The sequence below is a fragment of the Mesorhizobium huakuii genome (genome assembly GCF_030160235.1).
GTDB classification, from domain to species: domain Bacteria; phylum Pseudomonadota; class Alphaproteobacteria; order Rhizobiales; family Rhizobiaceae; genus Mesorhizobium; species Mesorhizobium huakuii.
This window is the reverse complement of the sequence record NZ_BSNY01000047.1, coordinates 336512-394182: the sequence shown is the minus strand read 5'-3', so window position 1 is coordinate 394182 and position 57671 is coordinate 336512. Positions and strand designations below refer to the sequence as shown.

53 protein-coding genes and 1 riboswitch (2 of these 54 running past the window's edge) are annotated in these 57671 nt (G+C 64.0%); of the genes, 35 read left to right on the top strand and 18 right to left on the bottom strand.

Features of this window, described 5'->3' with window-relative positions; translation table 11 throughout:
* The 14 genes from puuE to QQK95_RS24085 all read left to right on the top strand — a co-directional run.
* Positions 1–95 carry the 3' end of an allantoinase PuuE gene (puuE, locus tag QQK95_RS24150; protein WP_284276894.1) on the top strand. 1324 nt of this gene lie to the left of the window's left edge, so only the last 95 of its 1419 coding nucleotides appear in the window; its start codon lies off the left edge, out of view; its stop codon occupies positions 93–95.
* Positions 96–105: 10 nt separating this feature from the next.
* Positions 106–969, top strand: coding sequence for a bifunctional allantoicase/(S)-ureidoglycine aminohydrolase (locus QQK95_RS24145; RefSeq protein WP_284276893.1), 864 nt, complete (start codon positions 106–108; stop codon positions 967–969).
* A complete protein-coding gene (locus tag QQK95_RS24140) occupies positions 966–1457 on the top strand; it encodes an ureidoglycolate lyase (protein WP_284276892.1) in 492 nt (163 codons plus the stop codon). The genes QQK95_RS24145 and QQK95_RS24140 overlap by 4 nt, the downstream gene beginning before the upstream one ends.
* Before the next feature lie 14 nt (positions 1458–1471).
* Positions 1472–2065, top strand: a complete 594-nt coding sequence (locus tag QQK95_RS24135; protein ID WP_284276891.1) for a nucleoside deaminase — start codon at positions 1472–1474, stop codon at positions 2063–2065.
* A gap of 97 nt (positions 2066–2162) precedes the next feature.
* Positions 2163–4148, top strand: a complete 1986-nt coding sequence (locus tag QQK95_RS24130; RefSeq protein ID WP_284276890.1) for a CocE/NonD family hydrolase — start codon at positions 2163–2165, stop codon at positions 4146–4148.
* 154 nt (positions 4149–4302) lie between these two features.
* Complete coding sequence (locus tag QQK95_RS24125; protein WP_284276889.1) at positions 4303–5889, top strand: ABC transporter substrate-binding protein; 1587 nt, start codon at positions 4303–4305, stop codon at positions 5887–5889.
* A gap of 16 nt (positions 5890–5905) precedes the next feature.
* Positions 5906–6865: an ABC transporter permease gene (locus tag QQK95_RS24120; RefSeq protein ID WP_284276888.1), complete on the top strand. Its 960-nt coding sequence runs from the start codon at positions 5906–5908 to the stop codon at positions 6863–6865.
* 10 nt (positions 6866–6875) lie between these two features.
* A complete protein-coding gene (locus QQK95_RS24115) occupies positions 6876–7700 on the top strand; it encodes an ABC transporter permease (RefSeq protein ID WP_095789423.1) in 825 nt (274 codons plus the stop codon).
* A complete protein-coding gene (locus tag QQK95_RS24110) occupies positions 7700–9370 on the top strand; it encodes an ABC transporter ATP-binding protein (protein ID WP_284276886.1) in 1671 nt (556 codons plus the stop codon). The genes QQK95_RS24115 and QQK95_RS24110 overlap by 1 nt, the downstream gene beginning before the upstream one ends.
* 107 nt (positions 9371–9477) lie before the next feature.
* On the top strand, positions 9478–11067 hold the full coding sequence (locus QQK95_RS24105; RefSeq protein ID WP_284276885.1) for an ABC transporter substrate-binding protein: 1590 nt from the start codon (positions 9478–9480) through the stop codon (positions 11065–11067).
* Positions 11068–11182: 115 nt separating this feature from the next.
* Positions 11183–12022 (top strand): alkaline phosphatase family protein, encoded by an 840-nt coding sequence (locus QQK95_RS24100; RefSeq protein ID WP_284276884.1) that lies wholly within the window; start codon positions 11183–11185, stop codon positions 12020–12022.
* 154 nt (positions 12023–12176) lie between these two features.
* Positions 12177–12743 (top strand): sigma-70 family RNA polymerase sigma factor, encoded by a 567-nt coding sequence (locus tag QQK95_RS24095; RefSeq protein WP_284276883.1) that lies wholly within the window; start codon positions 12177–12179, stop codon positions 12741–12743.
* Complete coding sequence (locus QQK95_RS24090; RefSeq protein WP_284276882.1) at positions 12740–13408, top strand: anti-sigma factor; 669 nt, start codon at positions 12740–12742, stop codon at positions 13406–13408. The genes QQK95_RS24095 and QQK95_RS24090 overlap by 4 nt, the downstream gene beginning before the upstream one ends.
* Positions 13409–13571: 163 nt before the next feature.
* Positions 13572–14966, top strand: a complete 1395-nt coding sequence (locus QQK95_RS24085) for a S8 family serine peptidase (protein WP_284276881.1) — start codon at positions 13572–13574, stop codon at positions 14964–14966.
* A 21-nt stretch (positions 14967–14987) separates the two neighbouring features.
* Here the strand turns inward: QQK95_RS24085 and QQK95_RS24080 are convergent, their stop codons facing one another.
* Positions 14988–15650, bottom strand: a complete 663-nt coding sequence (locus QQK95_RS24080; protein WP_284276879.1) for a hypothetical protein — start codon at positions 15648–15650, stop codon at positions 14988–14990.
* A 144-nt stretch (positions 15651–15794) separates the two neighbouring features.
* Positions 15795–16817, bottom strand: coding sequence for a substrate-binding domain-containing protein (locus QQK95_RS24075; RefSeq protein WP_284276878.1), 1023 nt, complete (start codon positions 16815–16817; stop codon positions 15795–15797).
* Between the two features lie 362 nt (positions 16818–17179).
* Here QQK95_RS24075 and QQK95_RS24070 point away from each other — a divergent pair, with 362 nt between their 5' ends.
* The 5 genes from QQK95_RS24070 (at position 17180) to QQK95_RS24050 (ending at position 23695) form a co-directional block, all read left to right on the top strand.
* A complete protein-coding gene (locus tag QQK95_RS24070; protein WP_284276877.1) occupies positions 17180–18535 on the top strand; it encodes an ABC transporter substrate-binding protein in 1356 nt (451 codons plus the stop codon).
* A gap of 177 nt (positions 18536–18712) precedes the next feature.
* The gene (locus tag QQK95_RS24065) at positions 18713–19726 is read left to right on the top strand and encodes a carbohydrate ABC transporter permease (RefSeq protein WP_143976141.1); all 1014 of its coding nucleotides are present in this window, start codon (positions 18713–18715) and stop codon (positions 19724–19726) included.
* 1 nt (position 19727) lies between these two features.
* Positions 19728–20882: a carbohydrate ABC transporter permease gene (locus QQK95_RS24060; protein WP_284276876.1), complete on the top strand. Its 1155-nt coding sequence runs from the start codon at positions 19728–19730 to the stop codon at positions 20880–20882.
* 4 nt (positions 20883–20886) lie between these two features.
* A complete protein-coding gene (gene bglA, locus QQK95_RS24055; protein ID WP_284276875.1) occupies positions 20887–22551 on the top strand; it encodes a beta-galactosidase BglA in 1665 nt (554 codons plus the stop codon).
* Between the two features lie 31 nt (positions 22552–22582).
* Entirely contained in the window at positions 22583–23695 is a 1113-nt protein-coding gene (locus tag QQK95_RS24050; protein ID WP_284276874.1) for an ABC transporter ATP-binding protein, read from the top strand.
* An 87-nt stretch (positions 23696–23782) separates the two neighbouring features.
* Here the strand turns inward: QQK95_RS24050 and QQK95_RS24045 are convergent, their stop codons facing one another.
* From QQK95_RS24045 to QQK95_RS24035, 3 genes are all read right to left on the bottom strand, one after another.
* Positions 23783–24034 carry a DUF680 domain-containing protein gene (locus QQK95_RS24045; RefSeq protein WP_284276873.1) on the bottom strand — a complete coding sequence of 84 codons (252 nt, stop codon included), beginning with the start codon at positions 24032–24034 and terminating at the stop codon, positions 23783–23785.
* A 67-nt stretch (positions 24035–24101) separates the two neighbouring features.
* Positions 24102–24305: a DUF680 domain-containing protein gene (locus tag QQK95_RS24040; protein ID WP_284276872.1), complete on the bottom strand. Its 204-nt coding sequence runs from the start codon at positions 24303–24305 to the stop codon at positions 24102–24104.
* Between the two features lie 71 nt (positions 24306–24376).
* Entirely contained in the window at positions 24377–24574 is a 198-nt protein-coding gene (locus QQK95_RS24035) for a DUF680 domain-containing protein (RefSeq protein WP_284276871.1), read from the bottom strand.
* Positions 24575–25067: 493 nt separating this feature from the next.
* A riboswitch (cobalamin riboswitch) is annotated at positions 25068–25268 on the top strand.
* A gap of 114 nt (positions 25269–25382) precedes the next feature.
* Between QQK95_RS24035 and QQK95_RS24030 the strand changes: the two genes are divergently transcribed.
* Positions 25383–26630, top strand: coding sequence for an aromatic ring-hydroxylating oxygenase subunit alpha (locus tag QQK95_RS24030; RefSeq protein ID WP_284276870.1), 1248 nt, complete (start codon positions 25383–25385; stop codon positions 26628–26630).
* 20 nt (positions 26631–26650) lie between these two features.
* On the top strand, positions 26651–27748 hold the full coding sequence (locus QQK95_RS24025) for an FAD-binding oxidoreductase (protein ID WP_284277061.1): 1098 nt from the start codon (positions 26651–26653) through the stop codon (positions 27746–27748).
* Between the two features lie 89 nt (positions 27749–27837).
* Here QQK95_RS24025 and QQK95_RS24020 read toward each other — a convergent pair whose 3' ends face one another.
* The 3 genes from QQK95_RS24020 to QQK95_RS24010 form a co-directional block, all read right to left on the bottom strand.
* Positions 27838–28467: an alpha-ketoglutarate-dependent dioxygenase AlkB family protein gene (locus tag QQK95_RS24020; protein WP_284276869.1), complete on the bottom strand. Its 630-nt coding sequence runs from the start codon at positions 28465–28467 to the stop codon at positions 27838–27840.
* A gap of 91 nt (positions 28468–28558) precedes the next feature.
* Positions 28559–28996 carry an alternative ribosome rescue aminoacyl-tRNA hydrolase ArfB gene (gene arfB / locus QQK95_RS24015; RefSeq protein ID WP_284276868.1) on the bottom strand — a complete coding sequence of 146 codons (438 nt, stop codon included), beginning with the start codon at positions 28994–28996 and terminating at the stop codon, positions 28559–28561.
* 98 nt (positions 28997–29094) lie between these two features.
* A complete protein-coding gene (locus QQK95_RS24010; RefSeq protein WP_284276867.1) occupies positions 29095–30705 on the bottom strand; it encodes a phosphoenolpyruvate carboxykinase in 1611 nt (536 codons plus the stop codon).
* 343 nt (positions 30706–31048) lie between these two features.
* Between QQK95_RS24010 and QQK95_RS24005 the strand changes: the two genes are divergently transcribed.
* From QQK95_RS24005 to QQK95_RS23945, 13 genes are all read left to right on the top strand, one after another.
* A complete protein-coding gene (locus tag QQK95_RS24005) occupies positions 31049–31750 on the top strand; it encodes a response regulator transcription factor (protein WP_010912942.1) in 702 nt (233 codons plus the stop codon).
* Positions 31751–31849: 99 nt separating this feature from the next.
* Entirely contained in the window at positions 31850–33634 is a 1785-nt protein-coding gene (locus QQK95_RS24000; protein WP_199646037.1) for a sensor histidine kinase, read from the top strand.
* Positions 33635–33676: 42 nt separating this feature from the next.
* Entirely contained in the window at positions 33677–34138 is a 462-nt protein-coding gene (locus tag QQK95_RS23995) for an HPr kinase/phosphorylase (RefSeq protein ID WP_284276864.1), read from the top strand.
* Positions 34139–34302: 164 nt separating this feature from the next.
* Positions 34303–34704 (top strand): PTS sugar transporter subunit IIA, encoded by a 402-nt coding sequence (locus QQK95_RS23990; protein ID WP_010912939.1) that lies wholly within the window; start codon positions 34303–34305, stop codon positions 34702–34704.
* Positions 34701–34997, top strand: a complete 297-nt coding sequence (locus tag QQK95_RS23985; protein WP_010912938.1) for an HPr family phosphocarrier protein — start codon at positions 34701–34703, stop codon at positions 34995–34997. Before QQK95_RS23990 ends, QQK95_RS23985 begins: the two co-directional genes overlap by 4 nt.
* A 181-nt stretch (positions 34998–35178) precedes the next feature.
* Positions 35179–36579: an adenosylhomocysteinase gene (ahcY, locus tag QQK95_RS23980; RefSeq protein WP_010912937.1), complete on the top strand. Its 1401-nt coding sequence runs from the start codon at positions 35179–35181 to the stop codon at positions 36577–36579.
* A gap of 200 nt (positions 36580–36779) precedes the next feature.
* The gene (locus QQK95_RS23975; RefSeq protein ID WP_284276859.1) at positions 36780–39335 is read left to right on the top strand and encodes a sensor histidine kinase; all 2556 of its coding nucleotides are present in this window, start codon (positions 36780–36782) and stop codon (positions 39333–39335) included.
* Between the two features lie 8 nt (positions 39336–39343).
* Positions 39344–40855, top strand: coding sequence for a tRNA (adenosine(37)-N6)-threonylcarbamoyltransferase complex ATPase subunit type 1 TsaE (tsaE, locus tag QQK95_RS23970; RefSeq protein WP_284276858.1), 1512 nt, complete (start codon positions 39344–39346; stop codon positions 40853–40855).
* The gene (locus QQK95_RS23965; RefSeq protein ID WP_284276857.1) at positions 40852–41580 is read left to right on the top strand and encodes a nucleotidyltransferase family protein; all 729 of its coding nucleotides are present in this window, start codon (positions 40852–40854) and stop codon (positions 41578–41580) included. The genes tsaE and QQK95_RS23965 overlap by 4 nt, the downstream gene beginning before the upstream one ends.
* Positions 41577–44711 (top strand): double-strand break repair protein AddB, encoded by a 3135-nt coding sequence (gene addB / locus QQK95_RS23960; protein ID WP_284276856.1) that lies wholly within the window; start codon positions 41577–41579, stop codon positions 44709–44711. The genes QQK95_RS23965 and addB overlap by 4 nt, the downstream gene beginning before the upstream one ends.
* Entirely contained in the window at positions 44708–48220 is a 3513-nt protein-coding gene (gene addA / locus QQK95_RS23955; protein WP_284276855.1) for a double-strand break repair helicase AddA, read from the top strand. The genes addB and addA overlap by 4 nt, the downstream gene beginning before the upstream one ends.
* 77 nt (positions 48221–48297) lie before the next feature.
* Positions 48298–48621 (top strand): thioredoxin, encoded by a 324-nt coding sequence (gene trxA / locus QQK95_RS23950; protein ID WP_284276854.1) that lies wholly within the window; start codon positions 48298–48300, stop codon positions 48619–48621.
* A gap of 212 nt (positions 48622–48833) precedes the next feature.
* Entirely contained in the window at positions 48834–49115 is a 282-nt protein-coding gene (locus QQK95_RS23945; RefSeq protein ID WP_019862676.1) for a cupin domain-containing protein, read from the top strand.
* 42 nt (positions 49116–49157) lie between these two features.
* Here QQK95_RS23945 and QQK95_RS23940 read toward each other — a convergent pair whose 3' ends face one another.
* The 7 genes from QQK95_RS23940 to QQK95_RS23910 form a co-directional block, all read right to left on the bottom strand.
* Positions 49158–49577: a VOC family protein gene (locus QQK95_RS23940; protein WP_284276853.1), complete on the bottom strand. Its 420-nt coding sequence runs from the start codon at positions 49575–49577 to the stop codon at positions 49158–49160.
* A 30-nt stretch (positions 49578–49607) separates the two neighbouring features.
* Complete coding sequence (locus tag QQK95_RS23935) at positions 49608–50933, bottom strand: bifunctional folylpolyglutamate synthase/dihydrofolate synthase (protein ID WP_284276852.1); 1326 nt, start codon at positions 50931–50933, stop codon at positions 49608–49610.
* Positions 50930–51061, bottom strand: coding sequence for a hypothetical protein (locus tag QQK95_RS23930; RefSeq protein WP_284276851.1), 132 nt, complete (start codon positions 51059–51061; stop codon positions 50930–50932). Before QQK95_RS23930 ends, QQK95_RS23935 begins: the two co-directional genes overlap by 4 nt.
* Positions 51062–51112: 51 nt before the next feature.
* Positions 51113–52039, bottom strand: a complete 927-nt coding sequence (accD, locus tag QQK95_RS23925) for an acetyl-CoA carboxylase, carboxyltransferase subunit beta (RefSeq protein WP_284276850.1) — start codon at positions 52037–52039, stop codon at positions 51113–51115.
* Between the two features lie 97 nt (positions 52040–52136).
* Entirely contained in the window at positions 52137–52976 is an 840-nt protein-coding gene (trpA, locus tag QQK95_RS23920; RefSeq protein ID WP_284276849.1) for a tryptophan synthase subunit alpha, read from the bottom strand.
* Positions 52977–53038: 62 nt separating this feature from the next.
* On the bottom strand, positions 53039–54259 hold the full coding sequence (trpB, locus tag QQK95_RS23915; protein WP_284276848.1) for a tryptophan synthase subunit beta: 1221 nt from the start codon (positions 54257–54259) through the stop codon (positions 53039–53041).
* Positions 54260–54290: 31 nt separating this feature from the next.
* A complete protein-coding gene (locus tag QQK95_RS23910; RefSeq protein ID WP_284276847.1) occupies positions 54291–54950 on the bottom strand; it encodes a phosphoribosylanthranilate isomerase in 660 nt (219 codons plus the stop codon).
* 125 nt (positions 54951–55075) lie between these two features.
* Here QQK95_RS23910 and QQK95_RS23905 point away from each other — a divergent pair, with 125 nt between their 5' ends.
* Positions 55076–55294, top strand: a complete 219-nt coding sequence (locus QQK95_RS23905; protein ID WP_284276846.1) for a hypothetical protein — start codon at positions 55076–55078, stop codon at positions 55292–55294.
* Here the strand turns inward: QQK95_RS23905 and QQK95_RS23900 are convergent, their stop codons facing one another.
* The 3 genes from QQK95_RS23900 to QQK95_RS23890 form a co-directional block, all read right to left on the bottom strand.
* On the bottom strand, positions 55295–56053 hold the full coding sequence (locus QQK95_RS23900) for a M48 family metallopeptidase (protein WP_202356677.1): 759 nt from the start codon (positions 56051–56053) through the stop codon (positions 55295–55297). It lies immediately after the preceding gene.
* 101 nt (positions 56054–56154) lie between these two features.
* Complete coding sequence (locus QQK95_RS23895) at positions 56155–56637, bottom strand: DUF2852 domain-containing protein (RefSeq protein ID WP_284276845.1); 483 nt, start codon at positions 56635–56637, stop codon at positions 56155–56157.
* Between the two features lie 117 nt (positions 56638–56754).
* Positions 56755–57671, bottom strand: partial view of a benzoate/H(+) symporter BenE family transporter gene (locus tag QQK95_RS23890; RefSeq protein WP_284276844.1) — the 3' portion only. 226 nt of this gene lie beyond the right edge of the window; 917 of the gene's 1143 nt are visible here — the last part of the coding sequence; its start codon lies beyond the right edge, outside the window; it ends in the stop codon at positions 56755–56757.

Genomic DNA, 57671 nt, shown 5'->3' with positions numbered 1-57671 from the left:
GCATCGGCAACAGCCGCGGCGTCGAATTCGAGACCGCCTGCAAACAGGTCGAGCGCATCGCACTGCTCCGCCTCAGAGACATGCTACCGCAATAGGTTTGAACCCATGGACACGATCAGGATGCCAGAGCGCACCTACTACGCACCGCATGGCGGCCATCCCGGCCAATCTGAATTGCTGACAGGCCGCGCCGTCTTCACCGAGGCCTATGCCGTCATCCCCAAAGGCGTGATGCGGGATATCGTCACCAGCGCCTTGCCGTTCTGGGACAAGACCCGCGTCTGGATCCTGTCGCGGCCGCTATCCGGCTTTGCCGAGACATTCTCGCAATACATTGTCGAGGTCGAGCCCGGCGGCGGCAGCGACCGGCCGGAGCCCGATGCCGGCGCGGAAGGCGCCCTGTTCGTGGTCGAGGGCGAACTGACGGTTCTGCTTTCCGGCAAGAAGCATGTGCTGCGGCCCGGCGGCTTTGCCTTCCTGCCGCCGGCCAGCGGCTGGACGGTTCGCAACGAGGCCAAGGCTGCTGTCCGCTTCCACTGGGTTCGCAAGGCCTACGAAGCGGTCGACGGCCTCGATACGCCTGAGGCCTTCTTCACCAACGAGCAGGATATAGCGCCGTCGCCGATGCCGGGCACCGAGGGCCGCTGGGCGACGACACGCTTCGTCGATCCGGCCGATTTGCGCCACGACATGCACATGACCATCGTCACGCTCGAGCCGGGCGCGGTCATTCCCTTCGCCGAGACCCATGTGATGGAACACGGGCTCTATGTGCTGGAGGGCAAGGCGGTCTATCGCCTGAACCAGGACTGGGTCGAGGTCGAGGCCGGCGATTATATGTGGCTGCGCGCCTTCTGTCCGCAGGCCTGCTATGCCGGCGGCCCCGGCAAGTTCCGCTATCTGCTCTACAAGGACGTCAACCGGCACGCCAAGCTCGGCGGAGCTGGTATCGGCGGTCGCGCGCGGTGACCCGCATCACAGCACAGCCCTTGACCCGGGAGGCCTTTGCTCCGTTCGGCGATGTCATCGACATGGCCGGCGACAACCACTACCCGATCAATGGCGGCAAGGCCGAGCGCTACCACGACCTCGCCACGGCTGAGGCCACTGGGCCGAACGCCCGCGTGCTGATCTCGATGGTGCGCGGCACGCCCTACGAACTGCCGCTGAAGCTGACCATGGTCGAGCGGCATCCGTTCGGCAGCCAGGCCTTCATTCCGCTGTCGCCGCGTCCGTTCCTGGTCGTCGTCTGTCATGACGGCAAGGAAGGGCCGGGCGAACCGCATGCCTTCATCACCGCGCCCGGACAAGGCATCAACTATTCCCGTAACCTCTGGCACGGTGTGCTGACGCCGCTCGGCGAGCCCCAGGATTTCCTGATCGTCGACCGTGGCGGCGACGGCTCGAACCTCGAAGAATTCCATTTCTCGCACGCCTACGAGATCCATCTCCCCTGAAAGCTTCTGATCCCATGACCGACGTTTCGCTGATCGACCGCCTGCTCGACGTGATCGAGCATGACATCGTGCCGAAGACCGCCGAAGGCGTTGCCCATGGCAACAAGCTGTTCGGCGCCGCGATCCTGCGCAAGGACGACCGTTCGCTGGTGTTGGCCGAGACCAACAACGAGATCGAAAACCCGCTCTGGCACGGCGAGGTGCACTGCCTGAAGCGGTTTTACGAGATGCCCAGGGCAGAGCGCGTCGACACCAGGGACGCGCTTTTCGTTGCCACGCATGAGCCCTGTTCGCTCTGCCTTTCGGCGATCACCTGGACCGGTTTCGACAATTTCTACTACCTCTTCAGCCACGAGGATTCGCGCGACAGTTTTGCCATCCCGCACGATTTGAAGATCCTGAAAGAGGTCTTCACCCTCGACCCCGGCGGCTACAATGCCGAGAACGCCTATTGGAAGAGTTTTTCGATCCGCAGGATGGTGCGGGCGCTGTCCGAGGCGGAACGCCAGCGGCTGGAGACAAGGATAGACAAGATCTCGGCACGCTACGACGAGCTGTCCGACGCCTACCAGGCGAGCAAGGGCGAAAACGACATTCCCCTGAATTGAGCGTGTGCGGCAAGTAGCGGCACAGGTCGCAGATTTCGCTGCTCCAGTCGCGAATGGCGATTGAAACTTGCCGCGCCTCGGGGCGTTATGCGCACCCATGAAAACCGTCACCGAATTTCCCCGCAAGGTCGTTGAATTTCCCGATATGGGCATCGTCATGCCGGATGGCTGCCGGCTGTCCGCGCGGGTGTGGATGCCGGAGGATGCCAGCGACGATCCGGTGCCTGTCATCCTCGAGCACCTGCCCTACCGTAAGCGCGACGGCACCATCTTTCGCGATCAGCTGACGCATCCCTATTTCGCCGGCCACGGCTACGCCTCGATCCGCGTCGACATGCGCGGCAATGGCGATTCCGAAGGGCTGATGGACGACGAATATTCCGAGCAGGAATTGCAGGACGCCTGCGACGTGATCGCCTGGGCGGCTGCTCAGCCCTGGTGCAACGGCAATGTCGGCATGATGGGCATCTCCTGGGGCGGCTTCAACTGCCTGCAGGTTGCGGCCAAGCAGCCGCCGGCGCTGAAGGCGGTGATCAGCCTGTGCTCGACCGTCGATCGCTATGCCGACGACATCCACTACAAGGGCGGCTGCCTGCTGATCGAGAATTTCGGCTGGGCCTCGACCATGCTCTCCTATTCGTCACGGCCGCCAGACCCGCTGATCGCCGGCGACAACCGCTGGCGCGATTTGTGGCTGACCCGGCTGGAGAACCAGTCGTTCCTTGCACCGCTGTGGCTGAAGCACCAGCATCGCGACGCCTACTGGAAACGCGGCTCGATCTGCGAGGATTTTTCGGCCGTCAAGGCGGCCGTGCTGTCGATCGGCGGCTGGCACGACGGCTACCGCAACACGATCTCGAACCTCGTCAGCAACATCGAGGCGCCGGTCAAGGGTATCGTTGGCCCGTGGATTCACAAATACCCGCATTACGCCGGCCCCCAGCCGGCCATCGGCTTCCTGCAGGAGGCGCTGCGCTGGTGGGACCGCTGGCTGAAGGGCGCCGAGACCGGCGTCGAGGACGATCCCGCCTACCGCGCCTATGTGATGGATAGCGTGCGCCCGGCCCGCTGGCATCCCGAGCGGCCCGGCCGCTGGGTGGCGGAGAAAGGGTGGCCGTCGCCCGAGATCAAGACCGGGACGATCGAACTGCTGCCCAAGGGGAGCAAACCGGCCATCGTCGCCTCGCCGCAAAATTGTGGGCTCGCCGGCGGCGAGTATTTTCCGTTCACTTTCGGCCCGGAATTGCCGGGCGACCAGCGTCCCGACGATGCCTTGTCGGTCTGTTTCGACCAGCCGGAGCTCGCCGAGGCAATCGACATCGTCGGCGCGCCGGAAGTCGAGGTCACGCTCTCTTCCGATCGCCCGCAAGCCAACATCGCGATCCGGCTCTGCGACGTGCATCCCGATGGCGCTTCGGAACTGATCTCCTACGGCGTGCTGAATTTGACGCATCGTGACTCGCATGAATTCCCGCAGGCCCTGGTGCCGGGCGAGACCGTCTCCGCGCGCGTCGTGCTCGATCAATGCGCCTACCGCGTGCCGGCCGGCCACCGCCTGCGTATCGCCGTCTCGAACGCCTATTGGCCAATGATCTGGCCGTCGCCGGAGCCGGTGCAGCTGAGCTTGTCGGCGGCGACACTTGCCTTGCCGCTACGGCCGCTGGCAAAAGGCGACGAAGCGACATTCGCCGAGCCGGAAGGTGCCACGCCCTGGGCGACCGAGACGATCCGTGCGGCCAACTCCGAGCGTCATGTCGATCGCGACGAAAAGACCGGAATCGTCACGCTTTCCATAGCGGATGATTTCGGCGCGGTGCGCGATCTCGACAACGGCCTGGTCAATGGCAGCATCGCCCGCGAGACATGGACGATCCATCCTGACAATCCATTGTCGGCCTCGGGGAAAACACACTGGACGCAGACACTGTCGCGAAATGGATGGTCGGTGCGCACCGAGACATGGGCCGAGATGCGATCGGACGCACAAAACTTCATCGTCAGCGCCAGAATCGAGGCCTATGAGGGTGAAAAAATCGTTTTCGAGCGCAATTTCGAGGAAAAAATTCCACGCGCGCTTGTTTGAGCGCTGAGACCCTTGGTCCAAATGCGACGTACGATTTACGCCACGGCATGTCGCATTCCGTCTTGCTTACGGCATTGGCTTACCCTCATTATTCAGGGAGAATTAACAACAAAAATCGACCGTAGAGTCGAACCAACAGAGTGAGGAACTCAAAATGTCGAACGAACTGGAATTCCTTAGCCGGCGCGTTGCTGCAGGCAAGCTGAGCCGTCGTGATTTTCTCGGCCGGGCGGCAGCGCTCGGCATCGCCGCACCCTTCGCCAATTCGCTGCTTTCCAGCGCGGCGCGGGCGGCGGGTCCGGTCAAGGGCGGCACGCTGAAAGCCGGCCTGGTCGGCGGCGAATCCACCAACAGTCTCGATCCGGCGCTGTTCATGACGCAGGTGCCGTTCGCCTTCGGCAAGTGCTGGGGCGAAATGATCGTCGAGCTGTCGCCCGAGGGCAAGCTTGAGAACCGCATCGCCGAAGAGATCGGCTCGTCCAAGGATGCCAAGGTCTGGACGCTGAAGATCCGCGACGGCGTGGAATTCCATAACGGCAAGACCGTGACCGCCGCGGACGTCGCCGCCACGCTCGAGCGCCATTCGGACGAGAAGTCGAAGTCCGGCGCGCTCGGCTACATGAAGGGCATCGACTCCATCAAGGCCAGCGGCAAGGAAGTGGTGCTGACGCTGAAGGAGGCCAATGCCGACCTTCCCTACCTGCTCAGCGACTATCACCTGATCGTCCAGCCCAATGGCGGCAAGGACAAGCCCGATGCCGGCATTTCGGCCGGCCCGTATGTGGTCAAGACCAACGAGCCCGGCGTGCGCCATGGCGGCGAGCGCTTCGCCAATTACTGGCAGGGCGACAAGATGGGCCATGCCGATCAGATCGAAGTCATCGTCATCAACGACGCGACGGCGCGCACGGCGGCCCTGCAGGGCGGCCAGGTCAACATGATCAACCGCGTCGAGCCGAAGATCGTCGACCTGATCAAGCGCGTGCCGGGCGTCACCATCCGCAACCATGCGGGTCCGGGCCACTATGTCTTCATCATGCATTGCAACACGGCGCCCTTCGACAACAACGACCTGCGCATGGCGTTGAAGCTCGCCATCGACCGCGAAGAGATGCTGACCAAGGTGCTGCGCGGCTACGGCTCGCTCGGCAACGACTTCCCGATCAACGCGTCCTATCCGCTGTTCACCGAGATCGAACAGCGCAAGTACGATCCCGACAAGGCCAAGTTCCACTACAAGAAGTCGGGCCATGACGGCACCGTGCTGCTGCGGACCTCCGACGTCGCCTTCCCCGGCGCGGTCGATGCCTCGCAGCTTTTCCAGCAGAGCGCGGCCAAGGCCGGCATCAAGATCGAGCTCAAGCGCGAGCCCGGCGACGGTTACTGGAACGAGGTCTGGAACAAGCAGCCCTTCTGCGCGTCCTACTGGGGTGGACGCTCGACGCAGGACCAGATGTACTCGACCGCCTATCTGTCGACCGCCGACTGGAACGACACCCGTTTCAAGCGCCCGGATTTCGACAAGATGGTGCTGGCGGCACGCGCCGAGCTCGACGAGGCCAAGCGCAAGCAGATGTACCACGACATGGCCGTCTTGGTGCGCGACGAAGGCGGCTTGATCCTGCCGATGTTCAACCAGTTCATCGACGCGACCGGTGCCAAGGTCGATGGCTGGGTGGACGATCCGCACCAGGAACTGATGAACGGCTACGCCCTGGCGAAGTGCTGGCTGCAGGCCTGAGTCCGGCTTTGCGGAGATGTCTTCACCCATCCTGAAGCTAATTGCCCAGCGCATCGCGCTGGGCATCCTCCTTCTTTTGGCCATTTCGGTCCTGATCTTCGCCGGCACGCAGATCCTGCCCGGCGACGTCGCCCAAGCCATTCTGGGACAATCGGCGACCCCGGAGTCGCTCGCCAATTTGCGCGAACAGCTCGGGCTGAACGACCCGGCCTATGTCAGGTATTTCCACTGGCTCGGCGGCGTGCTGACCGGCGACCTCGGCACCGCCATGTCGAGCGGCCAGGATATCGCCACCTCGATCAAGGGCCGGCTGTGGAACACGCTGTTCCTCGCCTTCTGGGCGGCGGTCGTGGCCGTGCCGCTGGCGATCATCCTCGGCCTGATCGCCGTGCGCTACCGCAATGGCTGGGTCGACAAGCTGATCTCCGGGCTGGCGCTCGCCTCGACCTCGTTCCCGGAATTTTTCATCGGCTATCTCCTGGTCTACTTCTTCGCGGTGAAATGGCAGATCTTCCCCGCCATCTCGACCGTCTATGACGGCATGCCCTTTGGCGAGCGGATGCAGGCCATCACCCTGCCGGCGACGGCGCTGACGCTGGTGGTGCTCGCCCACATGATGCGCATGACCCGTGCCGCGATCCTCAACGTCATGCAGTCGGCCTATGTCGAGACGGCGGAGCTCAAGGGTCTCTCGGCCTTCGCCGTCATCCGCAAGCACGCCTTCCCGAACGCCATCGCGCCGATCATCAACGTCGTCATGCTCAACCTCGCCTATCTCATCGTCGGCGTCGTCGTGGTCGAGGTGATCTTCGTCTATCCTGGCATGGGGCAATATCTCGTCGACCACGTCACCAAGCGCGACGTGCCGGTGGTGCAGGCGGTCGGGCTGATCTTCGCCGCCGTCTATATCAGCCTCAACATCATCGCGGACATTGCGGCGATCGTCGCCAATCCGCGTCTCAGACATCCAAAGTGAGGGGGCGGGCATGCTCGATATAAGACGCATCCCCATCCCCGCCCTGATCGGCCTGGTGCTGACGGCGCTGTTCGTGCTGGCGGCGATCTTCGCGCCTTGGATCTCGCCTCACGACAATGCCGAGATCGTCGGCGACGTCTGGGAACCGATGTCGGCCGCGCATTGGCTGGGCACCGACAATCTCGGCCGCGATCTCTTGTCGCGCATGATCTACGGTGCCCGTATAACCCTGTTCATCGCCGTGCTGGCCACGGCGCTGTCCTTCTCGCTCGGCGCCATACTGGGCTTCTCGGCAGCGGTGTTCGGCGGCTGGTTCGACACGATCCTGTCGCGCCTCGTCGATCTCCTGATGTCGATCCCGACCCTGATCATGGGTCTGGTCGTGCTTTCCGTTCTGCCGACGAACCTGGTGACGCTGATCCTGGTGATGGGCATTCTCGATTCGACTCGCGTCTATCGCCTGTCGCGCGCGGTCGCCGTCGACATCAACGTCATGGACTATGTCGAAGCCGCCAAATTGCGCGGCGAAGGCAGCGCCTGGATCATCTTCAGAGAGATTCTGCCCAATGCGCTGTCGCCGCTGGTCTCGGAACTCGGCCTGCGCTTCATCTATGCGGTGCTGTTCCTGTCGACCCTGTCCTTCCTCGGCCTTGGCGTGCAACCGCCGGACGCCGACTGGGGCGGCATGGTCAAGGAAAACAAGGACGGCATCGTCTTCGGCATCGCCGCAGCACTCATTCCGGCGGGGGCTATCGCCGCGCTCGCCATCTCGGTCAACCTTGTCGCCGACTGGATCCTCAACCGCACGACAAGCCTGAAGGGAGGACGCGGGTGATGGCTGACGACAAAGCGAAGCCCGGGCAACCCAAGCCAGGCGTGCTGCTCGATATCAGGAATCTGCGCATCGAGGCCACGGTCTACCCGCCCGGCGAGGCGCCAAAGAACATCGTGCTGGTGCATGATGTCTCGCTGACGCTGGAAAAGGGCAAGGTGCTGGGGCTGATCGGCGAATCCGGCGCCGGCAAATCGACCATCGGCCTGTCGTCGATGGGCTATGGCCGGGGCGGCGTGCGCATCACCGGCGGCGAGGTGATCCTCAACGGCCGCGATATCCTGAAGGGCGGCAAGGAAGGTTTCCGCAAGCTGCGCGGCCGCGAGGTCTGCTACGTCGCGCAGTCGGCGGCGGCCGCCTTCAATCCGGCGCACCGGCTGATGGACCAGGTGGTGGAAGCCACGCTGCTGCATGGCACGGCGACACGCGCCGAAGCCGAGAAGCGCGCCGTCGCGCTGTTCAAGAAGCTCAGCCTGCCGAACCCGGAAACCATCGGCGAGCGCTTTCCGCACCAGGTCTCGGGCGGTCAGTTGCAGCGCGTGATGACGGCGATGGCGCTGTGCTCGGAACCCGATCTGATCGTCTTCGACGAGCCGACGACGGCGCTCGACGTGACGACGCAGATCGACGTTCTGGCGGCGATCAAGGACGCCATCCGCGACACCCATGTGGCGGCGCTCTACATCACCCACGACCTTGCCGTCGTCGCCCAGGTCTCCGACGAGATCATGGTGCTGCGCCATGGCAGGCTGGTCGAATGGGGCGGCACAAGGCAGATCATCAAGGAGCCGCGCCAGGAATACACCAACGCGCTGGTTTCGGTGCACGAGATCGAACACCAGGAGCAGAACCCCGGCGCGACACCGTTCCTGTCGGTGAAGAACGTCACCGCCGCCTATGGCGGCGGCCACGTCAAGGTGCTGAAGAACGTGTCGGTCGACATCTACCCCGGCCAGACGCTGGCCGTGGTCGGCGAGTCCGGCTCCGGCAAGTCCACGCTGGCGCGCGCCATCACCGGCCTTTTGCCACCCGAGCAAGGCACCGTCACCTTCGATGGGCGCCCGCTCGCCAACCGGCTCGCCGACCGGCCGAAGGAAGATCTGCGCCAGCTGCAGATGATCTACCAGATGGCCGACGTGGCGATGAACCCGCGCCAGACCGTCGGCACGATCATCGGCCGGCCGCTCGAATTCTATTTCGGCATGCGCGGCAGGGAACGCGACAAGCGCGTCGCCGAGCTGCTCGACGAGATCGAGATGGGCAAGGGCTTTGTCGACCGCTACCCGGCCGAGCTTTCGGGCGGCCAGAAACAGCGCGTCTGCATCGCCCGTTCGCTCGCCGCCAAGCCGAAGCTGATCATCTGCGACGAGGTGACCTCGGCGCTCGACCCGCTGGTGGCCAACGGCATCCTCAAGCTGCTTTTGAACCTGCAGGAGCACGAGAAGGTCGCCTATCTCTTCATCACCCACGATCTGGCGACGGTGAAGTCGATCGCCGATTCGATCGCGGTGATGTATCGCGGCGAAGTGGTCCGCTACGGCTCGAAGAGCAAGGTTCTGACGCCGCCCTTCGACGCCTATACCGACCTTCTCCTGTCGTCGGTCCCGGAGATGGAGATCGGCTGGCTGGAAAAGGCGATCAAGGGGCGGCGCATGGCCAGCGCGGGGAACTAGCGACCTGCCGGTCGGGCGCCTGTCGTCATCCAGATGCAACACGAAAGCGCCACACGTCCTTGCGGACGGGCGCTGCCCGTGACGGTGTTTTCAACAAGGGGTAGGACATGAAGACGGAACTCGACCATCTCGCTGATCTCGCCGGCCAGGGCCGGATATCGCGCCGCGACTTCCTTGGCCGCACGGCGGCACTGGGTGTGTCGGCGGCGCTGGCAACGACGCTGGCCGGGAAAGCCTTCGCACAGACGCCGGTCAAGGGCGGCATCCTCAAGGCCGGCCTGCAGGGCGGCGAGTCGACCAACAGCCTCGACCCCGCGCTGAACCTCAGCCAGGTCACCTACAGCTTCGGCAAGCAGTGGGGCGAATATCTGGTCCGGCTGATGCCCGACAACAGCCTGACCAACATGATCGCGCAGGAGATCGGCGCATCCAAGGACGCCAAGACCTGGACGATCAAGGTGCGCGACGGCATCGAGTTCCACAACGGCAAGACCGTCACCGCCGAAGACATCGCCGCCACCATCGAGCGCCACGCCGACGAAAAGTCCAAATCCGGGGCGCTCGGCATCCTCAAGAACATCAAGGGCGTCAAGGCAAGCGGCAAGGAAGTCATCGTCACGCTCGGCGATGCAGACGCCGACTTCCCCTATCTGATGGCCGACTATCACCTCGTTATCCAGCCGAATGGCGGCAAGGACAATCCGAATGCCGGCATCAGCGCCGGTCCCTACAAGGTCACCGTCAACCAGCCCGGCGTGCGCCATGGCGGCGAGCGCTTCGCCAACTACTGGCAAGGCGACAAAATGGGCCATGCCGACCAGATCGAGATCGTCGTCATCAATGACGCGACCGCGCGGCTTGCCGCGCTGCAGGGCGGCCAGGTGCATATGATCAACCGCGTCGAGCCGAAGGTGGTCGACCTGGTCAAGCGCATCCCCGGCGTCAGCATCGAGAACGTGTCGGGCAAGGGCTACTACCCGTTCAACATGTTCTGCGACACCGCGCCCTTCGACAACAACGACCTGCGCATGGCGCTGAAACTCGCCATGGACCGCGAGGAGATGCTGACGAAGATCCTGCGCGGCTATGGCTCGGTCGGCAACGACTTCCCGATCAACGAAGCCTATCCGCTGTTTTCGGCCGACATCGAACAGCGCAAGTTCGACCCGGAGAAGGCGGCCTCCCTCTACAAGAAGTCGGGCCATAGCGGCTCGATCCTGCTGCGCACTTCCGATGTCGCCTTCCCCGGCGCCGTCGATGCCGCCCAGCTCTATCAGCAGTCCTGCGCCAAGGCCGGCATCAAGATCGAGATCAAGCGCGAGCCTGGCGACGGCTACTGGTCGGAAGTCTGGAACAAGCAGCCCTTCTCGCTCTCCTACTGGGGTGGCCGCGCCACGCAGGACCAGATGTATTCCACCGGCTATGTCTCGACCGCCGACTGGAACGACACGCGCTTCAAGCGGCCGGAATTCGACAAGATGCTGCTTGCGGCGCGCGGCGAGCTCGACCAGGCCAAGCGCAAGGCGATCTACCACGACATGGCAGTGCTGATGCGCGACGAAGGCGGCCTCATCGTGCCATTCTTCAATCAGTTCATCGATGCCGCCGCCACCAACAAGATCGGCGGCTTCGCCAAGAGCCCGATCGGCGAAATGATGGATGGCTACGCGCTTGGTGAGTGCTGGCTCAACGCTTAGCCGGACCCTGCCTGTCTGATTCACGTGCCCCGTCTGATTTATATGTAAGAACGCCGTGTGCCCGAAACGGCACGCGGCGTTCCCGCTTCAACCGCCAGACATCATGGAGCAGCCCATGGCGCTCAAATCCAAGCTTCTGCTGATCATCCTCGATGGCGTTCCCTACAGGAACTGGCGCCGGCTGATGGGCAATCTCGAAGGCTGGGTGCAATCGGGCGAGGCGCGGGTCTGGAAGATGCGCTCGGTGCTGCCGTCGACATCGGCCTGCTGCTATGCCTCGATCCACACCGGCGTGTCGCCGCAGGTGCATGGCATCCTTTCCAACGAGAACCGCTTTCGCGTCGCGCAGCCCGACATCTTCTCCGAAGTCAGCAAGGCCGGCGGCAAGACAGGGGCGGTCACCCATTCCTACTGGTCGGAATTCTTCCGCTCCTATCCGTTCGACCTGGTCGAGGACATGGAATATGACGAGCCTGGCGGTCCGATCACGCATGGCCGCTTCCACACCATGACCGGCTACAATGCCCGCAACCAGATGACGCCGAGCGATGTCGACCTGTTCGCGACGCTGACCATGCTGACCAAACGCCACGGCATCGACTACGGCATCCTGCACACATGCACGCTGGATTCGATGGGCCACCGCTTCGGGCATGACTGCCACGAGATGGACCATGCCGTCTATGCCATGGACGGCATGCTGGCTGCCTTCCTGCCCGGCTGGATCGCGGCCGGCTACGAGGTGATGGTCACCGCCGACCATGGCCAGACCGACCGTGGCCACCATGGCGGCCACGACGACGAGATGCAGGATTTCGCGCTGTATTATTTCGGCCAGGGCAAGGGACCGCAGGCCGAAACGCTGCTCGGCCAGTTGCAACTGGCGCCGACGGTTCTGACGCGCCTCGGTGTGCCGGTGCCGGAGACCATGAAGGCCAAGCCGTTCTTGAGTTGAACGCCTCTTCCTCTCCCTTGGGAGAGGGGAAAAAGACCCGGCTCTGGCAACCTCCTCTTTCTTCGGTTAGCCTTCGCAAATTCCTTGGCGGAGGATGAACCTTTTTGGACCGATCAGCGACAGAGCAGGCAGGAGCCAGGCGGCTCGACCGGCCATGACGGCAGCGACGGAGACCGATCGCGCGCTTGTCGACCGGGTCGCGAAGGGCGACCGTGCCGCCGTGCGGCTCCTGTTCATGCGTCACCACGCGCGGGTCTACCGCTTCGTGGCGCGCCAGACGGGATCGGAAATGATGGCTGACGATATCGCGAACGAGGTGTTCCTCGAACTGTGGCGCCAGGCACCGGGCTTCGAGGGGCGCTCCGAAGTCTCGACATGGCTGCTCGGCATCGCCCGGTTCAAGGCGCTGTCGCTGCTGCGCAAGAAAAAGGAAGACTGGATCGACGACGAGGCGGCCGCCGCGGTGCCCGACGGCGCCGATACGCCAGAGGTCGTCACCATGAAAGAGGACAAGGCCGCGGCCTTGCGCCGCTTCATCGACGCCTTGCCGCAAGAACACCGCACGGTGATCGATCTTGCCTATTATCACGGACAGTCGGTCACCGAGATCGGCGAGGTGCTCGCCATCCCGGTCGCAACGGTCAAGACCCGGATGTTCTACGCCCGCAAGAAACTCGGCGAGGCCCTCAAGGCCGCCGGTTACGACAGGGGGTGGCCATGAGCGCCGCTGAAAAGATGTCGCGCCGCGACGAAATGGAAACGCTGCTGCCGTTCTACCTGAACGGCTCGCTGGAAGGCTCCGACCTCGAAGCCGTCGAGGAATGGCTGGCGACCGATCCGGCGGCGATGGCAGCCCTTGGCGAGGCCGAGGCCGAGTTCTCCGGCACATCGGCGGCCAATGAAGCGATCCGCCCTCCCGCCGATGCGCTCAGCCGCTTCGCCAAGGCGCTCGACGCCGAGGCCGGACCCGCGCGCAAACCGGCCGGCTCGTCCTGGCTGGCGCAGGCCTGGGGCCGCTTCATGGCGGTGCCTGTCGGCGTCGCCTGGGCGGCGGCCGCGGTCCTGCTGGCGCTGATCGCGGTGCAGTCCCTGGTACAGCCCGGTGGCAAGGGCAAGGATTTCGAGATTGCCGGCGCGCAAGACGATCTGGCGAAAATGCCGTTCGCCCTGGTCAAGTTCAAGCCGGATGCGAAGATGTCGGACATTTCGGCATTCCTCGGCGGCAACGGGCTGAAGGTCATCGGTGGACCGACCGCAGACGGCGTCTTCCGGATCGGCATGCCCGCCGCCAACGCGGCCGAGTACCGCAAGCAGCTCAGCCTTATTGCTGCCCAACCGTTCGCGGACACTGTGATCGAGGGAAGGAAACCGGTTGATGGCGGCTGAGGCGGCCCTTCGATTTGCGGCGATTCTTAAGCGGGTCGGCGTTTCACGGAAACACCGGCCCGCTCAATCTTCCGGTTTTGACGCAATTCCCAAGGGAAAGCGCTTTGCGCTTTTCCCGAGAAAACCGCTACGCACTTTTCTTGGAATTGCTTTGGCGGCGGCGATGACAGTCGCCGCCGTGCCTGCTTCGGCACAGACCAACGCCGCCAAGAGCGACCAGACGAAAATCGACTGCCGAAACGGCACCAATGCGACCGGCGCCGACTGCGCCAAGGACGGTAGCGGCGACAATGCCGGCGGTGCGGGTCCTGCCCAGGCCGGAGCCGTCTTTCTTCCCACCCTGATCGTCGACCTGTTTCCCAATCCGGTCGCGCCTCCGGCACCGATGCCGTCGCCGCGACCAGAGCCGGCGACGCCGCCTGGCAACAACCAGGCCGGCCCTCCGGCCGGCGGGCCGATCGTCTCGCCGACCGATCTCATCGCCGTTCAGCCGCCACGCGCCGTGGCCGGCGATTTCGTGCCCGACGAGGTGCTGGTGACGGTCGATGGCGATGCTGGCGCCGTGCAGCAGATCGCCGCCTCCTTCGGCCTCGAAGTGCGCTCGCAGCGCCAGTCACGCCTGCTCGGCACCACGCTGGTGCGCTTCGGCATTCCCGACGGCCGTCCCGTCGGCGTCGTGCTGGCGCAGCTTGCCGTCGATGGCCGCACGCAGCGGCGCGAGCCCAACCACATCTATTCGCTGCAGCAGGCCGCCGGCATCGTCAACTATGCGTTCGACCGCATCGCGCTCGATGCCAAGCAGGCGAGCGGCGAAAACGTCCGCGTCGCCGTCATCGATACCGGCATTGACGACAGCAATCCGGCGCTGGCCGGTGTCATCGCCGCACAGTTCGACGCCATGCCTGACGTGCCGGTCGAAAAACGCGACCATGGCACCTCGATCGACGGGCTGATCGCCGGCGTCGGCGCGCTGGAAGGCATGGCCCCGGGCGCCAGGATCTACCACGCCCGCGCCTTCGAAGGCGGCAAGTCGACCATGGATGTCATCCTGTCGGCGCTCGACTGGGCGGCGGAACAGAATGTCAGCATCATCAATATGAGCTTCGTTGGGCCGAAGAACGACCTGCTCGGCGCCGCCTGCCGCAATGCCCGCGCGCTCGGCATGGTGCTGGTCGCCGCCGCCGGCAACAATGGGCCGAAGGCGCCCTATGGCTATCCGGCCGCCTTCGACGGCGTCATCGCGGTGACCGCGACCGACGCCAAGGACGCCCTGATGCCGCAGGCCAATCGCGGCGCCTATGTCTTCATTTCCGCGCCCGGGGTCGAGATGGTGGCGCCGAGCGGCGCCGGCTCCGATGTCGTCACCGGCACCTCGTTCGCCGCGGCGATCGTCAGCGGCGCCATAGCCAATCTCCTCCACGCTTCGCCCGACCGCTCGGCCGACGACATAGAGAAAGCGCTGGCTGCCACCGCCAGGGATCTAGGCCCGAAGGGGCGCGACAATGATTTCGGCTATGGGCTGCTGGACATCAAGGCGGCCGAGGCGGCGAAGGAGTAGGGTTTTGCCTGTGCTTCTGGTTTATGCAGCCGGTAGCTGCCGGGTTCGGCCAATCTGCAGAAGCAACGCGGATGCAAGACAAAGCCCGACGACCGCCAGCCCGGTTACAACAAGCCATCGCATCAATGCCGTCTGCTCGTCATGGCCGATGACGCGGTAGAGACCGTTGATCTCGACCATTTCCGTATCGGACAACCGCTTCTTGGGCAGTGTCTGGTCGGTGTAGAAATATTTGGTCATCGCGTTGAATTCGAGTTCGCTCCCGATGAACATCTCGGTGGGGTTCAGGTCTGACGTGACATGGCCCTCATAGATACGTTCCTGTGTGGTCCGGATGTCGACATTGCTGAAGTCCGGCTTTGTCGCACCCGCATGAAACCAGCCTGGCGAAAACACCGTGAACGACCCGGAGCGAGGCAGATGGGTAATCCGCTGGTTGACGATTTCGACCACTTGCTGTTCCGCCCGCGCGGCTTCCGCATTTGCCTTTCCGATCCCTGGCAATGTCCAGAAGATTGCAGCGACGACCGTCAGCAAAAGGCCCGCCAAGCCCAGCAGAAACACGACATGGCCGACAGGGCGCGTTGGTCTCGTCGGTCCTGCAATGCGGTCAATCGAGGCAGAAGGGGCGCGACCCTCGCGCCCGCGCCGGCCGAAGACCCCGCTGGGCTGATCCGTGTTCATCCACCCATGTTGGGACGGGCGGGCTAATGCGGCGTTAATAGGCCTTCGTATCGTTTCAGAACCGAGGTCACTTTTGAGTGACATGCATTGGAAAGGTCCGCATCGGCCGAACCCGGTCATTCCCTGTAATTGGACATAGCCCCTTTACCCCGGCGCTCCCGCAACCGATCCCCTGATCACCAGGTCGACCGGCCAGATCTCGCCGCGCGCGCCCTCTTCCAGTCCCGATATCCGCGCCGCCAGCCGCTCGGCGACGCGGGCGCCGGCAAGACGGATGGATGAGCGCGTCGTCGACAGCGGCACCGAAAAATTCTCCGGCTTCAGCCAGGGGAAGACGTCGTCATGGGCGATCAGCGAGACATCGCCGGGAATGGTGAGGCCGAGGTCGCGCACCGCGCGTACGACACCCAGCGCCATGATCAGGCTGGAGCAGGCGATCGCCGTCGGCGCGTCGCCTTCCTCCAGCAGACGCCTGGTGGCGCGATAGCCATTCTCTTCGGTCATGACCACGGAGCAGACATGGCGTTCGCCGAGGGTCAATCCGCTTGCCGCGAGCGCCCGGCGCACGCCGCGCTCGCGATGGATGGCGAAGCTCTCACGGTCGTCGCCATTGATCAGCGCCAGCCGCCGGTGGCCGAGCTGGACCAGCAACCGCGCCGCCTCGTGGAAGGCGCCCTCATTGTCGATGTCGAGATAGGGATAGTCGAAATCGAAACCTTCGCTGCGGCCATGGACGAGGAAGGGAATGCCGAGCGTGCTGACCAGCGCCACCCGACTGTCGTGCGGCCGCGGCGAGGAAATATAGACGGCATCGACCTGCCGGTTGGCGACGATGCGCCGATAGGTCGTCTCCTGGTCGTCGGCATCGGCCGGCGACAGCACGAGGTCAAGCTCGTGCGAGCGGGCATAGTCGCCAAGGCCCGACAGAAACTCGACAAAATGTGGATCGATGTCGACAGCGGCGCCTGTCGGCAGGACATAGCCGATCATGCCGGATTTGCCGGTCGCCAGCCGCCGCGCGCTCGGATTGGGACGATAGCCGTGGCGCTTTGCGGCGTCCATGACGCGCCTGCGCGTCTCCTCGTTGACCTCCGGATAGCCGTTCAATGCCCGGCTTACCGTGGTCTGCGAAAGCGCCAGCATCTGCGCGAGCTGCTTGAGGTTCACAACGGTCTCCATTCCCTCAAAGCGCTTTTAAATTGAATCGACCCAAGCGCCATAAGGGCGCGACGGTATCGAGATGACCATAGTCGGGGTTGGAACCAGTTTGAAACGAAAATTGCTGTTGCGCTGCCAAAAAAACATGCTGCGGTGCACTTTTCAGCAATATAATTTCTGAAATTAAATCGATTAGCTACCGAGCCCTCTTGACTTCCTGGGGATTCAATGGCGTGATCCAAAAAGCCAAAGCGCTTTGGAAGACTCTTCGGAAGGTTGCGGTTCCCTTGCGACTGAGTCACAGTCCTGCGGCGTCGGCGGGCGGAATGGAGGTTCCGTCCGGTGTGTGTGACCCACTGGGAGGAATACCGATGAAGAAAATGCTTTTGCTGGGTGTTGCGTTTGGTGCGCTCGCCCTGAATACGCCCGCGCATGCCGAACTGAAGTTCAAGCCGGGCGAGGATTCGCGCTTTCACTGGGCGAATTTCGAAGACCTCAAGAAAGTCGACCTCAAGGGCGAGACGCTGACCATCTTCGGGCCGTGGCGCGGCGAAGACGAGACGCTTGTCCGTTCGGTGCTTGACTATTTCTCCGAGGCGACCGGCGCCGAGGTGAAGTACTCCTCGTCTGAAAACTACGAGCAGCAGATCGTCATCGATACTCAGGCCGGCAGCCCGCCGAACATCGCCGTCCTGCCGCAGCCGGGCCTGATCCAGGATCTCGCTTCCAAAGGCGTGCTGACCCCGCTGGGCGACGACGTCGCCGCCTGGATCAAGGAGAACTACGCCGCCGGCGACTCCTGGGCCAAACTCGGCACCTATACGGGCAAGGACGGCAAGTCGGGCTTCTATGCCTTTCCCTACAAGATCGACGTGAAAGGGCTGGTCTGGTACTCGCCCGACAATTTCAAGGAAGCCGGCTACACGGTGCCTAAGTCCCAGGAGGAACTGGCCGAGCTCGAAAAGAAGATCATCGCCGATGGCGGCAAGCCCTGGTGCATCGGGCTTGGTTCGGGCGGTGCGACCGGATGGCCGGCGACCGACTGGGTCGAGGACATCATGCTCAGGACGCAGCCGCCGGAAGTCTACGACAAGTGGGTCAAGAACGAGATCCCGTTCACCGATCCGGCAGTGGTCAACGCCATCGACATTTTTGGCAAGATCGCCACGGACGACAAGATGGTGGATGGCGGCGCCAAGGCCGTGGCCGCGACCGATTTCCGCGACAGCCCGAAGGGCCTCTTTACCGTGCCGCCGAAGTGCTACATGCACCATCAGGCATCGTTCATCCCATCCTTCTTCCCGGAGGGCGTGAAGCTCGGCCAGGATGCGGACTTCTTCCCCTACCCGCCCTATGCTTCCAAGCCGGAACTCGGAACGCCGCTGGAAGTCGCCGGCACGCTGGTGATGATCACCAAGGATTCCAAGGCATCGCGCGAGTTCATCAAGTTCCTCGAGATGCCGCTCGCGCATGAATTGTGGATGGCGCAGAAGAGCTTCGTCACCCCCTTCAAGGGCGCCAACAAGGATGCTTACGGCAGCGATGCGCTGAAGAAGCAGGGCGAGATCCTGGTCGGAGCCACGAGCGTCCGCTTCGACGGCTCCGACCTGATGCCTGGCAAGGTGGGCGCCGGCTCGTTCTGGACCGGCATGATCGATCTGGTCGGCGGCAAATCCGCCCAGGACGTGGCAGCCGACATCCAGAAGAGCTGGGACGCCATCAAGTAGATCGCGACCGGCAAGCTAGAACCTTACTGATCCTCCTACAGGATCCGGGCCAAGGCCCGGGTCCGACCGGCGGCATACGCCGGAAGCCTTCGCGTTTCGATTGTTCCGAATGACTCACAAAGTCGGTGCATCCGACCGCCAGCTTGCCTGGCTGGTCATGCGCAGGGAGAGGGACCCATGGCGGCTCAGATTTTCTCGGCCATTTTCGTCATCATCATCGGCGTCGGCGGCTGTGTCGCCTACTTCTGGGGCGCCAACAAACTGCTGGACCTGACCTTTCCTTCGCGCGGGGTCACCGGCACGGCTGCCGTCAACAACCTGCGCCGGCAAGGCCTGGTGCGGCCATGGCTGTTCGTCGGCCCGGCGCTGATCATTCTCACCATCTACCTGATCTACCCGGTGATCGCGACACTATGGCTCTCCTTCCTCGACCGCGGCGGCACCAGTTTCGTCGGGCTCGCCAATTACGAGTGGGCCTTGCGCGATCCGGATCTCCGACGCTCGATCCTGAACAACCTGCTCTGGCTGGCGGTGGTGCCGGCGGCCTGTACCTTCCTCGGCCTGATCATCGCCGTGCTCACCGACAAGATCTGGTGGGGCACGATCGCCAAGAGCCTGATCTTCCTGCCGCTGGCCATCTCCTTCGTCGGTGCCAGCGTGATCTGGAAGTTCATTTATGAATATCGCGGCGAGGGCCAGGTGCAGATCGGCCTGCTCAACGCCATCATCCAGCATTTCGGCGGCCAGCCGCAGGTGTGGATATCGCTGCCGTTCTGGAACAATTTCTTCCTGATGATCATCCTGATCTGGATCCAGACCGGCTTTGCCATGGTCATCCTGTCCTCGGCGCTGCGCGGCATTCCGGAAGAAACACTGGAAGCCGCGGTCATCGACGGCGCCAACCCGTTCCAGATCTTCTGGAAGATCATGGTGCCGCAGATCTGGGGGACCATCGCCGTCGTCTGGACCACGATCACCATCCTGGTGCTCAAAGTGTTCGACATCGTGCTGACCATGACCAACGGCCAGTGGAACAGCCAGGTTCTGGCCAACCTGATGTTCGACTGGATGTTCCGCGGCGGCGGCGATTTCGGCCGTGGCGCGACGATCGCCATCATCATCATGATCGCGGTCATCCCGATCATGGTCTGGAACATCCGCCAGGCGAACAAAGAGACGGGAGGACACTGAGATGGCCGTCGCGACCGGAAAATCCTTCGTCAGCCGTTTCGGCGTCCACATAGCGGTGCTGGTCTTCGTTGCCATCTGGACCATTCCGACACTCGGCATCCTGGTCTCGTCGCTGCGCGACAAGGACCAGATCGTCGCCTCGGGCTGGTGGAATTCGTTCGCCAGCTCCAGCCAGACCGAGGCCGGGCGGCTGCCGCCCGCCACGGCGCAGACCCAGAAAGACGGCAAGTACGTTCTCGAGGGCAACATCTTCGGCGATGGCGCCAAGCGCAACATCAGCGCCTTCGGTGTCAAGGCGGCGGCTCCGACGCAATATCCGGCCGGCTCATCGGCCGACCTCGGTGACGGCATCACCCTGCAGGTCAATGCCGACGGCAGCTTCGTCATGACCTCGCCCAAGGCGTTCGAAGGCGACCGCGGCCAGCGCCTCTACTATGCCTCGTCGGCGCCGCCGAAATTCACCACCGACAATTACCAGACGGTGCTGTTCTCGGAAGGCATCGGCCGTTCGTTCATGAATTCGCTGACCGTCACCATTCCGGCGACCGTCATCCCGATCCTGATCGCCGCCTTTGCCGCCTATGCGCTGGCCTGGATGCGGTTTCCAGGCCGGGCGCTGCTGATCGCGGTCATTATCGGCCTGCTGGTGGTGCCGCTGCAGATGTCGCTGATTCCGCTGTTGAAACTCTATAACGGCGTCGGCACTTTCTTCGGCGTGCCGTCGAAGACCTATCTCGGCATATGGCTGGCGCATACCGGCTTCGGCCTGCCTTTCGCCATCTATCTGCTGAGGAGCTACATCGCCGGCCTGCCGCGCGAGATCATGGAATCGGCGCGCATCGACGGCGCCAGCGACTTCGAGATCTTTGTCAAGATCGTGCTACCGCTGTCCTTCCCGGTACTGGCCTCCTTCGCCATCTTCCAATTCCTGTGGGTATGGAACGATCTGCTGGTGGCGATGGTTTTCCTTGGTACGGCACCCGACCAGATCGTGTTGACGGCCAAGCTCAACGCGCTGCTCGGCTCTCGCGGCGGCAACTGGGAGATCCTGACGACATCGGCGTTCATCACCATCATCGTGCCGCTGATCGTCTTCTTCTCGCTGCAGCGCTATTTCGTCCGCGGGCTGCTCGCCGGCTCGGTGAAAGGAGGCTGAGACCATGCAATCCGCTTTGAAAGCCAGTTCGAACCCCGACCTCGCCATCGATCGCGACTGGTGGCGAGGTGCTGTGATCTACCAGATCTATCCGCGCAGCTACCAGGATTCGAACGGCGACGGCATCGGCGACCTCAAGGGTATCATCGGACGGCTGCCCTACATCGCCGCACTCGGCGCCGACGCCATCTGGATCTCACCTTTCTTCAAATCGCCGATGAAGGATTTCGGCTACGACGTCTCGGACTATTGCGACGTCGACCCGATGTTCGGCACGCTGGCCGATTTCGACGCGCTGACGGCGGAGGCGCACCGGCTGGGCCTCAAGGTGATGATCGACGAAGTGCTGTCACACACGGCCGACATCCATCCCTGGTTCAAGGAAAGCCGGTCGAGCCGTAGCAATCCCAAGGCCGACTGGTATGTCTGGGCGGACGCCAGGCCCGACGGCACGCCGCCCAACAACTGGCTGTCGATCTTCGGCGGGTCGGCCTGGCAGTGGGACACCAGCCGCCAGCAATACTACCTGCACAATTTCCTGGCCGAGCAGCCCGACCTCAACTTCCACAACCGCGAAGTCCAGGACGCCCTGCTCGACGTCACCCGCTTCTGGCTGGAACGCGGCGTCGACGGCTTCCGCCTCGACACGATCAATTTCTACTTCCACAGCCAGGGCCTGGAAAACAATCCACCGCTGCCGCCGGAAGAACGCAACGACCAGACCGCGCCGGCGGTCAATCCCTACAATTACCAGGATCATCTCTACGACAAGAGCCGTCCGGAAAACCTCGGTTTCCTCGAACGCTTCCGCGCTTTGCTCGACGAATATCCGGCGACCGCCGCTGTCGGCGAGGTCGGCGATTCGCAGCGCGGGCTGGAAGTCGTGGCGGCCTACACAGCCGGCGGCAAGCGCGTGCACATGTGCTATTCCTTCGACTTCCTGGCGCCGGAAAAGATCAGCGCGGCCAAGGTCCGCTCGGTGCTGGAAGCCTTCGGCAAGGTCGCCAGCGACGGCTGGTCGTGCTGGGCGTTCTCCAATCATGACGTGATGCGCCCGGCCTCGCGCTGGGCCACCGGCGAAGCCGACCCTGTCGCCTATCTCAAGGTCATCTCGGCCTTGCTGATGTCGCTGCGCGGCTCAGTCTGCATCTACCAGGGCGAGGAACTGGGGCTCGGCGAGGCCGAACTGCGCTTCGAGGATCTGCAGGATCCTTATGGCATCCGCTTCTGGCCGGAATTCAAGGGCCGAGACGGTTGCCGCACGCCCATGGTGTGGGATGGCGGCGCCAAGAATGGCGGCTTCTCCCAGGCCAAGCCCTGGCTGCCGGTGCCGGCTAAGCATCTGGCGCAGGCAGTCAATGTCCAGCATGGCGACCAGGCTTCGCTGCTCGAGCACTACCGGCGCTTCCTGACCTTCCGCCGCGCCCATCCGGCGCTGGCCAAGGGCGACATCACCTTCATCGAAAGCGAGGGCGATACCGTCGCCTTCACGCGCCGCGCCGGCAATGAGCAGGTTGTCTGTGTCTTCAACCTCGGCGCCAAGCCGGCCAAGGTTGACCTTGGCGGCCGATCCCTGCAACCTTTGCCGGGACACGGGTTTTCCGGGCAGGCGAGCACCGGTTCGGTCGAACTTGGCGGTTATGGCGCCTGGTTCGGGCGCATAGACTGAAATCCTTGAGGAAATCACTGGGAGGAAACCAATGGCCGATGTCAATTTGAGACAAGTGAAGAAGTCCTACGGCAATCTCAACATTCTCCACGGCATCGACCTCGACATCAAATCGGGCGAGTTCATCGTCTTCGTCGGCCCGTCGGGCTGCGGCAAGTCGACCTTGCTGCGCTCGATCGCCGGACTCGAGGAAATCACGTCGGGCGAGCTCAAGATCGATGGCGACGTGGTCAACGATGTGCCGCCGTCCAAGCGCGGCATCGCCATGGTGTTCCAGTCCTACGCGCTCTATCCGCATATGACGGTCTACGACAACATGGCGTTCTCGATGAAGATCGGTAAGGAAAACAAGGCCGAGATCGACCGCCGCGTGCGCCAGGCGGCGGAAATCCTGCAATTGACCAAATATCTCGACCGGCTACCCAAGGCGATGTCGGGCGGCCAGCGCCAGCGTGTCGCCATCGGCCGCGCCATCGTGCGCAATCCGAAAGTGTTCCTGTTCGACGAGCCGCTGTCGAACCTCGACGCCGCGTTGCGCGTCGCCACGCGCATCGAGATCGCCAAGCTCAAGGAATCGATGCCCAACACGACGATGATCTATGTCACCCACGACCAGGTCGAGGCGATGACGCTGGCCGACCGCATCGTGGTGCTGAAGGACGGCCATGTCGAACAGGTCGGCACGCCGATGGACCTTTACAAGAAGCCCGGCAACCTGTTCGTCGCCCAGTTCATCGGCTCGCCGGCCATGAACATCCTGCCGGCAACCATCGACAAGACCGGCAACCCGACCGTCGTCAACCATGTCGGCGGCCGCAAGGCGACGGTGCCGATCTCGACGCCCGCCTCGGCCAAGGGCGCGGCGGTCAGTTTCGGCGTGCGGCCGGAGGATCTGATGATCGCCAGCGGTGCGGACTATCTGTTCGAGGGAACGGTCGACTATGTCGAGCAGCTCGGCGAGGTCCAGCTGGTCTATGTCGACATCGGCCGCGCCGACCTGCCGCTGGTGACCAAGCTGCCGGGCAATGTAGAAGTCAAGCGCGGTTCGACCTTGCGGCTGAGCGCCAATGCCGAGGACCTGCATATCTTCGATGAGGACGGACATTCCTTCGCGCTGCAAAAGCCGGAAGCAAAAGCGGCCTGAGGCGGCCAGTCCCGCCGGGTCAAGGCGACAAAAAAAGAGCGGCAGGCCAGGGCCCGTCGCTCTTTTTTGGAAGATCAGCTTCGACTGTTAACGGCCGAAGAGGTTCCGGTCGCTGCCCTGAGGAGCGGACTTCTGCACGTCGCCCGACGAATTGAGCAGCTTGTAGACAGGCGAGCCGTTCTCGCGGATCGACGCCGTGCGCGAATTGTCGACCGAAGTTCCGGCGGGTGAAGTTACGGCAGGCTGGTTGGCGCCATTGGAGCCAAAATTTTCGCTGCCCGCGAAAGCACTGCCGGAGATGGCCAGAACGGCGGCGGCAGCAAGGATGATCTTGTTCATGTTAGTCTCCTGAATTCCTGGATTTCACGGGAATGGCCGGCAGAGCCGCCATTACTGTAAACTGGCATTACCTGCCGAAGAGGGTGCGGTCGGCGCCCCGCTGAGCAGGCACTTGGGTAGCCGGAGCCGACTTGTCGACCGAAGCCGTGTAGGAATGGTCGACCGCAGCGGCCGGCTGGTCGGCACCGTTGGAACCGTAGTTGTCGCTGCCGGCGAAGGCGCTGCCGGAAATGGCCAGGACAGCGGCGGCAGCAAGGATGATCTTGTTCACGTTAGTCTCCTGAATTCTTGAGGCCGGCCAGGACAGCGAACAGAAAACCCGCTGTCGGCCGGGATCTGTTGTTAGTTGTTGCCGAAGAGGTTGCGATCGGCGCCCTGTGCAGGCGTCTGAGCAGCCGGTTCCGACTTCTTGGTCGAAGCGGTGTACGAGCTGTCGACAGCCGTAGCTGCGGCGGCATTCGAACCATAGTTGTCGCTACCCGCAAAGGCGCTGCCGGAAATAGCCAGAAGGGCGGCGGCAGTGAGAACAATCTTTTTCATTTTTGGTACTCCAGTATTTTTCCGTCCGTCTAGCGGCGTGTCTTGGGATTAAAATCGCGTCGTTCGGACCGCCCCGATGTGGGTGAGCCAGCTGGCCGTTTCCAATCACGAAGTTGTTCCGCGTGGACCAAGAATCCGCCACTTGAAATTGTGCCAAGGCTTTACAAGCCCTATATTTTTCATTTCGATATCAATATGTTAGCTAAAGTCAGCCCCGCGATCACCAGCTGTATCGGGGGTTCATCGTTCACACCGTCCTGCACGCACCGTCAACAGAAACGAACCGTTCGGTTCGATTTTAGACTCTGCTAATAGTCACTTTTCGAAACCGTTAACCTTTTTTGCCCCCGTTCCGCGCCGATTTTGATAGCCGGTGTGGCTGTCGCGGAGACGATTTTCGTGACCGCTGCCCGTGCCCTGATCGTCGCGCATGCGTGTCGCGCCGCATGGATACGATGTCGCTTTCATGCCGATGTCGCAAACGCTGTCGTGATTAGATCATGTCATCTCAGGTGCCGCTTCGTGACGACGGGGCGGAGAATTGGGAAGCCGGTCAAAGTCCGGCGCTGCCCCCGCAACGGTGGTGGAGTTCAAGTCGCAACGGGAGACCACTGGGCGAAAGCCTGGGAAGGTGTCGCGACCGTCCGCTAGGACACTCCAGAGCCCGGAAACCAGCCCGAGATTTTTGAACTCGACTGATCGCGGTGGGCGGTCAAGAGGTGGATGGCGCATGCCCGGCTTTCGCCGGTCTGCGTCTGATCCTTCCTCAATCACCACCAGTTCAGTCCTTGAAGTATGAGGACAGGACATGGATGCGCGCAACGATATGCTGAGGCTCTTGAATGGCCGCAGAGAGGGCTTCTCGCTCGAGCAGCCCTTCTATACCGATCCCGATTTCTTCAAGCTCGACATGGAGCTGATCTGGTATCGCGACTGGCTGTTCATCGGCCATGATTGCGAACTGCCCAAGCCCGGCAGCTTCATCACCGCGCAGATCGGCGACTACCCGGTCGTGCTGGTGCGCGATCAGCAGGGCAAGATCAACGCCTTCCACAATTCCTGCCGCCATCGCGGCAGCCGTGTCTGCAACACCGACAAGGGCATGGCGGCCAAATTGGTCTGTCCCTATCACCAGTGGACCTACGAACTGGACGGAAGACTGCTGTTTGCCCGCCAGATGGCCGACGGTTTCGACAAGAGCCAGTTCGGCCTGAAGCCGGTCGCCTGCGAAAGCGTGGCCGGCTATATCTTCATCTGCCTGGCCAAGGAACCCGCCGACTTCGCGCCGATGCGCGCGATGATCGAACCCTATCTCAAGCCGCATCGGCTCAGCGAAGCAAAGATCGCCTTCGAGAGCACGATCGTCGAGAAGGGCAACTGGAAGCTCGTCTGGGAAAACAACCGCGAGTGCTACCATTGCGCCGGCAACCATCCGGAGCTCTGCAAGACCTTCCCGGAAGCCCCGACGGTGACCGGCGTGCAAGGCGCCGACAGCGATCCGGAGATGCTGGCGCACTGGGCCAAATGCGAGACGGCCGGCCTGCCGAGCAAGTTCCGCATCGACCCGGCCGGGCAATACCGCGCCACCCGCGCGCCGCTGCTGCGCGACGCGGTCAGCTACACGATGACGGGCAAGCGGGCGGTCAAGAAGAACCTGTCCGACAGCGTCTCGGCCGACCGCATCGGTTCCTTGCTGCTTTACCACTATCCGACGACCTGGAACCACATCCTCGGCGACCATGCCGTAACCTTCCGCGTGCTGCCGATCAGCGCCACGGAAACCGCGGTGACGACCAAATGGCTGGTGCACAAGGATGCGGTCGAAGGCGTCGACTACGATCTTGCCGAACTCACCCATGTCTGGACCGAGACCAACGACCAGGACCGCCGCATCGTCGAGGAAAACGCCTTCGGCATCCTGTCGCCGGCCTATGAACCCGGCCCCTACTCGGAATTGCATGAGGGCGGCGTCATCCAGTTCGTCGAATGGTACGCGTCCTTCATCGGCCCACGGCTTGCCGGAGACGGACGGCCGGCGCTCCGCAGTGTCGCCTGAGAGGATAGGGGATGAACGCGATGACGGATCTTGGCCTCTATCGCCATCTCGACCAGATGGCGCCGTGGAACGACAGGCTGCAGGTGCTGGAAGTGATCGGCGTCAGCGACGAAGCCCCTGACGTCAAGACCTTCACCTTCCGCTCCGACAACCAGACCTGGTTCCGCTACAAGCCGGGCCAGTTCGTGACGCTGGAACTGCCGACGCCGGACGGACCGCTGATGCGCACCTACACGCTGTCGTCGTCGCCGTCGCGGCCGTTCTCGATCGCGGTGACGGTGAAGGCGCAGGCCGGCAGCATCGGCACGCGCTGGATGTTCGATCACCTGGTGCCCGGCTCGCACGTCAAGGCTTATGGGCCGAGCGGCGACTTTTCGCTGCACAGCCATCCGGCGGCCAAGTATCTGTTCATCTCGGCCGGTTCCGGCGTGACGCCGATGATGTCGATGCTGCGCTGGCTGAACGATTGCGCGCCATGGACCGATGTCGGCTTCGTCAACTGCGCGCGGCGCCCGGAAGAGATCATCTTCCGCAAGGAGCTCGAACTGCTTGGCGGCCATATGCCGGGGCTGTCGCTCGGCTTCATGATCGAGGAGCGGTCGAGCCGCGAGGGCTGGTACGGCCATATGGGCCGCATCGACGCGATCCGGCTGCCGCTGCTGGCACCTGATTTCCGCGAACGCGAGATCTTCTGCTGCGGTCCAGACCCCTTCATGCGCGCCGTGCGCGGCATGCTGGAAGCCGCCGGCTTCGACATGTCGAAATACCATCAGGAGAGCTTTGCCGCACCCGTGGTGGAGGAGGTCCCGGCACCGTTCGCGTCGCCTGGGGAAGACGGCGTGGCGGTTCCCGTCGAAGCAACACCGATCCGCTTCGCGCTTTCGGATGTCGATGCCGAGTGCGTCGCCGGCCAGACCGTGCTGCAGACGGCGCGCGCCTCCGGCGTGCGGATTCCCGCGGCCTGCGAATTCGGCCTATGCGGGACCTGCAAGGTGAAGAAAGTCTCCGGCGCCGTCGAGATGAGCCACAATGGCGGCATCCTCGATCACGAAATCGATGACGGCTTCATCCTCGCCTGCTGCTCGAAGCCGCTTTCGGCTCTCGAAATCGAGGCCTGACAGCGTCGGGCGGACCCGGTACGGCGGCCAGGCAATCGCGGCTGTTTCCAAGACCCTTGCAGCCTCGGTAGGGACGCGTCAGGATCGGCTTATAAGGCGTTCTCGTGCGGCTTCGTCACCCGCCGCAGCGTCAGATTGATCCTGCCGCCATTCTTGAGCAGCGCCGAGGTCGACGGATAGATGCGGTCGACGCCGTGGAAGGCGAGACGGCCCTCGCCGCCAAGCACGACGACGTCGCCGCTCTTCAGCCTGAACGATTTGGTGGCGCCGTCGCGCGTGGTCTGGCCGACCCTGAACAGGCAATCGTCACCCAGCGAGACTGAGACGACAGGCGCCGAGAACTCGGCCTCGTCGCGGTCCTGGTGCAGGCCCATCTTGGCGTCCGCCGTGTAGAAATTGATCAGGCACGCCTCCGGCGGATTCGGATAGGCCGACACCTGCCGCCACAGATCGAGCAGGCTCTCCGGGATCGGCGGCCAAGGCTCTCCGGTCAGCGGATGCGTCGGCTGGTAGCGATAGCCACGCTCCTTGTCGGTGACCCAGCCGAGCGGGCCGCAATTGGTCATGCGCACGCTCATCTCCTTGCCGGTGCGCGGCATGGCGGGAACAAACAGCGGCGCCTGCTGGACTATGCCTCTAACTGCCCCGACCAGTGCTTCCTGCGCGGTGCGGGAGAGATAGGCCGGCATGTGGCGAACGCCTTTGGGCAGTACGAGCATGAGGTCGGTTGACAATCCGGTTGCTGCGTTGACCTTGAAGAATGCCACACGGTGGCGCTGACAACGACCCGAAAACGCCCCGGCAGACGGATCAGTCGTCGCCGACGCGGCCGCGCAGCTTCTTGATCGTGCCGCGTCCGGCCTTGCTCTTCAGCCGCCGCTCGACCGCGCCTTTCGAGGGGCGCGTCTTTTTACGTGGCGGCGGCGGTGGTTCGGCGGCCTTGGCGACAAGCGCCGTCAGCCTCGCCCGGGCGTCCGCCCGGTTCTGTTCCTGGGTTCGGAAGCGCCCGGCCTCGATGACGATGACGCCGTCCTTGGTGGCACGCTGGCCGGCAAGCTTGATCGTGCGGGCACGCACGCGTTCCGACAGGCCGTCCGCGTTGGCCGCGTCGAAGCGCAGTTGCACGGCGGTCGCCACCTTGTTGACGTTCTGGCCGCCCGGACCCGACGAGCGGATGAAATCCTCGTGCAGGTCGCCCGGATGGATCACGGCTTCGTCTGATATGATGATGTTGTCATCGATCGGCATGCCGCAGTCATGGCCCGGCGGCGGACAAAAGAAAAGGCCCGATCGAAACCGGGCCTTCAAGGGTGCTGAGCGGCAATGACGCCAACCGATCTGGGCGACTATTCCGCCGCTTCCTGCATGCGCGGCGCCGCACCCATGACGGTTGCGTCGACATGCGGCTCGAATTTCTCGAAGTTGACGGCGAACATGCCGACCAGCCTTGCCGCCTGGCGGTCATAGGCAGGCTTGTCGGCCCAGGTCGAGCGCGGATCGAGAATGGCGGTGTCGACGCCAGGCACGGCCACCGGCACCTTGAAGCCGAAATTGGCGTCGGTGCGGAATTCGCCTGTCTTCAGCGAGCCGTCGAGCGCGGCGGCAAGCAGAGCGCGCGTCGCCTTGATCGGCATGCGCTTGCCGGTGCCGTAGGCGCCGCCGGTCCAGCCGGTGTTGACCAGCCAGCAATCGGCGCCGTGGCTGGCGATGAGTTCGCGCAGCAGATTGCCGTATTCCGAGGGATGGCGCGGCATGAACGGGGCGCCGAAGCAGGTCGAAAACGTCGCTTCGGGTTCGGTGACACCCTTTTCGGTTCCGGCCACCTTGGCCGTGTAGCCGGAGAGGAAATGATACATCGCCTGCGCCGGGGTCAGCCGCGCGATCGGCGGCATCACGCCGAAGGCGTCGGCGGTCAGCATGATGATGTTTTTGGGATGACTGGCGCGCCCGGTCTTCGAGGCATTGGGGATGAAGTCGAGCGGGTAGGCGCAGCGCGTGTTTTCGGTAAGGCGGCCATCGTTGAAGTCCGGCACGCCGTCGGCGTCGAGCACGACATTTTCCAGCACCGTGCCGAAGCGCTGCGTGGTGGCGAAGATCTCCGGCTCGGCTTCGGCCGACAGCTTGATCGTCTTGGCGTAGCAGCCGCCTTCGAAATTGAAGATGCCGTGCGGACCCCAGCCATGCTCATCGTCGCCGATCAGCGTGCGCGACGGATCGGCCGACAGCGTCGTCTTGCCGGTTCCCGAAAGCCCGAAGAAAACGGCCGCGTCGCCGGCCGGCCCTTCATTGGCCGAGCAGTGCATCGGCATCACGCCCTTCTGCGGCAACAGGTAGTTGAGCATGGTGAACACCGACTTCTTCATCTCGCCGGCATAGGAGGTGCCGCCGATCAGCACGATCTTGCGGCTGAGGTCGACGGCGATCACCGTCTCGGTACGGCTGCCGTGACGGGCGGGGTCGGCGCGGAAGGACGGCAGGTCGATGATCGTCATCTCAGGCACGAACTGTTCGAGTTCGGCCTTGTCCGGACGGATGAGAAGATTGCGGATGAACAACGAGTGCCAGGCAAATTCGGTGATGACGCGCGTCGGCAGTTTGAGCTCGGCATCGGCGCCGCCGACGAGATCCTGAACATAGAGATCCTTGTCCGCGGCATGGCCAAGGAAATCGGCGAACAGCGTTTCGAACTGGGCTGGCGAGATCGCCTTGTTGTTGTCCCACCAGACATGCGGCTCTGTGGCGGCGTCGCGGACGACGAACTTGTCCTTGGGCGAACGGCCTGTGTGCTGGCCGGTCTCGGCGACCAGCGCGCCATGCGCGGTCAACCGCGCCTCGCCGCGCCGGATCGCCTCCTCGTAAAGGGCGGCCGCGCCGAAATTATAGCGCACCATACCGGTGGTTTTCAGGCCGATACGATCGATCGGGCAAGCAGGATTGCGTTTGCCGACTTCCGACATTGGTGTCCCTTCTACGATTTGCCGCATCTTTGCCGGCGCATTTCCAGCACGCCCGCTGTGCGGGCCGAGATGGTCAAAACCAGAAAAGCCAAATGATATCAAATCATTAATCGATTTAAAAATTTTGAAAGTTGTTTAAATCGTTTATATATGCGAAAAGTTTCACGGTTGCCCAAAGGATTGGCGATGTTCGTTCGTCCAATCCATGTCGAGGTAGGATTGTGGCCTGCGGCACCCCGCGCGTGACAGCGGACAAGGCCTATGCCACATTTTGTACCTAATTTGTCCTGCAAAAGCCCCTTCTCTACGAAAGAAGGGACAGCTCATGAGGGAGCCGCTTGAAATGGCAACAATCGCGCTTGTCGATGACGACCGCAACATTCTGACGTCGGTGTCGATCGCCCTCGAATCCGAGGGATATCGCGTCGAGACCTATACGGATGGTGCGTCCGCGCTGGAAGGCCTGGCGGCGCGTCCGCCGAATCTTGCCATCCTCGACATCAAGATGCCGCGCATGGACGGCATGGAGCTCTTGCGTCGGATGCGCCAGAAGTCCGACCTGCCGGTGATCTTCCTGACCTCCAAGGACGACGAGATCGATGAATTGTTCGGCCTCAAGATGGGCGCCGACGATTTCATCCGCAAGCCGTTCTCGCAGCGCCTGCTGGTCGAGCGGGTGCGCGCCGTGCTGCGCCGCGCCAGCGCCCGCGAGGCCGCGGCAAAGGCGCCGAGCCAGCAGGCCCGCTCGCTCGAACGCGGCCAGCTCGTCATGGACCAGGAGCGCCATACCTGCACCTGGAAGGGCGAACCGGTGACGCTCACCGTCACCGAATTCCTGATCCTGCATTCGCTGGCGCAGCGCCCCGGCGTGGTAAAAAGCCGTGATGCGCTGATGGATTCGGCCTATGATGAGCAGGTCTATGTCGATGACCGCACGATCGACAGCCACATCAAGCGGCTGCGCAAGAAGTTCAAGGCTGTCGACGACGACTTCGAGATGATCGAAACCCTTTACGGAGTCGGATATCGGTTCCGCGAAGCGTGAATAGGGGATAGGCAGTAGGGGTTAGGCAGTAGGGAACCTCAGCCATTTCTCTATTGCCTACTGCCTACTGCCTACTCACTAAACAGGGCCTGCTATTCGATGGCAGTGGAAGCACAGCGAACAAGACCGACGGGCGCCGCCAGGCGGCCGTCGCGCATCATGCCGTCCTTCGTCTCGAAGATCACGGTGCCGATGCGCCGCTTCCTCGGCCACCATATCTTTTCCAGCCTGACGCGGCGCATCCTGTTCCTCAATCTTGCCGGCCTGGCAGTCCTGGTCACCGGCATCCTCTACCTCAACACCTTCCGCGACGGGCTGATCGATGCCCGTGTCGAAAGCCTCATGACGCAGGGCGAGATCATCGCCGGCGCGATCGCGGCGTCGGCGACGGTCGAGACCGATTCGATCAGCATCGACCCGGAAAAGCTGCTTGAGCTGCAGGCCGGCGAAAGCCTGGGGCCGGGCTCGGACCAGCTCGACAATCTGGATTTCCCGATCAATCCCGAACGTGTCGCGCCGGTGCTGCGGCGGCTGATCTCGCCGACCCGCACACGTGCCCGCATCTATGACCGCGACGCCAATCTGCTGCTCGATTCGCGCCACCTTTATTCGCGCGGCCAGATCCTGCGCTACGACCTGCCGCCGGTCGAAGAGGAAGAGCCCGACCTCGTCGAGCGCGTCCAGAAGTTCATCTTCGACTTCTTCCGAAACACCGACCTGCCGGTCTATCACGAGCAGCCGGGCGGCAACGGCGCGGCCTTCCCGGAAGTGGTCAAGGCGCTGACCGGCAGTCCGTCGACCATCGTGCGCGTCTCCGAGCAGGGCGAGCAGATCGTTTCGGTGGCGGTGCCGATCCAGCGCTTCCGTGCCGTTCTCGGCGTCCTGATGCTATCGACCGAAGGCGGTGACATCGACAAGATCGTCGCCGCCGAGCGCAAGGCGATCCTGCGCGTCTTCGGCATCGCGGCACTGGTCACCGCCATCCTGTCGATGCTTCTGGCCTCGACCATCGCCAATCCGCTGCGCCGGCTGTCGGCGGCGGCGGTGCGGGTCCGGCGCGGCGTCAAGAGCCGCGAGGAAATCCCCGACTTTTCCGACCGGCAGGACGAGATCGGCAATCTGTCGGTCGCGGTGCGCGACATGACTAACGCGCTCTATGCGCGGATCGAGGCGATTGAAAGCTTCGCCGCCGACGTGTCGCACGAATTGAAGAACCCGCTGACCTCGCTGCGCAGCGCGGTGGAAACCCTGCCGCTGGCCAAGAACGACAATTCGCGCAGCCGGCTGATGGACATCATCCAGCATGACGTGCGCCGGCTGGACCGGCTGATTACCGATATCTCCGACGCCTCCCGTCTCGATGCCGAACTGGCGCGTGAGGATGCCGGGACGGTGGACCTGAAGAAATTCATCACCGACCTCGTCGCCGTGTCGCGCGAGACCACGCGCAACAAGAAGGCTGTCGAGATCGAACTCAAGGTCGCCAAGCTGCCGCAGGGTGTCAAAGGCTATTTCGTCGCCGGCCACGATCTGCGCATCGGCCAGGTCGTCACCAATCTGATCGAGAATGCGCGCTCCTTCGTTCCCGAGGACCATGGCCATATCAGCCTGTCGCTGGCCCGCGCCGGCAAGTTCAACATCCTGACCGTCGACGACAATGGCCCCGGCATCCGCGCCGACAATATCGACCGCATCTTCGAGCGCTTCTACACCGACCGGCCGGCCGGCGAGGCGTTCGGCCAGAATTCGGGCCTTGGCCTGTCGATTTCCAGGCAGATCGTCGAGGCCCATGGCGGCACGTTGACCGCCGAGAACATCCCCGGCACCAAGCCCGGCGAGATCAAGGGCGCGCGTTTCGTCGTGACGCTGCCGGCCGAAGCATGATCCCGAAAAGTGCTTCATCCAAAAACATGATCGGGCGAGATCGTGCCTGATGCAGCTGCGCAGCCTGAAAACATCCACGGAACCGCGATCCTGATCGGCGAACGCGGCGTCCTTATCACCGGGCCGTCCGGCGCCGGCAAGACGACGCTGGCGCTGACACTCCTGGACCATTGCCGGGCGCGCGGGCTGTTCTCGCGGCTGATCGGCGACGACAGGCTGCTTGCCGCCGCCCGCGCCGGGCGGCTGGTCTGTCGCGTACCAGCGCCCATCGCCGGTCTCGCCGAGGTACCTGGTTTCATGCCGCGCCCGCTGCCGTTCGAGCCGGGCGGGGTGATCGACCTGCATGTAAGGCTGGTGCCAAAGGCAGGGATGGCCCGCTTCCAGGAGGAAATCAGCGAGCCGGTCGCAGGCTGCCCGGTGCCGCGTATCGACCTTGCCGAGCGTAACGCCGCCGCGGCCTTGCCGGCCGTGATGGCGCGGCTGTCGATCGCGCCTTTTCTATGATCCGCTTCGGATTTTTTGCTGCAATGCGTCAAATTGGCATGGGCCGGCGCAATTTTGGGCTTGTCAACGGGCCGCGCGTCGACAAGATAGCGCTCCCGCCGCCTGGAATGGCTGGCGAGCATAAAATGCGCCTGTGAAGCGGCGATGACGGGAGCCACCAAAGAATGATCGGACTCGTGCTTGTAACGCACGGTCAACTGGCCACCGAGTTCCGACATGCCGTCGAACATGTCGTCGGGCCACAAGACAATTTCGAAACCGTGGCGATCGGTGCCGACGACGATATGGAACAACGTCGCCGCGACATCGTCGATGCCGTGGCCCGTGTCGATACCGGAGCGGGCGTCATCGTGCTGACCGACATGTTCGGCGGCACGCCATCGAACCTCGCCATTTCGGTGATGGAGTCCGGCCGCACCGAGGTGATTGCCGGTATGAACCTGCCGATGCTGATCAAGCTGTCCTCGATCCGCAAGGGCGACAATATGGCGGCCGCGCTCGACGAGGCTCAGGCAGCCGGACGCAAATACATCAATGTCGCCAGCCAGCTTCTGAGCAGCAAATGAACGCGCTATCCCCGGAAAAAGACCACATCGTCCGGGAGTTTCCGATCGTCAACCAGCGCGGCCTGCATGCGCGCGCCTCGGCGAAATTCGTCCAGCTGGCCAGCGGCTTCGATGCCGCGGTGCATGTCGAGAAGGACGGCGTCAAGGTCGGCGGCACGTCGATCATGGGCCTGATGATGCTGGCCGCCAGCCCAGGCTACTCGATCCGCGTCACCGCCAGCGGGCCAGAGGCGCTCGAGGTCATGGACGCGCTGGAGCAGCTTGTCGCCTCCCGCTTCGGCGAGGAATGCTGATCCCGTACGCCACCCAACCATGCCTGCGAGACATGCAGGGATAAAGATTTCTTTATATCCCATTGTCGTCTTGAGCCTGATCTGCTAGTCAGGCCGGCAATTCGCGCCCTTCGACGCGCCCACCGGCGCGGGCGCATCCGCAACCAATTCGCAGCATAACAATTCGCATCGGAGTACTGCCATGACGGGTAGCAAGGATTATGTGGTCGCCGACATCTCGCTTGCCGGCTGGGGCCGCAAGGAGCTCGATATCGCCGAAACCGAAATGCCGGGCCTGATGGCCTGCCGCGAGGAATTCGGCGCCAAGAAGCCGCTGAAGGGCGCGCGCATCACCGGCTCGCTGCATATGACCATCCAGACCGCGGTGCTGATCGAGACGTTGAAGGCGCTCGGCGCCGATATCCGCTGGGCCTCCTGCAACATCTTCTCGACCCAGGACCACGCCGCAGCGGCCATCGCCGAGGCCGGCATTCCGGTCTTCGCCGTGAAAGGCGAGAGCCTCGAACAATATTGGGACTACACCGACCGGATCTTCCAGTGGGCCGACGGCGGCCTCTCCAACATGATCCTCGACGATGGCGGCGACGCCACCATGTACATCCTGATCGGCGCCCGCGCCGAAGCCGGCGAGGACGTGCTGTCCAACCCGCAGAGCGAGGAAGAGGAATATTTCTACGCCCAGGTGAAGAAGCGCCTGAAGGCTTCGCCCGGCTTCTTCACCAAGCAGAAGGCGGCCATCCGCGGCGTCACCGAAGAGACGACCACCGGCGTCAACCGGCTCTACCAGCTGCAGAAGAAGGGCCTGCTGCCCTTCCCCGCCATCAACGTCAACGATTCCGTCACCAAGTCGAAGTTCGACAACAAATATGGCTGCAAGGAATCGCTGGTCGACGGCATCCGTCGCGGCACCGACACGATGATGGCCGGCAAGGTCGCCGTCGTCTGCGGCTACGGCGATGTCGGCAAGGGCTCGTCGGCCTCGCTCAAGGGCGCCGGCGCCCGCGTCAAGGTCACCGAGGTCGATCCGATCTGCGCGCTGCAGGCGGCGATGGACGGCTTTGAAGTGGTGACGCTGGAAGACGCGGCCCCGACCGCCGACATCGTCATCACCACCACCGGCAACAAGGACGTCGTCACCCTCGACCATATGCGGTCGATGAAGGACATGGTGATCGTCGGCAATATCGGCCACTTCGACAACGAGATCCAGGTCGCCTCGCTGCGCAATCTGAAATGGACCAACGTCAAGCCGCAGGTCGACATGATCACCTTCCCGGACGGCAAGCGGATGATCCTTTTGTCGGAAGGCCGCCTGCTCAATCTCGGCAACGCCACCGGCCACCCGAGCTTCGTCATGTCGGCGTCCTTCACCAACCAGGTGCTGGCCCAGATCGAGCTGTTCACCAAGGGCGAGCAGTACCAGAATCAGGTCTATGTCCTGCCCAAGCATCTCGACGAAAAGGTCGCGCGCCTGCACCTCGACAAGCTGGGCGCCCGCCTGACCGAACTGTCGGGTGAACAGGCCGCCTATATCGGCGTCACGCCGCAGGGTCCGTTCAAGCCGGAACACTACCGCTATTAACCAAAGCCAAATTTACTACCAGATATTGAGGCCGGGCGATTGACTTTTCGCCCGGCCTTATTTTTGCGCGCGATCAGCCTTCACGGCGATTCGGCGAGGGTTTATTGTCAGGTGATTCGCGACGCTTCCGGCCCGAGAGGGGATCAAGAGAGGCGCGTATCAGGGCGGTCTTGCATTCAGGCGGCGGAGAGGACCAAGACATGCCGGGGCAAAACCCGCACGGAGCGGGATCGGCCGTTTCCGGCGGCCATGACGATTCGGGGACCACGGGCTCGACCATTCAGGGCGGGCGCCTTTCATGGCGTGCCCGCGTCGGGTTGTTCCTGGCCAGTTCCGCGCTGGCCGCGCCCTTGGCCAGCGCCGTGGCGCATGCCGAGAACGCCGCCGTGACCACCGCCGGCCTGTCGATCAACACGATCGAAGTCATGCAGCTTGCCGTGTTCGTCGGCGTGACGGGCGCCGCATTCCTGTCGGCCATCGTTCTCATCCGCGAACGGGCCCGCACCTCGGCGGAGAATGTCGAGCTGAGAAGCCGCGTCGCCGACATCAATGCGGCACTGCGCCGTTCGGAAGCGCTGCTCAATCTGCGCGACCAGCGCGTGGTGGTCTGGGCCTCGGAAAACAAGAAACCCGAACTCATCGGCACATTGCCGGTCGAAAGCGGCGCGCCAGAGGAGCGGGCGGCTTTCCTAGCCTTCGGCCGCTGGCTGATGCCGCGCTCGGCGGCGGCGCTCGAGCACGCTATCGCGGGCTTGCGCGAGAAGGCCAGGCCCTTCGACCTCGTCATCGAATCGCAGGCCGGCGCCCCGCTCGAAGTGCATGGCCGCAAGAGCGCCGCGCACATACTGGTGCGGTTTGTCTCGCTTTCCGAGACCCAGCGCAGCCAGGCCCGGCTGAAGATCGACAACCAGCGGCTGGCCGCCGACCATGACACGATGATCGGCCTGCTCGAAGCGCTGAAGATGCCGGCATGGCTGCGCGACGAGCACGGACGCCTGAAATGGGTCAACCGGGCCTACGCCGACGCAGTCGAAGCCGAGAGCGCGGAAGCCGCCGTCCGTGACGCCAAGGAATTCCTCGGCGGCCAGGCACGCGAGGCAATCGCCGCCCAGCACAAGACGCATCCGGTCTTCGAACAGTCGCTCTCCACGGTGATCGAAGGCGACCGCCGCGTCTTCGCGGTGACCGACTTCGCCGGCGCCGACGGTTCGGCCGGCCTTGCCGCCGACACCAGCGCCATCGAGACCATTCGCGGCGAATATGAGCGGACAGTGCGCAGCCACGCCGACACGCTCGACCAGTTGAACACCGCCGTCGCCATCTTCGACACCGACGAGAAGCTGCGCTTCTTCAACCAGGCCTTCCAGAAACTTTGGGGGCTCGACAGCGGCTTCCTGCATAGCGCGCCCGACAATGCGCTTTTGCTCGACCGGCTGCGCAGCGAAGGCAAGATCGCCGAGCAGCCCGAATGGCGCCGGTGGAAGGAAGGCCTGCTCGGCGCCTACCGCGCGGTGGAATCGCAGGAACATTGGTGGCACCTGCCCGACGGCAAGACCATCCGCGTCGTCGCCAATCCGCAGCCCAAGGGCGGCGTCACCTGGGTGTTCGAGAACCTGACCGAGAAGATGGACCTGGAAAGCCGCTACCGCACCGCCGTGCGCGTCCAGGGCGAGACGCTCGACAATCTCGCCGAGGGTGTGGCGGTCTTCGGGCCCGATGGGCGGCTGCGCCTGTCGAACCCAGCCTTTGCCACCCTGTGGGGATTGAGCGGCGAAGCCGCAAAGCCCAATGTGCACGTCTCCACCATACGCGACCTTTGCGACCGCCAGGCGGTCGACAGCCCCTGGCCCGGTTTCGTCGCCGCCATCACTGGTTTCGACGACGAACGCCGCGACCGCCACGGCCAGAGCGAGCTCAACAACGGCACCGTGCTGCGCTACGCCGTGATCCCGCTGCCCAACGGGCAGGTGATGATGACCTTCGTCGACGTTACCGACAGCGTGCATGTCGAACGTGCGCTGAAGGACAAGAACGAGGCGCTGGAGAAGTCCGACCAGCTCAAGAACGACTTCGTCCAGCACGTGTCCTACGAGCTGCGTTCGCCGCTGACCAACATCATCGGCTTCACCGAACTGCTTTCACTGCCCACGACCGGGCCGCTGAATCAAAAACAGCGCGAATATGTCGAGCATGTCAGCTCGTCCTCCTCGGTGCTGCTGACCATCGTCAACGACATACTCGACCTTGCGACCGTCGATGCCGGCATCATGCAGCTCGACATTTCCGAGGTGCATGTCGACCGCACCATCGCGGCGGCCGCGGAACTGGTCGCCGACCGGCTGCAGGAGCATTCGATCCGGCTCGAGGTCGATGCCGCCGCCGCGCCGAAGACGTTCCACGGCGACGAGATCCGCATCCGCCAGATCCTCTACAATCTGCTCAGCAACGCCGCCAATTACGCGCCGGAAGCCAGCACCATCCGGCTCGCCTGCCGGCATCTGGCGGACGGGGTGGAATTCTCCGTTCATGACGACGGTCCCGGCATGCCGCCGGACGTGCTGGACTCGGTGTTCCGCCGCTTCGAACCACGCACCAATGGCGGTCGCCGGCGCGGCGCCGGCCTCGGCCTGTCGATCGTGAAGAGCTTTGTCGAACTGCATGGCGGCAATGTTCGCATCGAAACCGGCAAGGACAAGGGCACGACTGTCATCTGCACCTTCCCCGACATGCCGGGCATCCGCGCCGCGGCCGAGTAGCGCGCTCTATGACGGGACCCGTGCTGGAGCGTTTGCTCGCGGATGAGACACAGACAGCGCGGCTGGGCGAGGATCTGGCGCTATCCCTGCGCGCCGGCGACGTGCTGGCGCTCAAGGGCGATCTCGGCGCCGGCAAGTCGACGCTGGCGCGTGCGCTGATCCGAGCGCTGGCCGACGATGCCAGCCTGGATGTGCCGAGCCCGACCTTCACCCTGGTGCAGAGCTACGACACCCGCATTCCGGTCCATCATTTCGACCTTTATCGCCTGTCCTCGGCAAGCGAGCTCGACGAACTCGGCTTCGACGAAGCGCTGACGCAAGGGGCCGCCCTCGTCGAATGGCCCGAGCGGGCGGAAGGCTATCTGCCGAAGACGACGCTCTCGATCGAACTCGTCCAGCATGGCGAGGGCCGGCTGGCGCGGCTGTCGGGGCAAGGGGCGGCATTCGACCGCGCGGCGCGGTCGCTGGCCATGCGCGGTTTTCTTGAAAAGGCAGGGTGGGGCGAAGCGCGGCGACGCCATTTCATCGGCGACGCCTCGGCCCGCTCCTACGAGGTCGTGACGCTTGCCGGCCAGGAGCCGCGCGTGCTGATGAACTCGCCGCGGCTGGTGCTCGGCCCACCCGTGCGCGACGGCAAGCCCTATGCCGTGATCGCCCACACCGCCCAATCGGTCTCCGCCTTCGTCGCCATCGACCGCGCCTTGAAGGCCGGCGGCGTCAGCGTTCCGCAAATCCATGCCGAGGACCAGGACCAAGGCTTCCTGCTGCTCGAACATCTTGGAGCGGAAGGATTTCTCGGCAAGGATGGCGAGCCGGTGGCCGAGCGCTATGCGGCGGCGGCCGAGCTGCTGGCCATGATGCATGGCAAGACCTGGCCACAGCGCCTGCAGGCCGGACCCGGCAGCTTTCACGAGGTGCCACCTTTCGACCGCGATGCGATGATGATCGAAGCCGATCTTTTGGTCGACTGGTATGTGCCGGCGATATCGGGCGGCCCGGCCAGCGACAATCTGCGCACCGGCTACGCCAGGGAATGGAACGCGCTTTTCGATCGGCTGCAGGGCAGCGAATACACGCTGATGCTGCGCGACTTCCATTCGCCCAACATCATCTGGCGTGGCGACCGCGCCGGCCATGACCGGCTGGGCATCGTCGATTTCCAGGATGCGCTGATCGGGCCTTCAGCCTATGACGTCGCCTCGCTGGCCATGGACGCCCGTGTCACGATCTCACCCTTGATCGAAAAGAAAACGCTTGATGCCTATGTCGCGGCGCGTCACGCAGCGGGGGCTTTCGACGAAGCGAGCTTCCTGGAAGCCTACGCAATCATGGCCGCGCAGCGCAATTCCAAGATCCTCGGCATTTTCGTGCGTCTCGAAAAGCGCGACGGCAAACCTTATTATTTGAAGCACCTGCCGCGCATCCGCGACTATCTGCGCCGGGCGTTGTCCCACCCGGCGCTTGCCGGCCTGCGGGATTTCTACAATGCGCACGGGCTGCTTGAGGAACGAACATTGTGACAGCAATACCGGACACCGCCATCGTCCTTGCCGCCGGGTTGGGCAAGCGCATGCGGCCGATCACCGACACGATCCCGAAGCCGCTGGTCAGGATCGCCGGCAAGACCTTGCTCGACTGGGGTCTCGACAGCCTCGCCGCCACCGGCGTCGCCAAGGCGGTGGTCAATGTCCACTATCTTCCCGAACAGATCGTCGCCCATGTCGCGGCGCGTCAGGCGCCGAAGATCGTCATTTCCGATGAGAGCGACCGGCTGCTCGATTCGGCCGGTGGCATCGTCAAGGCTCTGCCGGAACTGGGCCAAAAGCCGTTCTACATCCTCAACGCCGACACGTTCTGGATCGACCACGGTCCGCTCAATCTCGGGCGGCTTGCCCTTGCATGGGACGCCGCGAAAATGGATATTCTGCTGATGCTGGCGGATCTCCATCAGGCGACAGGACACTGCGGCAGCACCGATTTCCTGGTTGCGCCAAACGGTGCCTTGCGGCGCTCAAAAGGCGATCCGGCCGGCCTGATCTATGCCGGCGCGGCGATCATCCATCCGCGTTTGTTCAAGGATGCCACGGCCGAACCGCATTCGCTAAACGCCTATTTCGATAAAGCCATCGCCGCCGGCCGCCTGTTCGGCATGCCGATGCACGGCCACTGGATCACCGTCGGCACGCCGGATGCCATCCCGCAGGCGGAAGCAGCGGTCGCCGGCGCGCTAACCGGGTCGCAATGAGCGGCTCAAGCCGCGTTTTCTCGATCCCCCCCGGAGCGCCGTTCCTGCCGACGCTGGCCGAGGCGCTGCTTGCCGGTCGCCTGATCCCCGGATTTCATTTCGATGGCGATCCGCTCGCACTTGCCGATGTCACCATCTATGTGCCGACGCGCCGCGCCGCGCGCGCCTTGCGCGGTGTCTTCGTCGACAGTCTGAAGACACGTGGCGGTGGCGGTTCGGCGATCTTGCCGGTCATCCGCCCGCTCGGCGAATTCGACGAGGACGAAGCCCTGTTCGACGCCGAGCCAGCGGCGGCGATCGATCTCGCGCCGCCGATCTCGGCGACTGAACGCCTGTTGCTGCTGACGCCGCTGGTGCGAGCCTGGAAACGCCGGCTGCCGGAGCATGTGGCGAAGCTTTTCGCCGAGGAAATCGTCATCCCAGCCTCCACCGCCGACGCAATCTGGCTGGCGCGCGATCTTGCCGGGCTGATGGATGAGATCGAGACGGAAGGCACCGACTGGTCCAAGCTCGCGGATCTGGTGACCGGCAACCTCGCCGGCTGGTGGCAGGTGACGCTCGAATTCCTCGGCATCGTCACCGACGCCTGGCCGAAATTCCTCAGGGAAAGCGACCGCTCCAATCCGGCTGCGCATCGCAGCGCGCTGATCCGCTCCGAGGCGGCGCGGCTGCGGCGCAATCCGCCGGCCGGGCCGGTCGTCGCGGCGGGGTCGACCGGGTCGATACCCGCCACGGCCGAACTGCTTGCCTCGATCGCACGCCTGCCCGGCGGCGCCATCGTGCTGCCAGGGCTCGATCGTACCTTGGACGAAGCGTCCTTCCAGGCGCTTGTCGCCCCCGGCGCGCGGCCGGCTGTGCTTGGCCACCCGCAATATGGCCTCGCCAGGCTGATCGGCAAGATCGGCGTGCTGCGCTCCGATGTCGAGGAGGTCGGCACAGCCGAGCCGCATCTTGCGCTTCGCGCCGCGCTTGTCGGCGAGGCGCTGCGGCCGGCCGAGACCACTGAGCTATGGGCCGAAACGCGCAACGGATTTTCGACAGCCGCTATTGCCGGCGCCTTTGCCGAGGTGACGCTGCTGGAAGCCGCCAGCGAACGCGATGAGGCCGTCGCCATCGCCGTCGCGCTGAAGCAGGCCGTCGAACGGCCTGGCCAAAGGGCAGCCCTCGTCACCGGCGACCGCGCGCTGGCGCGGCGCGTCTCGGTGGAGCTCATGCGCTTTGGTGTGGTTGCGGACGATTCCGGCGGCACGCGGCTCGCCAACAGCCCGGCGGCCAGCCTGCTCCGGCTGGCGCTGGAAGCGGTGTTCCGGCCGGGCGATCCGGTCGGCCTTTTGTCGCTGCTCAAGCATCCGCTGCTCGGCCTCGGCCTCGAACGCGCCGATGTGCGCAACGCGGCCGGACTGGTCGAACTGGTGGCGCTGCGCGGCGGCACCGGCCGCCCCGATATCGTTTCGCTGCCGGAATTGTTCGAAAACCGTCTCACTGGCCTTGGCGATGACAGCCGGCCGCCCTTCTGGTTTTCCCGTCTTACCGTGCGCTCCATCGAAGATGCGCGGAATTTGCTCGCACGACTGACGGAAGCGCTGGCACCGCTTTCGGCCTTTCGCGACCAGGCGGATGCCGATCTTGCCGTGCTGGTGCAAGCAAGCGTCGTGGCTTTGGAAAGCCTTGGCCGTTCCGGCGATGGCGGCCTGGGCGAGCTCTATGCCGGCGACGCCGGCGAAAAACTCGCCGAATTGCTTCGCGGGCTGGTCGCCGCTTCGGCCTCGCTGTCATTTGCGGCGAGCGAATGGCCCGATGTGATGGACGCGCTGATCGCGCCGGAAACGGTCAAGCCGGCGCAAGGCACCGACAGGAACATCGCCATCTGGGGTGCGCTCGAAGCGCGTTTGCAGGACGTCGACACGCTGGTCATTGGCGGGCTCAACGAAGGTGTGTGGCCGCGCAAGCCGGAGAGCGACCGCTTCATGTCGCGGCTGATGAAGACCGGCATCGATCTGGAACCGCCCGAAAGGCGCATCGGCCTGGCCGCGCATGATTTCCAAATGGCGATGGGCGCGAGACACGTGGTGCTGGCCCGTTCGGCGCGTTCCGGCGACGCCCCCGCCGTGCCGTCCCGCTGGCTGCAGCGGCTGCTCACCTTCATCGGCGGCGACCAGGCGGCGACCCTGCGCCGGCGCGGCGAAGAGCTGCTCGCCTGGGCCCGCGCACTCGACACCGGCCGAAAGCTGGATTTCGCGCCGCGGCCGCAACCGAAGCCGCCACTGGCGGTGCGCCCAACGCATTTCTCGGTCACCGAGATCGAGACGCTGCGCCGTGATCCCTACGCCGTCTATGCCAGACGTATACTCGGCCTGATGCCGCTCGATGCACTCATCCGCGATCCCGGTGCGGCCGAGCGGGGCACGCTGTTCCACGCCATCCTGCATCTGTTCTCGTCGCGCGTTGCCAATCCGCGCGCACCCGATGCCTTGGCTGGCCTCATTGCCGCAGGCCGCGCCTGCTTTGCCGAAGCCGCCCTGCCGGCCGATGTCGAGGCGGTGTGGTGGCCGCGCTTCGAAAAGCTTGCCGCCAACATCGTCGAATGGGAGCGCACGCGTGCCGATGCCGTGACCCGGCGCCATGCCGAGGAGCGTGCCGGCAAGACCGTCGTCGGCCAGTCCGGCGTGACGCTGTCGGGCTACGCCGACCGCGTCGATCTGCTGGCCGGCGGCATGGCCGACATTCTGGACTACAAGACAGGCTCCTCGCCGTCCAAGGCGCAGGCGCACACGCTGCTCGCGCCGCAGCTGGCACTGGAAGGTGCGCTGCTGAGGCGCGGCGCGTTCAAGGATCTTGGCGCGCGCGAGCCGTCGCAACTGGCCTTTGTCAGGCTGAAGCCGAATGGCGAGGTGTTCGAAGAGTCAATCCTCGAGCACAACCGCCAGCCAAGGACCGCCGCCGATCTTGCCGAAGAGGCCTGGGCACGGCTGGAAAAGCTGCTGATCCATTATGCTGATCCGCAGACCGGCTACCTGTCGCGCGCGCTGCCGTTTCGCGAGGGCGAGACTGATGGCGACTACGACCATCTCGCCCGCGTGCTCGAATGGTCGGCCGGCGGCGATGCCGGCGACGAGGGAGGGGAGGCATGAAGAAGGCCTATCCCATCCCGAGCGATACCGCCAACAGCCAGGCCCGCGCCGCCGATCCGCAGAATTCGGCCTGGGTGTCGGCCAATGCCGGATCGGGCAAGACCCATGTGCTGGCCCAGCGTGTCATACGGCTGCTGCTCAACGGCACCGACCCGTCGAAGATCCTGTGCCTGACCTATACGCGCGCCGCCGCCGCCAACATGTCGAACCGGGTCTTTTCCACGCTGTCGGACTGGACGGTGCTCGGCGATGCCGAGCTGGCCGCGAAGATCGAGGCCCTGGAAGGACGGCGGCCCGACCGCGACACCATGCGCCGGGCGCGGCGCCTGTTCGCCGAGGCGCTGGAAACGCCGGGCGGGCTGAAGATCCAGACCATCCACGCATTCTGCGAATCGGTGCTCCACCAGTTCCCGCTGGAGGCCAACATCCCGGCCCATTTCGAGATGCTCGACGGCCAGATGGAGGCATCGCTTTTCGCTACCGCGCGCCGCGAGATGATCTCCGGCACGGCTGCCGGCAACCCGGACCTGGCCGACGCCTTCGCCATCGTGCTGGAGCGCGGCGGCGAAGCCGGCCTCGATGCCTTGCTCGGCGAGATCGTGCGCAAGCGCGACGGGCTGAGCCAGTTCCTCGACGCGGTCGGACGTGACGGCTTCCAGCCTTTGTTCGACGAATTCCATTTCCGCCCTGGCCAGACCGCCGAAGGGATTGCAGCATCGGTCTGGCCGCTGCCCGGCTTCTTGCCGGACTATTTCACCGGCTTTGCCCAGGCCGCCGACTCCACCGATGCCAGATCGGTGCTGAACAACATCCTGCCCTATGCGCGTCAGGCTTTTGCCGAGGGCGATCCCGTTCGCCGCCTGCAACTGCTTGCGAGGGCCTTCCTCAAGACCGATGGTGATCCCTACGATCCGGCAAAGGCCTTCAAGAAGGCGCTCACCGACCGGCTGCCGGATCTCCCCGAGCGTTATGTCTCGGCGGCAAGCGCCATTATCGAAACTGTCGATCGGCTGGCGCTGTTCCGCATGCTGGAAGGCACACGCGCGGCACTGACCATCGCCGACTGGCTGATCGCCCGCTACGAAGTGCTGAAACGCAGCCGCGGCTTTCTCGATTTCAACGATCTGATCACCCGTACGGTCAACCTCCTGGCGCGGCCCGATGCCGGCCCGTGGGTGCAGTACAAGCTCGACCAGGGCATCGACCATATCCTGCTCGACGAGGCGCAGGACACCAGCCCGGATCAATGGGAGGTGGTGAAGCGGCTGGCGGAAGAATTTTTCGCCGGGCTCGGCGCGCGCGACCGGGTCCACCGCACGGTCTTCGCCGTCGGCGACGAGAAGCAATCGATCTATTCGTTCCAGGGAGCGGCGCCCGACTCCTTCGCCGACAGCCGGCTGCTGTTCGCCGGCCGGGTGCGCAATGCCGAGGCGTCCTTCGCCGACCTCAAGCTGACATGGTCGTTCCGCTCGACCGACGATGTTCTGGCCGCCGTCGACCGCGTCTTTGCCGATCCGCTCGTACGGCGCGGCATCAGCCATGATCCCGATCCGCTGAGCCACAAGGCAATTCGCACCGATGCACCGGGCTATGTCGAGGTCTGGCCGTCGATCGGTGCCGACGTCGTCGACGAGCCCGACGACTGGACGCAGGCGATCGACCATGCCCATGCGCCGGCGGTGCGCGTCGCCGAGAACGTCGCGGCGACCATTGCCGGCTGGATCGGTAAGGGCGAAATCATCGAAGGCCGTGGCAAACGGCTGCGGCCGGGCGACGTGCTGGTGCTGGTGCGCAAGCGCGATAGTTTTGTTCACGCGCTGACCCGCGCCTTGAAACGCCGCGACATTCCGGTCGCCGGCGCCGACCGGCTAAGCCTGCCTGGCCACATCGCGGTCAAGGACCTGATTGCGCTCGGCCATCTCTTGATCCAGCCGCAGGACGATCTGTCGCTCGCCGCAGTGCTGCGCAGCCCGATCTTCGACCTGCCGGAGGAGACGCTGTTCACGCTTGCCGCGCAGAGGCCGCCGGGCGTCTCTTTGGCCGCGTCGCTGCGCCAGCACGCCGGTGAAGACGAGCACTTGGCAAAGATTGTGGCGCAACTCGACGTCTGGGCTGACGAAGCCGCTTTCAAGCCGGTGTTCGAGTTCTATGCCGGCCTGCTGGCGCGTGACGGCGTGCGCCGAAAAATGATAGCGCGGCTCGGGCCGGAGGCCGGCGATATTCTCGATGAATTCCTGAGTTTCTGCCTTGCCGAGGAACGGACCGGCCTGCCCGGTCTGGAAGCCTTCCTGTCGACGCTGGAAAATGCCGGGCCCGAGATCAAGCGCGAGATGGACCAGACACGCGACGAGGTCCGCGTCATGACCGTGCACGCGGCCAAGGGCCTGGAAGCACCGGTGGTGTTCCTGGTCGATGGCGGCTCCGCCCCGTTCAGCGACCAGCATCTGCCGCGCCTGATGCCGTTCGACGGCTCGGGCACCTTTTGGGACGGCAAGGGCTATCTCTGGCGTTCGGCCAGCGATGTCGCCAACGGCTTCTCGAAGGCGGCAGCCGCCCGCGCCCGCGAACTCGCCGACGATGAATATCGCCGGCTGCTCTATGTCGGCATGACCCGCGCCGAGGACCGGCTGATCGTCTGCGGCTATCACGGCAAGCGGGCGCCGAATACCGGCACCTGGCATTCGATCGTCAGCCGCGCGCTGATCGGCGCGCCGGAAAGCGAGCAGCGTGCGCATCCCGCCGGCGGCGAGCCGGTGCACCGTTTCCACGTCACCAAGCTGCCGCCCGTCGGGGCGAGCGCCGATGAACAGGCGCGGCAGGCCGATGCTTTCGGTCCGTTGCCGGGGACCCTGTTCCGGCCCTTGCCGCCCTTCGAGGACCTGCCGCGGCCGCTGTCGCCATCCGGCGCCTCGGCGCTGATCGACGAAGGCAAGGAAGCCGTCGTCGACAAGGCTTCACCGGTGCTGGACGCCGACGCCGAACCCGGCTTTGCCGTGCTGCGGGGGCTCGCTTTGCACAAGCTGCTGCAGATGCTGCCCGGCCTTGCCGAGGGCGAACGCCAAGGCGCGGCCGAGCGTTATCTCGCGCGAACGGGTGCCGCGTGGCCGCCGTCAGAGCGGGAAAAGGCCCTGGCATCGGTCATCGCCATCCTCGACGACCCACGCCTCGGCCAACTTTTCGCGCCCTCCTCGCGCGCCGAGGTGGCGATCATGGGCAGCCTGCAGGTCAGGGGCAAAACGCGCTCGATTTCCGGCAAGATCGACCGGCTGGCGGTGACCGCCGACACGGTTTCGATCGTCGACTACAAGACCAACCGGCCAGCGCCTGCCTCGCTGGCCGAGGTTCCCCCGGCCTATCTGCTGCAGCTCGCGCTCTATCGCGCCTTGCTGCAGCCGCTTTACCGCGGGCGCGAGGTGAAGGCGGCGCTCCTGTTCACCGAAGCGCCAAGGCTGATCGAACTGCCGGCCCGGGCCATGGATGACGCCCTTGCCCGACTCACGGGAGCGTGACACAAGACCTGCTTGAAGAAGGGCAAGATAACCACCACATTTGGTGCGACAAAGAACTCTCGAAAGGAATTTTCCGCATGGGTGCCACCGTCAAGGTCGACAAGAACAATTTTCAGGCCGACGTGCTCAACGCCAAGGAGCCTGTCGTGGTGGATTTCTGGGCTGAATGGTGCGGCCCGTGCAAGATGATCGCGCCGGCGCTCGAGGACATCGCTCTCGAACTCGGCAGCAAGGTCAAGATCGCCAAGCTCAACATCGACGAGAATCCCGAGCTTGCCGCGCAGTTCGGCGTGCGCTCGATCCCGACGCTGATGATCTTCAAGGGCGGCGAAGTGGCCGACATGAAGGTTGGCGCTGCTCCGAAGACCGCCCTGTCGCACTGGATCAATGGCAACCTCTGATCCAACTGAACTTCCCGATATCAAAAGCCCGGCCATCGCGCCGGGCTTTTTGTTGGCGTCCCCCACAGCGCCGCGCGTCCAAGGACGTGCAAGGGAAGCTGTAGCAACTGGATTGGCGCATGATCCGTTCTGGGTCATGCGCTGGGCCGCTCTGGCCCTCACATCAGGGCACGCCATGTCTTCTGCTGGGAACCAGAAACAGGGAGAGCGACATGACCGGATCCGCCAAGGCAACCGTCTTCATCGACAATGAGCGCGTCATCGTCACCGAATACCGCTTCCAGCCCGGCGACAACACCGGCTGGCATCGCCATGGCCACGACTATGTCGTCGTGCCGCTGATGGACGGCAAGCTGAAGTTGGTGACCAAGGACGGCGAGACCTTCGCCGAGATGAAGAAAGGCGCGCCCTATTTCCGCAAGGAGGGCGTCGAACACGACGTCATCAGCGCCAATGACGGCGAATATGCTTTCATCGAGATCGAGCTGAAGTGAACCGCCAAGGCCGTGCCCGGACGGGTGCGGCCTGAAATGCAGTCACCAGTCGGCGATGCGGTCACCGCCGATGAACTGCGCGCTTTTGTCGGTGTATTCGAACAGCTCGATCTTCACGCCGTTGGGATCGCGGATCCAGGCCTGAAAGGTGTCGTCGCACGCGTGCTTCTTCGCGGTCACGTCGATGCCCTTCGACTTGATATGAGCGATCGCGGCGTCGATGTCTTCGACCTCAAGGCAGAGATGGTTGATCTGGTTGAGTTCGCTGTAGGTGGTGGCATCCTTCTGGAACACCTCGACATGGCTGCGGCCGCCGCAATCGAGGTAGAAGCCGAAAATCTTGCCGTCGCGCAGGAAATTGAACCTCGTGTCCATGCCGAACACCTCGCGGTAGAAGCTTCGCGTCGCTTCCAGATCATGCGCGAAGATGCAGACATGGGCGAGCTGCTTCACCTTGATCATCACGGGCTCCCTACGTCGGTCATCAAGCGCTCAGGTCGGCGGCGTGCCATTCTCGGCCAGCACCGCCCCGGCAAGATAGAGTGATCCGCCGATCAGGATGCGGGGCGCCGGGCCGTCCCATGTGTCGCGCAGCAGCATAAGTGCGTTGGCGACGGAACTCACCGGCTCGGCCGTCAGCCCGGCTTCCGTGGCGCGGACCGCCAATTCGTCGTTCGGCACGCCGGCATCGCTCAGGCTGACCGGCACGGTGTAGACATGCCGGACGAGGCCCTTGAAGGCGCGGAAATAGCCGCTCTGGTCCTTGGTGTTGATCATGCCCGAAATCAGGAAGAGCGGGCGCGGGTTCTTTTCCTCCTGCTCGGCCAGCGCCTCGGCGACGACCACGCCGGCTCCCGGATTGTGACCGCCGTCGAGCCAGATGTCGGCGCCCTTCGGCGCGAGCTCCGCCAGCCGGCCCTGCGCCAGCTTCTGCATGCGGCCGGGCCAGGCGACATGGGTCATCGCCTTCTCGGCGGCGCGATGGCTGATCTCAAAGCCGGCCGCCTTGACCGCGGCGATCGCGGCGGCCGCATTGGCGAACTGATGGCGCCCGGGCAGGCGCGGCGGCGGCAGGTCCATCAGGCCGTCCTCGTCCTGGTAGACCATGCGGCCGTTTTCCTCGAAGGCGAGGAAATCCTGGCCATACACGAAGGTCGGGCACTCCAGCCGCTCGGCGGTCTCGATCAGCACCTGCAGCGCCGTCTCGCTTTCCTGCGCGCCGATGACCACCGGGCAGCCGCGCTTCATGATGCCGGCCTTTTCGGCGGCGATCAGTTCGACCCGGTCGCCGAGATAGGCTTCGTGATCCATCGACACCGGCATGATCACCGAGACGGCAGGCCTGGCGACGACATTGGTGGCGTCGAAGCGGCCACCGAGGCCGACCTCGATGATGGCGGCTTCGGCCGGATGTTCGGAAAACAGGATGAAGGTGACGGCGGTGAGGATCTCGAAAACAGTGATTTTCTGGCCGTCATTGGCCTTGGCGACGCGGGCAATGGCATCGGCGAAGGTCTCGTCGTCGACGAGTTTGCCCCCGCCTTCGGCGGCCAGCCGGTAGCGCTCGGCCCAGCTCACCAGATGCGGCGAGGTGTGGACATGCACAAGGTGGCCGGCGGCTTCAAGCAGCGCGCGGGAAAAGGCCGCGCAGGAACCCTTGCCGTTGGTGCCGGCGATGTGAATGACCGGCGGCAGCAGATCCTGCGGATTGCCCAGCCTCTCCAGGAGCCGCGTGACGCGGTCGAGCGAAAGGTCGAAGCCTTTCGGGTGAAGCGCCATCAGGGCTTCGATTTCGCGGTCGGCGGCAAGCGTTGTCATGGCAAAATCCCGACGCATGGCCCGAGCACCAGAATCAATCCGGCAATGGCCATGGCAATCAAAAGGCTACAGCGCGCCATGGACATGGCGCAATCGCTGTTCGCGGCGGCCAAGGCAGCCTTGTGCATGTCGTTTTCCCAAAACCGAGGTCACTTTTGGGCGTCATGCACAGTGTCGCCTCAGGCTTGCGGCCGGGCTTCGGCGGCAACCACCGCCGGCGGCAGGATTTCCGGCTCCAGCGGCTTTTGCTCGCCCGGCATCTTGAGCAGCATCTTCAACAGCCGTGCGATCGTTTGGCGCATCTCCAGCCGCGACACCACCATGTCGACCATGCCGTGCTCCATCAGATATTCGGAGCGCTGGAAGCCGTCGGGCAGTTTCTCGCGGATGGTCTGTTCGATGACGCGCGGGCCGGCAAAGCCGATCAGCGCGCCAGGTTCGGCGATATGCACATCGCCCAGCATGGCATAGGAGGCGGTGACGCCGCCGGTGGTCGGATTGGTCAGCACGACGATGTAGGGGAGCCCCGCTTCCTTCAGCCGGTCGACGCCGACCGTGGTGCGCGGCAGCTGCATGAGGGACAAAATACCTTCCTGCATGCGGGCGCCGCCGGAAGCGGCGAACAGGATCAGCGGCCGCTTGCGCTGCAGCGCGACCTCGAATGCGTGCACGATTGCGTCGCCCGCCGCCATGCCGAGCGAGCCGCCCATGAAGGCGAAATCCTGCACCGTCACCACCACCGGCAGGCCCTCGATGGTGCCCAGCGCGTTGACGATGGCGTCTTCCAGGCCGGTCTTGGCCTTGGCGTCCTTCAACCGGTCGGTATAGCGCTTCTCGTCTCGGAACTTCAGCGGATCCAGCACGACCTTGGGGTTTTCGAGCTGCTCGTACTTGCCGTCGTCGAGGAAGTATTTCAGCCGCTCCTTGGCAGAGATCTTCATGTGATGGCCGGAAGACGGGATGACGAACTGGTTGGATTCCAGATCCTTGTGGAACACCATTTCCCCGGTCTCGGGATCCTTGATCCAGAGGTTCTCGGGCATGTCGGTGCGCCGGCCGAGCATCGAATTGATCTTCGGGCGAACGTAATTGGTGATCCAGTTCATCGCTTCGGCTCCTGTCCTGACGAAGAAGAGTTAGTGCATCCCGCTCACAAAGGGGAACCGCGCGATAACGACATGCACAAGACCAGAGGTAGGAAAACTATTCGGCAGCAGCAAGGCGGGCCGAACGCACGCCCTGCGCCAGGCCGCTGACCAGCGTGGCGACGGCCTCGGCCGGGTCGGCGGTCTTTTCGCCCTTCGGCCCCAGCACATTGGCGACCGCATTGACGATCGCGGTGCCGACGACGACGCCATCGGCATTGGCGCCGATGACACGCGCCTGTTCGGCGGTCTTGACGCCGAAGCCGACGCAGACCGGCAGGTCTGTGTGACCCTTGATGCGGTTGACGGCGGCGGCCACCTTGCCGGTGTCGGCCAGCGCCGAACCGGTGATGCCGGTCATCGAGACGTAGTAGACGAAGCCGGACGTGTTCTGCAGAACCTTGGGCAGGCGCTTGTCGTCGGTGGTCGGCGTCGCCAGCCGAATGAAGTTGATGCCGGCCTTCAGCGCCGGAATGCAGAGTTCCTCATCCATTTCCGGCGGCAGATCGACGACGATCAGCCCGTCGATGCCGCTGGCCAGCGCGTCTTTCAGGAAGCGCTCGACGCCGTAGATGTAGATAGGGTTGTAGTAACCCATCAGCACGATCGGCGTTTCATTGTCACCGGCGCGGAATTCGGACGCCATCTTCAGCGTCTTGACCAGCGTCTGGCCGCCTTTCAGCGCCCGCAGGCCCGCCGCCTGGATCGCAGGGCCGTCGGCCATCGGATCGGAAAACGGCATGCCGAGCTCGATGATGTCGGAGCCGGCGCCGGGAAGCGCCTTCATGATCGACAGCGAGGTGTCGTAGTCGGGGTCGCCGCCCATGAAATAGGTGACGAGCGCCGGGCGGCCTTCGGTCTTCAGCTTCGCCATGCGGCGGTCGATGCGGGTCGTCATGACTGGCCCTTTGGACGAATTTTGCTCATAGTCAACTCCCAAATCGAAACGGTCCAAAGGGCCTAGATCTCCATGCCCAGCATCGAGGCCACCGTGTGCACGTCCTTGTCGCCACGGCCGGACAGGTTGACGATGACGATCTGGTCCTTGTCCATGGCAGGCACGATCTTCACCGCGTGCGCGATGGCGTGCGCGGATTCCAGCGCCGGGATGATGCCTTCGACGCGCGTCGTCAGCTTGAAGGCTTCGAGCGCCTCGTCGTCGAGGATCGGCACGTATTCGACGCGGCCGGTATCGCGCAGCCAGGAATGCTCCGGGCCGACGCCTGGATAATCGAGACCGGCCGAGATCGAATGGCCGTCCATGATCTGGCCGTCGGCATTCTGCAGGAGATAGGTGCGGTTGCCGTGCAGCACGCCGGGCGAACCGGCATTCATCGAGGCGCAGTGCTCGATGCCGTCGAGACCACGCCCGCCCGCTTCGATGCCAATGATGCGAACATCCTTGTCGTCGAGGAAAGGATGGAACAGGCCGATGGCGTTCGAGCCGCCGCCGACGGCGGCAATGATGGTGTCGGGCAGCCGGCCTTCCTGTTCGAGGATCTGCGCGCGCGCCTCGGTGCCAATCACCGACTGGAAGTCGCGCACCAGCTCCGGATAAGGGTGCGGGCCGGCGGCGGTGCCGATCAGGTAATAGGTGTCCTCGACATTGGTGACCCAGTCGCGAAGTGCTTCGTTCATGGCGTCCTTCAGTGTCCCGTGGCCGGCTGTAACCGGACGCACTTCGGCGCCAAGCAGCTTCATGCGGAACACGTTGGGGCTTTGGCGGGCAACGTCGGTGGCGCCCATATAGACGACGCAGGGATAGCCAAAGCGCGCGGCGACGGTGGCGGACGCCACGCCGTGCTGGCCGGCGCCGGTCTCGGCGATGATGCGCTTCTTGCCCATGCGCTTGGCCAGCAGGATCTGGCCGAGGCAGTTGTTGATCTTGTGCGACCCGGTGTGGTTCAGGTCCTCGCGCTTGAAATAGACTTTCGCGCCGCCGAGATGTTTGGTCAGGCCTTCCGCGAAATAAAGCTTCGACGGCCGCCCGGCATAGTGGGTCGACAGATCGGTGAGCTCGGCCCTGAAATCCGGATCGTTCTTGACCTCGTTCCAGTGCCGCTCCAGGTCGAGGATCAGCGGCATCAGCGTTTCGGCGACGAAACGACCGCCGAAAATGCCGAACATGCCCTGCTCGTCGGGTCCGGTGCGGAAGGAATTGGGTGTCGCCGGCTTGTTCATCGCCGATCTCCTAAATCTTGAGGGGGTACGCTCAGGCGGCGCGGTCGTCGCGTGCTGCCCGGACGGCCCGGAAAAACTGTTCGATCAGCGCCGGATCCTTGATACCCGGGGCGCTTTCCACGCCGGAGGAAATGTCTATTCCGGGCGGGTTCGCAAGCCGAAGGGCATCGCCGATATTGGCGGCGTTGAGCCCACCGGAAAGCATGTAATCGACGCCGGCGTCAAGGCCGGCAAGGATGCGCCAGTCGAAGGCGACGCCATTGCCGCCTGGCAACACGGAGCCCTTCGGCGGCTTGGCATCGAACAGGAAGCGATCAGCGACGCCGATGAACGGCTTGATCCGGTCAAGATCGGCGGCCTCGCTGAGCGGCAGCGCCTTCATCACCGGCAAGCCATAGCGGGCCTTCAGCTCGGCCACCCGTTCGGGTGTTTCCGAGCCGTGCAGCTGCAGCATGTCGGGCTGCATGGCCGTGACGATCTGGGCCAGGAAAGCATCGCTGGCATCGACCGTGACAGCAACCGCCAAGGCCTTGCCGCGCGCGGCTGCGCGCAGCCGCCCGGCTTCCGCCGGCTCGACATAGCGAGGGCTTTTCGCGAAGAAAATAAAGCCGACATGGCTGGCGCCGCCGGCGAGCGCCGCGGCCATTGCCTGGTCGGTCTTCAAGCCGCAGATCTTGATGTCGAGCACCATGGCGCGGGAATTGGCATGAAATCGAGCCAGAGTCGAGAAAAAGCATGCTGTTTGCCGGCAAGGCCAAAGGCGCTACCTATTGATGGACGGGATTAATTGGCAGCATGAAGGGCGGGAGAACGATCATGGCCGACAGAACGGTTGCGGAACTGAAGCAGAAGATCGCGCAGGCGCGCGAGGTGATCGCCCATCTGATGGACAAGGCCGCCTTCAACGGCGCCGAGGCGCATCGGGCGCTGGATTATTTCGGCGGCGATGAATTTGACCGCAATTTCCTGCCCTGGCCGCATCATGGCGATGAGGGTCTGCGACCGGACGAACTCAACGCCGCGAATGACGACTGACTACTCGAACACGATCGCCTGCAGCGCGCCGCCATTGCGCTTCAGCCAGTCCTTGCAGCGGTCGGTGTCGGGGCAGAGTTTTTCGCACAGTTTCCAGAATTTCGGGCCGTGGTTCATCTCCTTGAGATGCGCCACCTCATGCGCGACGAGGTAATTTATAACAGGCTGCGGCGCCATCATGATGCGCCAGGAGAACGACAAATTGCCCTCCGAGGTGCAGGAGCCCCAGCGGCTGGACGTGTCCTTGTAGCGGATGGCCTTGGCACGCTTGCCGAGCGCCTCGGTGTGCTTGATCACCAGCTTCTCGATCTCCTTCTTGGCCTCGCGCTTCAAGAAGTCGGCGATACGGCGCGGCAGGTGCACACGATCGCCATGCACGATCAGCAGCGGGCCGCGCTCGTCACGCGATACCGTCACGGTACCGCGCTTCGACGGTTCATGGACGATACGGTGCGGCACGCCCCGGATCGGGATCTTGATGCCCGGCCGCACTTGCGGGCGCGTCGGCACCTTGGCCAGGCGCTGCTCCAGCCAGTCCTGGTGGCGGTCGAGGAACCTGTCCACCTCGCCGCGGCGCAGGCCGGGCGGCACGGTGATGCGCAGGCCCTGGCCGCCGGAATCGATGCGCAGCGTCAGGCGCCGTGCCCGGGCGCTCTCGACGATCTTGAGCGGCAGCGTGCGGCCGGCGACGCAATATTCGCGCTCCACGACAGGCGTGGCCTTGGGCTTCGTCAGATTGCGGAAGAATCCGATGGTCATGGCGGGACGATACGCGATTCGAGAAAAACGACTAGAACAAAAAAGAAACGGCGCCGCTCGCGCGACGCCGTTTTTTTCACGATCGGGCTTGTCGCAAAGCCTCAGTCGTCGAGCAGGTTCGAGCCCTTGCCGCGCTTGGTCGGGGTGGTGCCGGCACCCGGATCGGTCTTTGCCGGAGCGGTCGACTTGTTGCGGTTCGCCATGAAGCGATCGAACTCGTCCTGATCCTTGGCGCGACGCAGTTCGCGGGCATAGTCGTCGAACTCGGTCAGCATGTCGTCGAGCTTGCGGCGTTCCTCGGCGAGGCGCTCGAGCTCTTTTTCGCGCCAGTCGTCGAAAGCCACGTTGCCGGTGCGGGCGGAGCCGTTGCCCCAGCGCGCGGCCTTGTCGGAACCGCGGCGGCAGCCGGCGAAGATACCGTCCGTCGCGCGGTTGACGTCACGCTTGAAGCCGTCGAGCCGGTCGCCCCAGATGATGTAGGCGAGCATGGCGAAGCCGAGCGGCCAGAACACCATGAAGCCGATCACCATCAACGCGATGGTTGCCGGCGTCCAGGCCGGGCGGATCAATGCAGATGTGTTCATTTTCTCCCATTCCTTCGGTTGGAGACAGCCAAGACCGGCTGCGTGGAATCGAAATGGGAAGGCGAAAACGGCGATTCAAGACAATGTCCGCCAAAACCGGACAAGGACCTGAAATGATTATCGCTTTTTGAGCCTGTCGAGGAAAAGCACGACCAGCCCGGCGATCAGCCCCCAGAATGCGGCGCCGACGCCAAACAGGGTCAGCCCCGAAGCGGTGACGACGAAGGTGACGGTGGCGGCCATGCGGTCGCCCTCGTCCTTCAGCGCAATCGCCAGCGCGTTGGCGAGCGAGGCCATCAGCGCCAGGCCCGCCACCAGCACGATCAGGCTCTGCGGCAGGACGGCGAAGATCGCCACCAGCGACGCGCCGAAAATCGCGAAGATGAGATAGGCGAGCGCATAGAAGGGGCCGGTCTTCCAGCGCTCGGCGGGGTCGGGATGGACGTCCGGCCCCGTGCAGATCGCCGCCGAGATCGCCGCCAGGTTGGTGGTCGAGCCGCCAAACGGCGCCGACAGCAGGGAAAACAGCCCGGTGACGCCGATCAGCGGGCCTGGCTCCGGGTGGTAGCCGGCGGCGCGCAGCACGGCCAGCCCCGACAGGTTCTGCGAGGCCATGGTGACGAGATAGAGCGGCAGCGCCAGGCCGATCATCGCCTTGGCGGTGAAGTCAGGCGCGATCAGCGTCAGCGTCGACAGTTCCGGCGTCGGCAGGCCACCGACACGGCCGGTGAGAAATGCGGCCAGACCGCCACCGACCAGCACCGACAGCACCGACAGCGCGGGGTGGAACACACGGATCAAGAAGAAGGCCGCGATCAGAGGCAGGATCAGCCAGGGGTCGACGGGAACGGTCTTGACCGCATTGAGGGCGAAGGTAACGACGATGCCGGCGAGCATGCCCGAAGCGACCGAGGGTGGTATCCTGGAGATCAATTGCGTCAGCGGCCGGAACAGGCCGGTGGCGATCAACAGGATGGCGGTGACGATGAAGGCGGCGACGGCCTCGCCGATCGAAAAGCCGGTCGACGCCGCCA

Bases quoted from the DNA above. Each gene is read 5' to 3' on its own strand.
- QQK95_RS24145 (WP_284276893.1), top strand. From the start codon at position 106: ATGGACACGATCAGGATGCCAGAGCGCACCTACTACGCACCGCATGGC.
- QQK95_RS24135 (WP_284276891.1), top strand. From the start codon at position 1,472: ATGACCGACGTTTCGCTGATCGACCGCCTGCTCGACGTGATCGAGCAT.
- QQK95_RS24130 (WP_284276890.1), top strand. From the start codon at position 2,163: ATGAAAACCGTCACCGAATTTCCCCGCAAGGTCGTTGAATTTCCCGAT.
- QQK95_RS24125 (WP_284276889.1), top strand. From the start codon at position 4,303: ATGTCGAACGAACTGGAATTCCTTAGCCGGCGCGTTGCTGCAGGCAAG.
- QQK95_RS24120 (WP_284276888.1), top strand. From the start codon at position 5,906: ATGTCTTCACCCATCCTGAAGCTAATTGCCCAGCGCATCGCGCTGGGC.
- QQK95_RS24115 (WP_095789423.1), top strand. From the start codon at position 6,876: ATGCTCGATATAAGACGCATCCCCATCCCCGCCCTGATCGGCCTGGTG.
- QQK95_RS24110 (WP_284276886.1), top strand. From the start codon at position 7,700: ATGGCTGACGACAAAGCGAAGCCCGGGCAACCCAAGCCAGGCGTGCTG.
- QQK95_RS24105 (WP_284276885.1), top strand. From the start codon at position 9,478: ATGAAGACGGAACTCGACCATCTCGCTGATCTCGCCGGCCAGGGCCGG.
- QQK95_RS24100 (WP_284276884.1), top strand. From the start codon at position 11,183: ATGGCGCTCAAATCCAAGCTTCTGCTGATCATCCTCGATGGCGTTCCC.
- QQK95_RS24095 (WP_284276883.1), top strand. From the start codon at position 12,177: ATGACGGCAGCGACGGAGACCGATCGCGCGCTTGTCGACCGGGTCGCG.
- QQK95_RS24090 (WP_284276882.1), top strand. From the start codon at position 12,740: ATGAGCGCCGCTGAAAAGATGTCGCGCCGCGACGAAATGGAAACGCTG.
- QQK95_RS24085 (WP_284276881.1), top strand. From the start codon at position 13,572: ATGACAGTCGCCGCCGTGCCTGCTTCGGCACAGACCAACGCCGCCAAG.
- QQK95_RS24080 (WP_284276879.1), bottom strand. From the start codon at position 15,650: ATGAACACGGATCAGCCCAGCGGGGTCTTCGGCCGGCGCGGGCGCGAG.
- QQK95_RS24070 (WP_284276877.1), top strand. From the start codon at position 17,180: ATGAAGAAAATGCTTTTGCTGGGTGTTGCGTTTGGTGCGCTCGCCCTG.
- QQK95_RS24065 (WP_143976141.1), top strand. From the start codon at position 18,713: ATGGCGGCTCAGATTTTCTCGGCCATTTTCGTCATCATCATCGGCGTC.
- QQK95_RS24060 (WP_284276876.1), top strand. From the start codon at position 19,728: ATGGCCGTCGCGACCGGAAAATCCTTCGTCAGCCGTTTCGGCGTCCAC.
- bglA (WP_284276875.1), top strand. From the start codon at position 20,887: ATGCAATCCGCTTTGAAAGCCAGTTCGAACCCCGACCTCGCCATCGAT.
- QQK95_RS24050 (WP_284276874.1), top strand. From the start codon at position 22,583: ATGGCCGATGTCAATTTGAGACAAGTGAAGAAGTCCTACGGCAATCTC.
- QQK95_RS24045 (WP_284276873.1), bottom strand. From the start codon at position 24,034: ATGAACAAGATCATCCTTGCTGCCGCCGCCGTTCTGGCCATCTCCGGC.
- QQK95_RS24035 (WP_284276871.1), bottom strand. From the start codon at position 24,574: ATGAAAAAGATTGTTCTCACTGCCGCCGCCCTTCTGGCTATTTCCGGC.
- QQK95_RS24030 (WP_284276870.1), top strand. From the start codon at position 25,383: ATGGATGCGCGCAACGATATGCTGAGGCTCTTGAATGGCCGCAGAGAG.
- QQK95_RS24025 (WP_284277061.1), top strand. From the start codon at position 26,651: ATGACGGATCTTGGCCTCTATCGCCATCTCGACCAGATGGCGCCGTGG.
- QQK95_RS24020 (WP_284276869.1), bottom strand. From the start codon at position 28,467: ATGCTCGTACTGCCCAAAGGCGTTCGCCACATGCCGGCCTATCTCTCC.
- arfB (WP_284276868.1), bottom strand. From the start codon at position 28,996: ATGCCGATCGATGACAACATCATCATATCAGACGAAGCCGTGATCCAT.
- QQK95_RS24010 (WP_284276867.1), bottom strand. From the start codon at position 30,705: ATGTCGGAAGTCGGCAAACGCAATCCTGCTTGCCCGATCGATCGTATC.
- QQK95_RS24005 (WP_010912942.1), top strand. From the start codon at position 31,049: ATGGCAACAATCGCGCTTGTCGATGACGACCGCAACATTCTGACGTCG.
- QQK95_RS24000 (WP_199646037.1), top strand. From the start codon at position 31,850: ATGGCAGTGGAAGCACAGCGAACAAGACCGACGGGCGCCGCCAGGCGG.
- QQK95_RS23990 (WP_010912939.1), top strand. From the start codon at position 34,303: ATGATCGGACTCGTGCTTGTAACGCACGGTCAACTGGCCACCGAGTTC.
- QQK95_RS23985 (WP_010912938.1), top strand. From the start codon at position 34,701: ATGAACGCGCTATCCCCGGAAAAAGACCACATCGTCCGGGAGTTTCCG.
- ahcY (WP_010912937.1), top strand. From the start codon at position 35,179: ATGACGGGTAGCAAGGATTATGTGGTCGCCGACATCTCGCTTGCCGGC.
- QQK95_RS23975 (WP_284276859.1), top strand. From the start codon at position 36,780: ATGCCGGGGCAAAACCCGCACGGAGCGGGATCGGCCGTTTCCGGCGGC.
- tsaE (WP_284276858.1), top strand. From the start codon at position 39,344: ATGACGGGACCCGTGCTGGAGCGTTTGCTCGCGGATGAGACACAGACA.
- addB (WP_284276856.1), top strand. From the start codon at position 41,577: ATGAGCGGCTCAAGCCGCGTTTTCTCGATCCCCCCCGGAGCGCCGTTC.
- addA (WP_284276855.1), top strand. From the start codon at position 44,708: ATGAAGAAGGCCTATCCCATCCCGAGCGATACCGCCAACAGCCAGGCC.
- trxA (WP_284276854.1), top strand. From the start codon at position 48,298: ATGGGTGCCACCGTCAAGGTCGACAAGAACAATTTTCAGGCCGACGTG.
- QQK95_RS23945 (WP_019862676.1), top strand. From the start codon at position 48,834: ATGACCGGATCCGCCAAGGCAACCGTCTTCATCGACAATGAGCGCGTC.
- QQK95_RS23940 (WP_284276853.1), bottom strand. From the start codon at position 49,577: ATGATCAAGGTGAAGCAGCTCGCCCATGTCTGCATCTTCGCGCATGAT.
- QQK95_RS23935 (WP_284276852.1), bottom strand. From the start codon at position 50,933: ATGACAACGCTTGCCGCCGACCGCGAAATCGAAGCCCTGATGGCGCTT.
- QQK95_RS23930 (WP_284276851.1), bottom strand. From the start codon at position 51,061: ATGCACAAGGCTGCCTTGGCCGCCGCGAACAGCGATTGCGCCATGTCC.
- accD (WP_284276850.1), bottom strand. From the start codon at position 52,039: ATGAACTGGATCACCAATTACGTTCGCCCGAAGATCAATTCGATGCTC.
- trpA (WP_284276849.1), bottom strand. From the start codon at position 52,976: ATGACGACCCGCATCGACCGCCGCATGGCGAAGCTGAAGACCGAAGGC.
- trpB (WP_284276848.1), bottom strand. From the start codon at position 54,259: ATGAACAAGCCGGCGACACCCAATTCCTTCCGCACCGGACCCGACGAG.
- QQK95_RS23910 (WP_284276847.1), bottom strand. From the start codon at position 54,950: ATGGTGCTCGACATCAAGATCTGCGGCTTGAAGACCGACCAGGCAATG.
- QQK95_RS23905 (WP_284276846.1), top strand. From the start codon at position 55,076: ATGGCCGACAGAACGGTTGCGGAACTGAAGCAGAAGATCGCGCAGGCG.
- QQK95_RS23900 (WP_202356677.1), bottom strand. From the start codon at position 56,053: ATGACCATCGGATTCTTCCGCAATCTGACGAAGCCCAAGGCCACGCCT.
- QQK95_RS23895 (WP_284276845.1), bottom strand. From the start codon at position 56,637: ATGAACACATCTGCATTGATCCGCCCGGCCTGGACGCCGGCAACCATC.